This window comes from Parapedobacter composti (assembly GCF_900112315.1).
Lineage (GTDB): Bacteria > Bacteroidota > Bacteroidia > Sphingobacteriales > Sphingobacteriaceae > Parapedobacter > Parapedobacter composti.
Window position 1 is genome coordinate 1 of the sequence record NZ_FOLL01000022.1, and the last position, 57,671, is coordinate 57,671.

General features: G+C 45.2%; 44 protein-coding genes, 2 tRNA genes and 1 CRISPR repeat array (1 of these 47 running past the window's edge). Of the genes, 5 read left to right on the plus strand and 41 right to left on the minus strand.

Translation table 11 applies throughout. The features are described from left to right. Positions 1–201 precede the first annotated feature (201 nt). Positions 202–12,321: a CRISPR direct-repeat array (repeat unit 30 nt; unit sequence ATTTCAATTCCTGTATGGTGCGATTAAAGG). Positions 12,322–12,532: 211 nt separating this feature from the next. The 13 genes from cas2 to BM030_RS17405 form a co-directional block, all read right to left on the minus strand. Then, complete coding sequence (cas2, locus tag BM030_RS17345) at positions 12,533–12,796, minus strand: CRISPR-associated endonuclease Cas2 (protein ID WP_090974880.1); 264 nt, start codon at positions 12,794–12,796, stop codon at positions 12,533–12,535. Further along, positions 12,796–13,803 (minus strand): type I-B CRISPR-associated endonuclease Cas1b, encoded by a 1,008-nt coding sequence (cas1b, locus tag BM030_RS17350; RefSeq protein ID WP_090974881.1) that lies wholly within the window; start codon positions 13,801–13,803, stop codon positions 12,796–12,798. Before cas1b ends, cas2 begins: the two co-directional genes overlap by 1 nt. Positions 13,804–13,809: 6 nt before the next feature. Beyond that, positions 13,810–14,322, minus strand: coding sequence for a CRISPR-associated protein Cas4 (gene cas4 / locus BM030_RS17355; protein WP_090974882.1), 513 nt, complete (start codon positions 14,320–14,322; stop codon positions 13,810–13,812). Continuing rightward, positions 14,319–15,473, minus strand: coding sequence for an ATP-binding protein (locus tag BM030_RS17360; RefSeq protein WP_090974883.1), 1,155 nt, complete (start codon positions 15,471–15,473; stop codon positions 14,319–14,321). The genes cas4 and BM030_RS17360 overlap by 4 nt, the downstream gene beginning before the upstream one ends. Before the next feature lie 53 nt (positions 15,474–15,526). Then, positions 15,527–18,319: a CRISPR-associated helicase Cas3' gene (gene cas3, locus BM030_RS17365; protein WP_170845805.1), complete on the minus strand. Its 2,793-nt coding sequence runs from the start codon at positions 18,317–18,319 to the stop codon at positions 15,527–15,529. Beyond that, positions 18,303–19,073: a type I-B CRISPR-associated protein Cas5b gene (gene cas5b, locus BM030_RS17370; RefSeq protein ID WP_090974885.1), complete on the minus strand. Its 771-nt coding sequence runs from the start codon at positions 19,071–19,073 to the stop codon at positions 18,303–18,305. Before cas5b ends, cas3 begins: the two co-directional genes overlap by 17 nt. A 47-nt stretch (positions 19,074–19,120) precedes the next feature. Next, a complete protein-coding gene (locus tag BM030_RS17375) occupies positions 19,121–20,035 on the minus strand; it encodes a type I CRISPR-associated protein Cas7 (RefSeq protein WP_090974886.1) in 915 nt (304 codons plus the stop codon). Between the two features lie 27 nt (positions 20,036–20,062). Continuing rightward, a complete protein-coding gene (locus tag BM030_RS17380; RefSeq protein WP_090974887.1) occupies positions 20,063–22,000 on the minus strand; it encodes a hypothetical protein in 1,938 nt (645 codons plus the stop codon). Positions 22,001–22,091: 91 nt separating this feature from the next. After that, positions 22,092–22,355 carry a 50S ribosome-binding protein YggL gene (locus BM030_RS17385; protein ID WP_170845806.1) on the minus strand — a complete coding sequence of 88 codons (264 nt, stop codon included), beginning with the start codon at positions 22,353–22,355 and terminating at the stop codon, positions 22,092–22,094. A gap of 125 nt (positions 22,356–22,480) precedes the next feature. Next, entirely contained in the window at positions 22,481–23,281 is an 801-nt protein-coding gene (gene cas6, locus BM030_RS17390; protein ID WP_090974889.1) for a CRISPR-associated endoribonuclease Cas6, read from the minus strand. A gap of 354 nt (positions 23,282–23,635) precedes the next feature. Continuing rightward, positions 23,636–24,196 carry a thermonuclease family protein gene (locus BM030_RS17395; protein WP_211657651.1) on the minus strand — a complete coding sequence of 187 codons (561 nt, stop codon included), beginning with the start codon at positions 24,194–24,196 and terminating at the stop codon, positions 23,636–23,638. A 4-nt stretch (positions 24,197–24,200) separates the two neighbouring features. Then, the gene (locus tag BM030_RS17400) at positions 24,201–24,866 is read right to left on the minus strand and encodes a response regulator (RefSeq protein WP_090974891.1); all 666 of its coding nucleotides are present in this window, start codon (positions 24,864–24,866) and stop codon (positions 24,201–24,203) included. A gap of 11 nt (positions 24,867–24,877) precedes the next feature. Next, a complete protein-coding gene (locus BM030_RS17405; RefSeq protein WP_244519036.1) occupies positions 24,878–26,569 on the minus strand; it encodes a tetratricopeptide repeat-containing sensor histidine kinase in 1,692 nt (563 codons plus the stop codon). Between the two features lie 93 nt (positions 26,570–26,662). Here BM030_RS17405 and BM030_RS20375 point away from each other — a divergent pair, with 93 nt between their 5' ends. Further along, positions 26,663–26,797: a hypothetical protein gene (locus tag BM030_RS20375; RefSeq protein ID WP_262987350.1), complete on the plus strand. Its 135-nt coding sequence runs from the start codon at positions 26,663–26,665 to the stop codon at positions 26,795–26,797. A 455-nt stretch (positions 26,798–27,252) separates the two neighbouring features. Beyond that, a complete protein-coding gene (locus tag BM030_RS17410) occupies positions 27,253–28,152 on the plus strand; it encodes a hypothetical protein (protein ID WP_090974892.1) in 900 nt (299 codons plus the stop codon). 209 nt (positions 28,153–28,361) lie between these two features. On the opposite strand, the gene BM030_RS17415 is transcribed toward BM030_RS17410, so the two are convergent. From BM030_RS17415 to BM030_RS17485, 15 genes are all read right to left on the minus strand, one after another. Further along, positions 28,362–29,381, minus strand: coding sequence for a hypothetical protein (locus tag BM030_RS17415; RefSeq protein ID WP_090974893.1), 1,020 nt, complete (start codon positions 29,379–29,381; stop codon positions 28,362–28,364). A 19-nt stretch (positions 29,382–29,400) separates the two neighbouring features. Beyond that, positions 29,401–30,204 carry an endonuclease/exonuclease/phosphatase family protein gene (locus tag BM030_RS17420; protein ID WP_211657652.1) on the minus strand — a complete coding sequence of 268 codons (804 nt, stop codon included), beginning with the start codon at positions 30,202–30,204 and terminating at the stop codon, positions 29,401–29,403. An 11-nt stretch (positions 30,205–30,215) separates the two neighbouring features. Continuing rightward, the gene (locus BM030_RS17425; RefSeq protein WP_139215936.1) at positions 30,216–32,396 is read right to left on the minus strand and encodes a DUF5689 domain-containing protein; all 2,181 of its coding nucleotides are present in this window, start codon (positions 32,394–32,396) and stop codon (positions 30,216–30,218) included. Positions 32,397–32,416: 20 nt separating this feature from the next. Further along, positions 32,417–34,846: a DUF5689 domain-containing protein gene (locus BM030_RS17430; RefSeq protein WP_139215937.1), complete on the minus strand. Its 2,430-nt coding sequence runs from the start codon at positions 34,844–34,846 to the stop codon at positions 32,417–32,419. Positions 34,847–34,873: 27 nt separating this feature from the next. Beyond that, positions 34,874–35,776, minus strand: coding sequence for an endonuclease/exonuclease/phosphatase family protein (locus tag BM030_RS17435; RefSeq protein WP_170845807.1), 903 nt, complete (start codon positions 35,774–35,776; stop codon positions 34,874–34,876). Then, positions 35,763–37,244, minus strand: coding sequence for a RagB/SusD family nutrient uptake outer membrane protein (locus BM030_RS17440; protein ID WP_090974898.1), 1,482 nt, complete (start codon positions 37,242–37,244; stop codon positions 35,763–35,765). The genes BM030_RS17435 and BM030_RS17440 overlap by 14 nt, the downstream gene beginning before the upstream one ends. Before the next feature lie 33 nt (positions 37,245–37,277). Then, positions 37,278–40,631, minus strand: a complete 3,354-nt coding sequence (locus BM030_RS17445) for a SusC/RagA family TonB-linked outer membrane protein (protein WP_170845808.1) — start codon at positions 40,629–40,631, stop codon at positions 37,278–37,280. Positions 40,632–40,831: 200 nt separating this feature from the next. After that, complete coding sequence (locus tag BM030_RS17450) at positions 40,832–42,034, minus strand: FecR family protein (protein ID WP_090974900.1); 1,203 nt, start codon at positions 42,032–42,034, stop codon at positions 40,832–40,834. A gap of 52 nt (positions 42,035–42,086) precedes the next feature. Beyond that, positions 42,087–42,668 (minus strand): RNA polymerase sigma factor, encoded by a 582-nt coding sequence (locus BM030_RS17455; RefSeq protein ID WP_090974901.1) that lies wholly within the window; start codon positions 42,666–42,668, stop codon positions 42,087–42,089. 152 nt (positions 42,669–42,820) lie between these two features. After that, positions 42,821–43,843 carry an LLM class flavin-dependent oxidoreductase gene (locus tag BM030_RS17460; protein ID WP_090974902.1) on the minus strand — a complete coding sequence of 341 codons (1,023 nt, stop codon included), beginning with the start codon at positions 43,841–43,843 and terminating at the stop codon, positions 42,821–42,823. A gap of 52 nt (positions 43,844–43,895) precedes the next feature. After that, the gene (locus BM030_RS17465; RefSeq protein WP_090974903.1) at positions 43,896–44,297 is read right to left on the minus strand and encodes a VOC family protein; all 402 of its coding nucleotides are present in this window, start codon (positions 44,295–44,297) and stop codon (positions 43,896–43,898) included. 12 nt (positions 44,298–44,309) lie between these two features. Beyond that, positions 44,310–44,759 carry an SRPBCC family protein gene (locus BM030_RS17470; protein ID WP_090974925.1) on the minus strand — a complete coding sequence of 150 codons (450 nt, stop codon included), beginning with the start codon at positions 44,757–44,759 and terminating at the stop codon, positions 44,310–44,312. Positions 44,760–44,785: 26 nt separating this feature from the next. Continuing rightward, the gene (locus tag BM030_RS17475; protein ID WP_090974904.1) at positions 44,786–45,166 is read right to left on the minus strand and encodes an iron chaperone; all 381 of its coding nucleotides are present in this window, start codon (positions 45,164–45,166) and stop codon (positions 44,786–44,788) included. Further along, positions 45,159–45,533, minus strand: coding sequence for a DoxX family protein (locus BM030_RS17480; protein ID WP_090974905.1), 375 nt, complete (start codon positions 45,531–45,533; stop codon positions 45,159–45,161). The genes BM030_RS17475 and BM030_RS17480 overlap by 8 nt, the downstream gene beginning before the upstream one ends. A 21-nt stretch (positions 45,534–45,554) precedes the next feature. Beyond that, positions 45,555–45,980 (minus strand): SRPBCC family protein, encoded by a 426-nt coding sequence (locus tag BM030_RS17485; RefSeq protein WP_090974906.1) that lies wholly within the window; start codon positions 45,978–45,980, stop codon positions 45,555–45,557. Between the two features lie 154 nt (positions 45,981–46,134). Here BM030_RS17485 and BM030_RS17490 point away from each other — a divergent pair, with 154 nt between their 5' ends. Further along, a complete protein-coding gene (locus BM030_RS17490) occupies positions 46,135–47,112 on the plus strand; it encodes a GlxA family transcriptional regulator (RefSeq protein ID WP_090974926.1) in 978 nt (325 codons plus the stop codon). 455 nt (positions 47,113–47,567) lie between these two features. Here the strand turns inward: BM030_RS17490 and BM030_RS17495 are convergent, their stop codons facing one another. The 10 genes from BM030_RS17495 to BM030_RS17540 all read right to left on the minus strand — a co-directional run bounded on the left by BM030_RS17495 (position 47,568) and on the right by BM030_RS17540 (position 54,256). Continuing rightward, the gene (locus BM030_RS17495) at positions 47,568–48,428 is read right to left on the minus strand and encodes a sigma-70 family RNA polymerase sigma factor (RefSeq protein ID WP_090974907.1); all 861 of its coding nucleotides are present in this window, start codon (positions 48,426–48,428) and stop codon (positions 47,568–47,570) included. 222 nt (positions 48,429–48,650) lie between these two features. Then, positions 48,651–48,842 carry a cold-shock protein gene (locus tag BM030_RS17500; protein WP_079715916.1) on the minus strand — a complete coding sequence of 64 codons (192 nt, stop codon included), beginning with the start codon at positions 48,840–48,842 and terminating at the stop codon, positions 48,651–48,653. A 218-nt stretch (positions 48,843–49,060) separates the two neighbouring features. Then, on the minus strand, positions 49,061–50,149 hold the full coding sequence (locus BM030_RS17505) for a 3-oxoacyl-ACP synthase III family protein (protein WP_090974908.1): 1,089 nt from the start codon (positions 50,147–50,149) through the stop codon (positions 49,061–49,063). A 647-nt stretch (positions 50,150–50,796) separates the two neighbouring features. Further along, the gene (locus BM030_RS17510; protein WP_090974909.1) at positions 50,797–51,072 is read right to left on the minus strand and encodes a Txe/YoeB family addiction module toxin; all 276 of its coding nucleotides are present in this window, start codon (positions 51,070–51,072) and stop codon (positions 50,797–50,799) included. Continuing rightward, entirely contained in the window at positions 51,063–51,266 is a 204-nt protein-coding gene (locus BM030_RS17515; RefSeq protein WP_090974910.1) for a DUF2683 family protein, read from the minus strand. The genes BM030_RS17510 and BM030_RS17515 overlap by 10 nt, the downstream gene beginning before the upstream one ends. Positions 51,267–51,398: 132 nt before the next feature. Continuing rightward, positions 51,399–51,695: a helix-turn-helix domain-containing protein gene (locus tag BM030_RS17520; protein WP_090974911.1), complete on the minus strand. Its 297-nt coding sequence runs from the start codon at positions 51,693–51,695 to the stop codon at positions 51,399–51,401. A 460-nt stretch (positions 51,696–52,155) separates the two neighbouring features. Then, positions 52,156–52,240, minus strand: a tRNA-Ser gene (locus BM030_RS17525). A 200-nt stretch (positions 52,241–52,440) separates the two neighbouring features. Further along, a tRNA-Arg gene (locus tag BM030_RS17530) sits at positions 52,441–52,514 on the minus strand. Between the two features lie 239 nt (positions 52,515–52,753). Continuing rightward, entirely contained in the window at positions 52,754–53,062 is a 309-nt protein-coding gene (locus BM030_RS17535) for a DUF3467 domain-containing protein (protein ID WP_090974912.1), read from the minus strand. A gap of 78 nt (positions 53,063–53,140) precedes the next feature. After that, positions 53,141–54,256: a M42 family metallopeptidase gene (locus BM030_RS17540; protein ID WP_090974913.1), complete on the minus strand. Its 1,116-nt coding sequence runs from the start codon at positions 54,254–54,256 to the stop codon at positions 53,141–53,143. A 114-nt stretch (positions 54,257–54,370) separates the two neighbouring features. Between BM030_RS17540 and BM030_RS19910 the strand changes: the two genes are divergently transcribed. Continuing rightward, positions 54,371–54,514: a hypothetical protein gene (locus BM030_RS19910; protein ID WP_170845809.1), complete on the plus strand. Its 144-nt coding sequence runs from the start codon at positions 54,371–54,373 to the stop codon at positions 54,512–54,514. Here BM030_RS19910 and BM030_RS17545 read toward each other — a convergent pair. Then, on the minus strand, positions 54,511–55,281 hold the full coding sequence (locus tag BM030_RS17545; protein ID WP_090974914.1) for a TerC family protein: 771 nt from the start codon (positions 55,279–55,281) through the stop codon (positions 54,511–54,513). The two genes, BM030_RS19910 and BM030_RS17545, sit on opposite strands and share 4 nt — an antisense overlap. A gap of 39 nt (positions 55,282–55,320) precedes the next feature. After that, the gene (locus BM030_RS17550; RefSeq protein WP_090974915.1) at positions 55,321–56,472 is read right to left on the minus strand and encodes an acyl-CoA dehydrogenase; all 1,152 of its coding nucleotides are present in this window, start codon (positions 56,470–56,472) and stop codon (positions 55,321–55,323) included. A gap of 217 nt (positions 56,473–56,689) precedes the next feature. Between BM030_RS17550 and BM030_RS17555 the strand changes: the two genes are divergently transcribed. Beyond that, on the plus strand, positions 56,690–57,613 hold the full coding sequence (locus BM030_RS17555) for a DUF6263 family protein (protein WP_139215938.1): 924 nt from the start codon (positions 56,690–56,692) through the stop codon (positions 57,611–57,613). 18 nt (positions 57,614–57,631) lie between these two features. On the opposite strand, the gene BM030_RS17560 is transcribed toward BM030_RS17555, so the two are convergent. Continuing rightward, positions 57,632–57,671, minus strand: the 3' portion of a protein-coding gene (locus tag BM030_RS17560) for an adenine phosphoribosyltransferase (protein WP_090974917.1). It continues 488 nt past the right edge of the window; 40 of the gene's 528 nt are visible here — the last part of the coding sequence; the start codon falls outside the window, past its right edge; it ends in the stop codon at positions 57,632–57,634.

Consider the following 57,671-nt stretch of genomic DNA (forward strand, 5'->3'; position numbering starts at 1 on the left):
TACAATAACGAAAGGCCACATTCATCGCTGGGGCAGTTGACACCGACAGAGTTCCTGTTGAAATATGGAAAACTCTCCGAGTTTCCCACATTCCAACAGGATAGCAATAGCAATTCTGATTGGAATTCTTTAGTTTTGAATGTAGCTAGCTAAGGGAAGATTACAGCGGGACATGCCTGCGCGTATTGGGAAAACATATAAATTTCAATTCCTGTATGGTGCGATTAAAGGGGCTTCTGACCTACAGACGCTAACCAGAATATTCAAATTTCAATTCCTGTATGGTGCGATTAAAGGTGAGACATTGAAGAAGGCTGTCCAGGTCGGATTTTTATTTCAATTCCTGTATGGTGCGATTAAAGGGTGGTATGGATTCGGTGGTACACAAAACCTGCCTATATTTCAATTCCTGTATGGTGCGATTAAAGGTAGGCAATTGTTCGCATTCGTCCCATCGCCTGTTATTTCAATTCCTGTATGGTGCGATTAAAGGCGGTAGGTGCATCCGTCCAGTAGTTCGTACTTGTTGCAATTTCAATTCCTGTATGGTGCGATTAAAGGTTTAGCGCTTTCGTCTCCTGCTTTTGGCATTTTGAATTTCAATTCCTGTATGGTGCGATTAAAGGAGTAATACCGTCCGGTATTTCCGGCAATATCTTCATATTTCAATTCCTGTATGGTGCGATTAAAGGCTATATATCGTTCGGCGCAGTGTGGATGCAATAAGATTTCAATTCCTGTATGGTGCGATTAAAGGTCCGGCAAGATTATGATAATGGAAGCCGGAACCTAATTTCAATTCCTGTATGGTGCGATTAAAGGGAGAAACGACGGTTAGTTACCGGATGCACATGATTGCATTTCAATTCCTGTATGGTGCGATTAAAGGAGAAGGGTTTATCGGTTTGCGTGACTTTTCAGGCAATTTCAATTCCTGTATGGTGCGATTAAAGGCTCGCTGCCTACCGTGCAATCGGGATGGGCTGACATATTTCAATTCCTGTATGGTGCGATTAAAGGATTTGTGCTCCAAAGGTCGGGAGGTAACAGAAAAATTTCAATTCCTGTATGGTGCGATTAAAGGATGGCAATTTTGCAATAGAGACAGAACAAATGTTTAATTTCAATTCCTGTATGGTGCGATTAAAGGAGTATTAGCTGTACCAGTAGGATGCGGTATGTGTATATTTCAATTCCTGTATGGTGCGATTAAAGGACTTCCCCTTGGAGTTGGCGACCCCGGCTTCTATGAATTTCAATTCCTGTATGGTGCGATTAAAGGATAAAATGGTCGCCCGCAATTCGGCACTATACTCCTATTTCAATTCCTGTATGGTGCGATTAAAGGTAGGCAATTGTTCGCATTCGTCCCATCGCCTGTTATTTCAATTCCTGTATGGTGCGATTAAAGGTACCCATTCGCATCGACAACTTAACATCGTGAGACATTTCAATTCCTGTATGGTGCGATTAAAGGGATAGGCTCCGCGAGGAGGGTGATGCCTATTTGAAATTTCAATTCCTGTATGGTGCGATTAAAGGCGTTGCCTTCATGTTCATGGTTCTATGTAATAAAAATTTCAATTCCTGTATGGTGCGATTAAAGGTATGCAGTAGGCTTTTTTGTTCTATCGGGAACTAATATTTCAATTCCTGTATGGTGCGATTAAAGGTTTCCTCGAATGCTTCATTGTCGTCCCTTGCCTCGAATTTCAATTCCTGTATGGTGCGATTAAAGGCTGTATCGAATTTAGCCTCGCCATATGTCCCCACGCATTTCAATTCCTGTATGGTGCGATTAAAGGCCAGCTTACCTCCGGGCACGATCAACCGCCACGCCTATTTCAATTCCTGTATGGTGCGATTAAAGGCGTATCTACAAGCATGAGGATATTGTATCAGTCTATATTTCAATTCCTGTATGGTGCGATTAAAGGGTGGATGCAATAAGTGAAAGAACAAACATTCAATCGCATTTCAATTCCTGTATGGTGCGATTAAAGGCACTTTGGAAAATAAATGGAGATAAGCGATAAAAAAATTTCAATTCCTGTATGGTGCGATTAAAGGAAAGAAATGGCAATATGGTTACGTTTGGGCAGGCTAATTTCAATTCCTGTATGGTGCGATTAAAGGTACACTAAGTCGGACGGCTACCGATACGCTTATCATTTCAATTCCTGTATGGTGCGATTAAAGGATGCAAGACTACTGGCGAAAGCCACTGCAAATGCCTGCAATTTCAATTCCTGTATGGTGCGATTAAAGGTAAACCAACGGACAGTAAGTTATGTAACAAAATACAATTTCAATTCCTGTATGGTGCGATTAAAGGGTTGTGTTGCGTTTTAAAACAAGCCAATAGCTGTTTATTTCAATTCCTGTATGGTGCGATTAAAGGCTTAGGCGTAGCAGGAGTAGGAACACAAGGAAACTTATTTCAATTCCTGTATGGTGCGATTAAAGGCAAACATAAGGGAGGAAAGGCCGTAATAAAAGTAGAATTTCAATTCCTGTATGGTGCGATTAAAGGCGCAGCGCTGCACAACAACCAGCTGGGCATCGGAAATTTCAATTCCTGTATGGTGCGATTAAAGGCATTAGGGTTATGAGAAACACTAAAATAAAAGAGATATTTCAATTCCTGTATGGTGCGATTAAAGGCCGGCGGCGCCTCGCCGGCGAGGCAGGTTAAGGTATTTCAATTCCTGTATGGTGCGATTAAAGGAATCAGCCGGCAAACAGCCTGCATGGATAAACTACAATTTCAATTCCTGTATGGTGCGATTAAAGGCGCAGCGCTGCACAACAACCAGCTGGGCATCGGAAATTTCAATTCCTGTATGGTGCGATTAAAGGCCGGTAGGGCGGGGGATAAAAGCTAATGGTTTGGCAAATTTCAATTCCTGTATGGTGCGATTAAAGGTACGCTAAGTAATATCGAAGCAATAATTGTAGTGCGAATTTCAATTCCTGTATGGTGCGATTAAAGGAACACGGCACATTTCCGAACAATGTCTTCGTGTTCGATTTCAATTCCTGTATGGTGCGATTAAAGGGATAGAAACAAAGTATGCGCGAGAGAGTGCCGAGTAATTTCAATTCCTGTATGGTGCGATTAAAGGAGAACTAAACAACAGGCTGGGTTACGGCAATCCGGAATTTCAATTCCTGTATGGTGCGATTAAAGGAATCAGCCGGAAAACAACCCGCATGGATAAACTACAATTTCAATTCCTGTATGGTGCGATTAAAGGGGGGGGCCGAGTCTATACAAGGTACATCTAAAAGCACATTTCAATTCCTGTATGGTGCGATTAAAGGTGCTCTCCGCGCCAACAAATCAACAGTTCGTAATAGAATTTCAATTCCTGTATGGTGCGATTAAAGGAAAAACGTACCAATCCGACATATTTAACAACTGGAATTTCAATTCCTGTATGGTGCGATTAAAGGTGGCAATTTCGCGCTGGAAAATGAACAAATGTTCAATTTCAATTCCTGTATGGTGCGATTAAAGGCGGTGATATCAACTCCTATTTGAACCCAAAAATTTATTTCAATTCCTGTATGGTGCGATTAAAGGACTTCTATGGTGGTATTTGACAAGCAATTTACAAGATTTCAATTCCTGTATGGTGCGATTAAAGGAATCGGCAGGCAAACAGCCAGCTTGGATAAACTACAATTTCAATTCCTGTATGGTGCGATTAAAGGCAGTACCAGTCGGATGCGGAGTGTGCATAGAATGCAATTTCAATTCCTGTATGGTGCGATTAAAGGTATTGGTTAGAAAATTAAAATTGGTTTGAAAATGGAATTTCAATTCCTGTATGGTGCGATTAAAGGCTCGCAGAAGTCAGCGCACGATCGGTCACGTATGAATTTCAATTCCTGTATGGTGCGATTAAAGGGCAGGAAGTATATAACAAAGAGTTATATGCTGCTAAATTTCAATTCCTGTATGGTGCGATTAAAGGGTAAGCCCTCCCGGAATACGTTTAATCAAAGTCAATTTCAATTCCTGTATGGTGCGATTAAAGGTCGCTGGCCGCCTCCTTAGGGTTCAGCGGGTCGTCAAATTTCAATTCCTGTATGGTGCGATTAAAGGACCTTCTGCGACGGCCTTTGCAAATGCGTCGTGGAAATTTCAATTCCTGTATGGTGCGATTAAAGGATGGGTTGACAGACCATGTATTCTTGCTAAACAGCAATTTCAATTCCTGTATGGTGCGATTAAAGGTCCAGCCGTGGAGGGGATTGAATATACTGTAATTGCATTTCAATTCCTGTATGGTGCGATTAAAGGCACTCTCCTCCGGTGTAGTCAACAACCGGGTTGAAATTTCAATTCCTGTATGGTGCGATTAAAGGCCCTCAATCGGGTGTAGCATTACACATATCGTATAAATTTCAATTCCTGTATGGTGCGATTAAAGGCGAGAAAGGAAAATGGCGTCCGGAACATGAACGCGAATTTCAATTCCTGTATGGTGCGATTAAAGGAAGGCCCGGATATGGAGATTAACGAAGGCGAAAGCAATTTCAATTCCTGTATGGTGCGATTAAAGGCTTTGGAGGTCAATAAAATCTGCAAAAACAAAGCAATTTCAATTCCTGTATGGTGCGATTAAAGGGAGCGTCTGTATGACATGGTCAAGAAAATCCGAGAATTTCAATTCCTGTATGGTGCGATTAAAGGTATGAACATCTTGTTGCCTGACAGCTCTCCATCCCGATTTCAATTCCTGTATGGTGCGATTAAAGGTCTTTTAAGTGTAGCAATAAGGACGGGGGCAAAAATTTCAATTCCTGTATGGTGCGATTAAAGGTAGATTCCGGCTTCGGTATATCAACTCCCTGAGGTAATTTCAATTCCTGTATGGTGCGATTAAAGGGGGCTTTCACCTCCGGCCCAATTCCGGGGAGATAAATTTCAATTCCTGTATGGTGCGATTAAAGGCCCTCAATCGGGTGTAGCATTACACATATCGTATAAATTTCAATTCCTGTATGGTGCGATTAAAGGGCCGATTGTACGCGCACAACGGCACATCTTGGGTATATTTCAATTCCTGTATGGTGCGATTAAAGGTGTCAAACAATACATAGGTTATTCGCTGGGGCTAATTTCAATTCCTGTATGGTGCGATTAAAGGGGGACCCGAGTCTATACAAGGTACATCTAAAAGCACATTTCAATTCCTGTATGGTGCGATTAAAGGTTTATAGCATGTGTCAATGCGCGTAATTTTCGGATATTTCAATTCCTGTATGGTGCGATTAAAGGCTATAACCGAACGTACGGTAACTTTGCGTTGGAAAAATTTCAATTCCTGTATGGTGCGATTAAAGGGTTTGGTATGTCCAATAGCCGAGTATCCCTTTCATCTATTTCAATTCCTGTATGGTGCGATTAAAGGGCGCATGACGGTAGTATACTTTAATATGGTAGCTTTATTTCAATTCCTGTATGGTGCGATTAAAGGCCGTCTGCTGATCTCTGGGATGCTACTGCCCTCGTATTTCAATTCCTGTATGGTGCGATTAAAGGTATCCTTATCAAGGCGATACGTCACGGCAAGTTCAGATTTCAATTCCTGTATGGTGCGATTAAAGGTCGAACGTGTCGCCTGGCAGCGCCACTCGGCTCAATTTCAATTCCTGTATGGTGCGATTAAAGGAGAAGTTCGGCCCGTTCGGCACGTTCGAGGTTTGGTATTTCAATTCCTGTATGGTGCGATTAAAGGGTTCAGTCAGCCGGTTACGGGAGCGGACGCAGTGAAATTTCAATTCCTGTATGGTGCGATTAAAGGTTTAAGTACTACCTCACACACCAACCCGAAACGGCATTTCAATTCCTGTATGGTGCGATTAAAGGGATTTTTCCTGAATTTTTTGTTTCGTGTTTTTTCGATTTCAATTCCTGTATGGTGCGATTAAAGGGCCTCATCGTGTACCTCCGTAAGCGTCCCCCGGAAATTTCAATTCCTGTATGGTGCGATTAAAGGCTATGCCACGGAAAGACGACTGGATACCGCTATTCAATTTCAATTCCTGTATGGTGCGATTAAAGGACCCCTACGACCCCGGTAAGAATCTTGGGGATGCAAATTTCAATTCCTGTATGGTGCGATTAAAGGGTCGCGCCTGTTGTGTGTGGCTATGCCGATTCCAAATTTCAATTCCTGTATGGTGCGATTAAAGGCTCATGTTTGGTGATTTTTATTGGTTGTTTACGTTATTTCAATTCCTGTATGGTGCGATTAAAGGTGGCCGTTGACAACACGGTAGCGCGGAGGAACGCTGATTTCAATTCCTGTATGGTGCGATTAAAGGCGGGGCATCCGGCGGTACTGAATTCGCAAAGCTCGATTTCAATTCCTGTATGGTGCGATTAAAGGCCGTAATTGTCGCCGTATTCGTCTACGAATGGCGTATTTCAATTCCTGTATGGTGCGATTAAAGGACGTACTCCTATCCGACAGGGGGTTCGGGACCCTGATATTTCAATTCCTGTATGGTGCGATTAAAGGTCGTAGAGCAGCTAAACACCGTCACCCCACCCCCGCATTTCAATTCCTGTATGGTGCGATTAAAGGGCAGCATACGCCGAATCCGCTCCCTAATTTTGTGTCATTTCAATTCCTGTATGGTGCGATTAAAGGTGAATACGCCAAAGCAGGGTATCTAACTTCATACGCATTTCAATTCCTGTATGGTGCGATTAAAGGCTATCCTTAGCGCATATGTTTTAAGCCTCCACGCTTATTTCAATTCCTGTATGGTGCGATTAAAGGTATAGCGCAGGAACGAAGATTCCGTTTTGTGACCGGATTTCAATTCCTGTATGGTGCGATTAAAGGTCGAGACGCTAAAGAAGGCTGTCCAGGTCGGATTTTTATTTCAATTCCTGTATGGTGCGATTAAAGGCCGGGGTCAACCACTCTCTGCCAATACCTTTAGACAATTTCAATTCCTGTATGGTGCGATTAAAGGAAAATAGTCGCTCAATGTCGGCACTAATACTCCTATTTCAATTCCTGTATGGTGCGATTAAAGGTTCAGCTCCCCATTACGGATTTCGCAGATGTTCCTGATTTCAATTCCTGTATGGTGCGATTAAAGGAACGAATGGGCGCTGCTTAATGCAGAGTTCAACGAATTTCAATTCCTGTATGGTGCGATTAAAGGTATATTTGTGCTGTTGGGGGCGTTGAGTTTTACCGGATTTCAATTCCTGTATGGTGCGATTAAAGGCGCTTTCGAGCTTCTCAACCCACTGGCGGATGGTTAATTTCAATTCCTGTATGGTGCGATTAAAGGAAGAGCAAGAGATGGATAACAATCAACTACTTTGTATTTCAATTCCTGTATGGTGCGATTAAAGGCAGAAATACAAGTAAGTACATTCCCACTGGCCAATATATTTCAATTCCTGTATGGTGCGATTAAAGGTTTGCCCGCTGGTTACAATCTTATGCCGCCTCGACATTTCAATTCCTGTATGGTGCGATTAAAGGTCGGCCGGCAAACAACCAGCATGGATTAACTACAATTTCAATTCCTGTATGGTGCGATTAAAGGGAATACTCATGTTTTTGTTTATTGATTGTTTACGTTATTTCAATTCCTGTATGGTGCGATTAAAGGTGGAGGGTATATTGGCTGTTGCCACCCCTTACGAATTTCAATTCCTGTATGGTGCGATTAAAGGGCCCCTGGACGGAAAATAGCGGGAAGAAGCCGCAAATATTTCAATTCCTGTATGGTGCGATTAAAGGTTTATTGTGGTACCCACATTTTTGAAAGTTTGGATATTTCAATTCCTGTATGGTGCGATTAAAGGCCGAATGGAACTCTCTCGGTTCTGGTCTGGTGAGCGTATTTCAATTCCTGTATGGTGCGATTAAAGGCCGAGGCCTTCCTGAACCTGATTAAGAAACCGTTGATATTTCAATTCCTGTATGGTGCGATTAAAGGGCGGTTATGTCTACCCCTATTTGTACCCAAAAATTCATTTCAATTCCTGTATGGTGCGATTAAAGGAGAAATACAACTGAGCACATTCCCGCTGGCCAACATATTTCAATTCCTGTATGGTGCGATTAAAGGTGTCGCCTCCAATTGTTTTACGAATACTCATGTTTGGATTTCAATTCCTGTATGGTGCGATTAAAGGTAAACAGGGCATATTCGTAACACTAACGTTTAACAAATTTCAATTCCTGTATGGTGCGATTAAAGGGAAAATGCGAAAACAAGTATTGTCCCGCAAGGGTATTTCAATTCCTGTATGGTGCGATTAAAGGTGCAGTCCCAGGCTGTCGCCGAGTTTGGTGTCCATATTTCAATTCCTGTATGGTGCGATTAAAGGTGTAACTGCCCCGGATGATACTGAATAAGCTCCCGCATTTCAATTCCTGTATGGTGCGATTAAAGGTCGGCTTGTAGTTGCCCGTAGCCGTCTCCTTGATGAATTTCAATTCCTGTATGGTGCGATTAAAGGAAGCCGCCCATTCTAGAAAGGCTGCCGCCAATACCCTATTTCAATTCCTGTATGGTGCGATTAAAGGAGCTCTTGTCTCCAGCTTTCATACTCCTGCCACAGTATTTCAATTCCTGTATGGTGCGATTAAAGGGTGCTTCGGTGAATGCCAGTATGTTCTGCGTGCCCTATTTCAATTCCTGTATGGTGCGATTAAAGGATTCTTGAAAGGTTGAATCGGGGCGAGTCGAGGCGATTTCAATTCCTGTATGGTGCGATTAAAGGTGCCTGGACAGATAACCCCCCAGTTTTATTGCTGGAATTTCAATTCCTGTATGGTGCGATTAAAGGGGTTGCGCGCATTGTGGCGTTAACGTCGCCGCCTGATATTTCAATTCCTGTATGGTGCGATTAAAGGCGGTAACTGTCTGCTCGATTTCGGCAAGGTATTCTGATTTCAATTCCTGTATGGTGCGATTAAAGGTATCCGCATCGCATGGAATAACCTCGTTCTTGATATATTTCAATTCCTGTATGGTGCGATTAAAGGCGACAGATTCACCGCTGACGAACGCAAGCTACTCGAATTTCAATTCCTGTATGGTGCGATTAAAGGCATAGGCTATTCATTAGGACTATAATATTTAACAAAATTTCAATTCCTGTATGGTGCGATTAAAGGACCGCTTGTGGACGATGTGCTTTGTACCGTTAGGCAATTTCAATTCCTGTATGGTGCGATTAAAGGAGGCTGATACTATCCGCTAATCCAAACCAGCAATTCGATTTCAATTCCTGTATGGTGCGATTAAAGGGGTCTTGGAATCCTATTTCGTCTAATGCTGGCTTATATTTCAATTCCTGTATGGTGCGATTAAAGGTACAACCGCACGTACGGCAACTTCGCGCTGGAAAAATTTCAATTCCTGTATGGTGCGATTAAAGGCCTGTCGTTTTCAGCTTTAATGGCGGCGTTTTTAGCATTTCAATTCCTGTATGGTGCGATTAAAGGTGTTGAAGTGCTCGTTTTCCTCAATAATCATAGCGAATTTCAATTCCTGTATGGTGCGATTAAAGGGGGGCTTACCTTAGCCCACGTGCGGGCCGCCGCATATTTCAATTCCTGTATGGTGCGATTAAAGGTACTGGCCGACTATTTTCTTGCTAATATGATTAAGAATTTCAATTCCTGTATGGTGCGATTAAAGGAACCGACGGCAAGGTGTACGATGTAACGGCACTGTTATTTCAATTCCTGTATGGTGCGATTAAAGGTGGTTCGGCAGAGGCTATTAAAACCATCACCGGCCTATTTCAATTCCTGTATGGTGCGATTAAAGGAGCGCGGAGGACAACTAACCTTCGGCAAAGAAGGCTATTTCAATTCCTGTATGGTGCGATTAAAGGGAATACCGGGGAACATATCCGAAGGTACCATTATTTATTTCAATTCCTGTATGGTGCGATTAAAGGAAGTATATTGTATCGCTGCTTGAAGGGTTGCAGTTATTTCAATTCCTGTATGGTGCGATTAAAGGCCAAAGTAGTCTGAAATCCTGCTGCATAGGCTTTAGATTTCAATTCCTGTATGGTGCGATTAAAGGCGCTGCAAATGGGTACTTTGGTACCTGTGCTTTGATTTCAATTCCTGTATGGTGCGATTAAAGGATTCGCATAGTGGGTTAAAAGCCATCGGTAAAGCCATTTCAATTCCTGTATGGTGCGATTAAAGGACGAGGAGGGAAGGGAGCGGCGTAGAAAAGCGCTATTTCAATTCCTGTATGGTGCGATTAAAGGGATTGCCCCCAGGAGGTTATACAGCTCTCGGAAGCAAATTTCAATTCCTGTATGGTGCGATTAAAGGAGGCAAGCGGAAGCTAATATAGCCCGTACGCAAGCTGATTTCAATTCCTGTATGGTGCGATTAAAGGCTTTTCAAATAGGCCGCAGTTGAACGCTTCGTTTATATTTCAATTCCTGTATGGTGCGATTAAAGGCGACCTTCGTGTTGCTTTCCGTACGCAGGAATTCCTATTTCAATTCCTGTATGGTGCGATTAAAGGTAAATAATCCCATAAAGTGCCACTTCCTTGTGTAAAATTTCAATTCCTGTATGGTGCGATTAAAGGTATCACGTTATCATGCTCGCGGACGATAGGATTACATTTCAATTCCTGTATGGTGCGATTAAAGGTCCTTCAAGCAGCGATACAATATACTTTACTGGAATTTCAATTCCTGTATGGTGCGATTAAAGGAGAATGCGACAAATACTGGTAGGATAACCAATCTGAATTTCAATTCCTGTATGGTGCGATTAAAGGGCAGGAAGTATATAATAAGGAGCTATACGCTGCCGGATTTCAATTCCTGTATGGTGCGATTAAAGGATGAGTTGCTCATAAACGAGGATATTTTTAACTGTATTTCAATTCCTGTATGGTGCGATTAAAGGCTATTTGCAGAGCCTGAACCTAACCGATGGTAAGATATTTCAATTCCTGTATGGTGCGATTAAAGGGGATTGGTACGTTTTTAGCGCCAGTCCCTGCTGGCATTTCAATTCCTGTATGGTGCGATTAAAGGCTTCTTTGTTTGCCAGTTTTAGCTGCTCTATCTTCTATTTCAATTCCTGTATGGTGCGATTAAAGGCGCTCTTTTTTGTTAAAAAAGAGTGGTACGCCTACTATTTCAATTCCTGTATGGTGCGATTAAAGGGCTTTCCTGCAGATTTATATACGGGTTGCCCATTGTATTTCAATTCCTGTATGGTGCGATTAAAGGTCTCTTGCTCTTGTCATATTTACTCCTGTGTTTCATATTTCAATTCCTGTATGGTGCGATTAAAGGTACGGAGCTTGCAAAAGTCACAACGCAGCTAAATGATTTCAATTCCTGTATGGTGCGATTAAAGGTGGTAACACCTCTTGTTGCGATATTGGTTATGCCGTATTTCAATTCCTGTATGGTGCGATTAAAGGCGCAAATGTGGCTTCTGCCGTGCTTACTACCTCTATTTCAATTCCTGTATGGTGCGATTAAAGGAATCCGCGGGAAAGCAGCCAGCCTGGATTAACTACAATTTCAATTCCTGTATGGTGCGATTAAAGGATGGTTTTTGGTGTTTATTGGTTGTTTACACTTGTTATTTCAATTCCTGTATGGTGCGATTAAAGGTGCTTTGCCTTTCGCTGCTTACCAGAAGATATACAAATTTCAATTCCTGTATGGTGCGATTAAAGGCGTGCCACTCTTTTTTAACAAAAAAGAGCGAAAAAAATTTCAATTCCTGTATGGTGCGATTAAAGGTCTAACGGGCGTATAATTGGGAGTATTACCGCCTTTATTTCAATTCCTGTATGGTGCGATTAAAGGCCACGCGTAATCGTACATATCCTTCCGGAAGAAGATTTCAATTCCTGTATGGTGCGATTAAAGGTACCACCAACTTGCTGGTGCTGGTGTTAAAGAAAAGATTTCAATTCCTGTATGGTGCGATTAAAGGCGTTCCGGGAACGCCAGGAAACTGCCGCTTCCGGATATTTCAATTCCTGTATGGTGCGATTAAAGGCGTCTTCTCGAATTCGCCAAGGGTCCGGGAAAAGGTATTTCAATTCCTGTATGGTGCGATTAAAGGCTGTAAAAGATTTCGCTATCTCAAAACCGTAAGAATTTCAATTCCTGTATGGTGCGATTAAAGGTATTATCGAGACCAGAATTTGCAGCCAAAAGTCGTATTTCAATTCCTGTATGGTGCGATTAAAGGTGTTGAATCGCTCGGCTCTTTTATTCATGCGGGAGCCATTTCAATTCCTGTATGGTGCGATTAAAGGCCGTTATAAACTGCGAGCAAATATGTCGATTTAAGGCCGAACGCCAAAATTTATATCAATAGAATTGACACAAATAGTAGTCGACCTCCGATAACCTGAAAATCCCCCAACATCGACAACTTTGTTTGCGGCAGTCTACGCAAAGATTACAGCACCAATTTAGGCTCAAGATGTCAAAGAACCTTTTGCTTTCGTCTTCATCGACGACTTGCTAAAGAAAATTCCCCAGCTCATTTCGCTCTTTACCCACCACTTCTTTATCCAACCATTTTTCCTCCCGACTTTTGAATACAATGATGCTATCACATTCCATATCCATGATTTTCTTAGCCGAAGCAAGCAATTCCTTTAATTTCACAGGTGTGATTTCACCTTCGAATACCGAGTTTTGTATCCAGTGCAGGTAACGCCTGCACAATTTCAGCATTTTTCCTACACGTTTCTCGCCTACGTCATATACCAAAATCACATACATTACCAACGTGCCTTAAAAGGTTTATATTCTTCCATCCCCAGAATATGTTTGCTCAACTTGTAGCACTCCAGTTTAACCAAATGCTTATAGCTCACATGCCTCTTTAGTACCGGGTGTTTAAAAGTTTCGTTTATGCGTTCTTCCCATATCTTTACAAATGTCTTCCGTCCTGCATCTTTCAATAAGCAACCGTTAAGTCGATGATCAAAATCTTTCGCTTGGATTTCCTTTTTATTCAATACGCGGAATATTAGCCGGTCAACCAGTACGGGTTTGAATATCTCGGCTAAATCCAGCGCCAAGGAGTAGCGCCTATAACCGGGTTCGTGTAGGAAACTAATTGTCGGATTGAGTTGTGTATGGTATAGCTGGCTTAAGCACAGTGTGTAGCACATCATATTGCCAAAAGAGATCAACGCATTGATTTCGTTCTGCGGGGGACGCTTGCTACGATTACCCATAGTGAAGTCCGCGCCGATAATGCCATCAAAAGCATCATAATATGCCTGTCTGACATTACCTTCTATGCCCATGAGTTCATCCACGGCTGTAGCTCCATCAACCAACATGGCATATTGTTCAATGGAAGCCAGGGCAGCCGTCAGGTCTTTATCCCTGTTGATATAATAACGCAGGTTCTTCATCATGTTAAACGCTGCTCCGGAAACAAATTTCCGCGCCAGCACCAGTCGCTTTCGTTTATCAATATGCTGCTTCGTCTGCTCAATCTGCATCTTGCCAGCTAAGAGGTATTCTTTGGGCGTAAACGAGCCGGTGTAATGCTCATAATAATCGAAAAAGTGGACAGCAATCCCTGCCTTTCCCAAAAAGTTATACAAAGCACTGTTGGCATCGAGGCTGCCGAAACAAAACAAGTCCGAAACACCCTCAACGGGAATATACTTGGGCGCCCCTTCCCTACCTTGTTCATCCACCGGCGTGAATTTCAAGGTATTGTCCTTGCGGCTCATGCGGCCAGGATTGAAGAGGTAATAGGTTTTCTTCATGCGTATTTAGTACGTATCTTCATCTACATAACAAAAATCGTAATAACTGCAGCGGCGACATATCTTGGAATGGATAACGGGCGGACAAATATCCCCGTATATGATGCCTGAAATATCAATTTCCCAATCTTTGATAGCTTCCACATCTTCTTCTCTCAGCTCTACCAATTCTCTCTGCCGCAGTTTGGGGTACTCAACGATGCCCGTAGCCCCATCCACACCATGCTGCCGCAACTTATATAAATAGTATTTCACCTGCGCGATATGCGCATTTTCCACACTGTCTGATTTCTTCACCTCATGCACCACCCTATTGCGGGCATCGTAGAAGTCTATCTTTACGCCGTCAATTTCAATCTCCGTGTACCGTTCTGATCGCTCGGGATAAGACAATTCGCCGATGAGCTTGCCTTCTGCCACCACGTCTGATGTATGCTCCATACGGATGCCGTTGGCATGGAGCCACAATTCGCGGCGACATACATGATAAAGATTGATATGGGTGGCGGTGATGTTCATAGCTTTGGTAATTCTTCCCTAATAAATGCGGTAATACCAACTACAGTTATCCCTGCTTCCGGACTATATGCTTCGTCTACATTAGCGATAATATATCCTTTTAAAGCTTTGGTATCTTCCATAGAAATCCGGAATCCTTTACTGATGCTCGGCACAGCTGCATATTTAATCTCTATAGCAGCTACGATTTTACCATTCTTCTCGAGTAAAAGATCGCATTCCGCACCTTGCTGTGTTCGATAAAACCAAGGATGTGTATTATCATCCAATGAGTTGGTAATCTGCTCTAATACAAATCCTTCCCACGAAGCGCCTACCTGAATATGATTAATCAGCGTTTCGAAGTCATCCAGTCCAAGTAAAGTATGTAGCAGGCCACTATCTCTAATGTAAACTTTAGGCGATTTGACCAAGCGCTTTTTGATATTCCTGAACCATGGCTGTAACACACGTACCATAAAAGCCCCTTCCATAAAATCAAGATATCGGTTTACCGTGGGACGTGTAATCCCCAAGGAACGGGCGAAACCTTCCGCATTCCACAGGTTCCCATGTACAGAGGCCAACATCCGCCAAAAGCGCTCCATCAATTGGGGGTCGGCTTGCAGACCTAGCAACCCCAAATCTCTGCTGATATAAGTCTGAATAAAATTCCTTCGCCACAAAACACTTGTTCGTTGGGATGTTGCTAAGTAGGCGAGCGGAAAACCGCCTCGCAGCCACAACTGTTGCGCATTATTATCCACTTCTGGCAGTGTAAAGGGTGTCAATTGCAAGTATCCAATTCTTCCCGCAAGCGAATCCGAGGCATTTCGGATTAAATCTGGTGAAGCCGACCCCAGCAATAAAAACTTTCCCGGTTTGCGGTCGGCATCGATAATTCCTCTCAATTCCGCAAAAATCTCCGGCATGAACTGCACTTCATCCAGAATGAAGCATTTATTCGGGTACCGCGAAAAATAAAATCCTGGGTCTTTAAGCTTCTCCCGATCAGCCAAGCGCTCTAAATCCAGATAAATAAAATCATCCGCCTTGGTAAGCCCCTTTACAAAGGTCGTTTTGCCCACTTGCCGAGGCCCTAATAAGCCAACAGCGGGGAATATCTGCCTGTATTCCTCGAATGGCTCCTTGATATTTCTCTTTATTTCCATGAAAAACGAAAATCAAATTTACGATTTTCATGGTAAATTACCACACCTCAATATCATAAAAACTGCGTTTCATTACTATTAAAATCAGTATCCTTCATCCCGGTTTCTATATCATAAAATTTATCCCACAGCTGTACATATTTATAGCCAAATTGACTTTTCTCTTCATCTGAAAAATGTACAATTTGGTCTTCAATTTTATTACTTGCAAAAAGAGAGAATATATATTTGGACATTATTCCCTGCAATATCTTCTCGTAAGTTTTCTGCTGGATAAATTCCCTTCTGTTATGGATTAAATCGAGATAAATATCAAAGACCTTTTCCCCACTAATTTCATTATATTTGTTAGGAAACACATGATTTTGACTCAAAAAGTCCAGTTCCATCTTACTGAAAATCTTTTCTTTTTGTCCATCGACTACACCATCTACCTCCACAGGAATATTTACAGGCACAAAACTGGAAATATTATTCTGTTCAATTAACTTAAAATCGTCGTGTACAGATTGAAATTTCAACGCTTTGATTTTGTTTTCATACTCGCTGAATCCAACTGCCATCTTTTTTGTATTCCATTCATTTCTGTCATTGATGACCAAATCATACAGCAAATCAAAATCCTTGGTTTGCAAAATCTCTTGATATTGTCCCTTGCCGATTTTATTTCGTGTTATTTCCAGCCGCTTGTCCTTCCCGTATATAATAGCTTCTTTATTATAATTAAACAGAAAAAGTTTACAGCCTTTCTTATTCACATTCCGGTTGATTCTTCCAGCCAGTTGTTCATCACTGTCTATCAATGACCTGTCTTTAAAACCCAAGTCCATATCAATATCTACCCCTGCTTCTACCACCTGTGTAGTGATGAGCAGGACTTTCTTTTGTCGGTTAGCTTTGTTTTTGAGGAAATTGATAATGTATTTTCTTCTATGCTCCAGAATAGTACCCGATAGCACAAAAATTTCGTCAAAGAAATCTGTATGTTGTATAATTTGGTAAAATTCTGAAGCTGATTTTTTAAATATAAATTCAACAATCGCATAAACACTATTAATGGGTTTTGCGGCCCCAAAATCTTTGAGAGCATACATTTTGGATTCTTGAATAATAGTATTTGCCAACTCGTCAAGGGTCAAGTCTTTCCTTTCAAACAAATCGAAATTGAACGTGACCCGATTGCAGAAATTGGGATTCTGGAAGTAATTTTCCTTTGCTTTGGGAATTAAATACTCAAAACCCTTTGCCTGTTCTTTGAGAATATCTAATTTATCTAATTTGGGAAGTGTCGCCGACATGAGGATGAACTTAATATTGAATTTATCCGCATACTGTTTAATGAAATAGACAACCTTGTCCCAATGCTGTGGGTTGTAGGATTGCAATTCATCAATCACTACGATGGAATTTGCCAAGCGATGCAACAGGTAATTGGTTCCTTTTTCGTTGGTTTTGAGCAGGTCGAAAAAACGGATGTGGGTAAGCAGGCAAAACGGATAATTGACAAACAGGTTGTTGATGTAATTCAGTTTTTTGCCACCATATAGGTCATCTTCATTCACTTTGAAGCCCGCTTTGGAATGTAATTCAATGATTTCATCGTCTTTTATCCCCAATGTTTCCTGAATAGATTTGTAGGTTTGGGTAACCAATGTGGTAAACGGGAAAACGTAAAACACCTTATTAATGCTTCCCGAATGCGACTTCAGCAATTCAACGGCTGCCAACATGGAAAGATTGGTTTTCCCGCCACCCGTCGGTGCTTCGATATAGAAGAGATTTTGATGACTGTTTTTGCGGATGTTCCGGACAACTTCGATAGCCATTTCCTTACGGAGTATATTCAAATTAGCACTGCTTTCTGCTTTTGGGTTTAAGAAAATGTAGTCATCAATGTTTTGAAAAGTTCCCAGATTGTAGTTTTTCTTCCCTTCATGCTCATTAAGCCATTCATTTTGGGTAACGTAATCGTATATTTCGTTAATCCTTTGACTATCCAGTACGCCAAAATCTTTTACCTGCAGCCGATTCATATATTCGTTGGTTGCCAAATAGTCGGAAGCAGTAAGCAGGGAAAAGTTGAGTTTGCAGAGGGCATATAGCGAGAAAGAATTAATCCGTTGTTTGTACGCAGGCGTTTCAAATATCACCGGATTGGCTATCATTTGATACAGTTTTGGATTTACCGAGAACTGATAGCTGTCCACATATCGTTTCAAAAAGTCTCTGAGCTCCTGAGCTTCCCGTCCTGCCAAATCTTCACTGAAACAAATCGTATGTGCATAGTCGTCATCGAATCTCCTGCCGTGATGTTTGAAGATGGTATAAGATAACAAAAAGCAACTGACAATCAATTCAGGCGTTTCTTGCAGCTTAAATTGTGTATAAATATCATTTAAATGCTTCGACAAATAGATAAACGCCCCAAGTGACGAGTGCCTTGTAGAAATTGGACTATCGGTAATTTCCCTTCCTAAAAAAACTGGGTTGTTCATCTTTAACTGATTTGCCTGAAAATTTTCATTGATTTTTCCGAAATCGTGAAATACGATGGTGTTGGCAAAAAGTTGTTTGATAAACTCACCTATTTTGCTGTTCTCAATATTGTTTTCTTGCAGGTAACCAGAAATAAGCTGGTCAATGACTTTATCTAATTGATGAGTGGCAACCAATGTTTTAAAATAGTGATTGACAAGTGCTATGTGTTCCGGTAACGTTTCAGGATTGGTGTAATCTGAATGATGTTTGGGAATATGCGCATAGTATTCCTCTGCCCCTTTTAAATAGGATGGCAGTGGTGGTAATTCCGATACGAGTTCTTCAATCTTACTATAAGAGTTGTACATAATCATCTGAATCTTGCAAATGGTACAAATCTGAAATGTTGAAAGAATTTTTAATCAGATAAGTAGAATATACGTACTCTGACAGGTTGTATTGCATCAGTTTCAAATCAAAATCATTGGGCAATCTTTCAAAATACATAAAAGGATTCTCCATGTTAGCAAAACTTAGCATATCAGGAACGGGAGTTTCCTGATGTTCTTTCAACACATTTTCTTTCTTGAAAACCGTCTTTATTTTTATGCTATCCGCGATTTTTGATTCTACTTTCTGAAAGGAATATTCCCTAAAACTTTCTTTTTCCCACCAAGCCGAAAATTCGTTCTTACCAAAATAGGGGATGTATTCCGCCTTAGCTTCGGACAAATACTTTTCCAATTTTCGTTGCAATTCGTTGCTTTCATCCAACAAAAGATAAATTCTGTATTGCGGACTTATCAAGGTGAGTTCCTCTGTAAGAAAATTGGAACCTTTGTTGGCATAGCCTACCGTATTGGAATATTTGATATTGGTTTTGGCATAACTCCCTTTATCGTGTTCCAAAGGTTCTACACCGATTTTCAATTTATGAAGACGTTCGTAATATTCCGGCAGTTTTCCTTTTTCCCGATAGCCTTCCAATCCCAGTATAGCACCTAAAACACCCAAAACCGCAGGTTTATGAATGATATTGTAAGATAGGTTAATGGTATTGTTGGTGTCGGGTTTCCTAAAAAAGCCAAAATCAGCTTTTAAATCAAAGGAGATTAACTTCATATCTATTTGCGTGTTATTCTCCGAAATATAGAACTTCGGAAAGCGGATTAGATTTCATACAAGACACTGCCGTCTGGCTCATTGATGACTGTTGTGACTGGTTTGCTGTAATACAATTCTATTGTTTCGATTTCCCCGGCAATGTGTGGTTCTGCCAACAGCTGCTTCACCTTTGACAAATCAATTGCCTTGTCTTCATTTACTTCCACTAGGCTTACGAATGAGGGGAGTACTACATTGGAGCCTTCTTTTAGCTGAACCCATAACAATAACTCATTTTCCGTTCCCGATTTTGCTGCGGAATCATAGTACGTTGCACCTTTGCATAGCCCCTCTTTCAGCTTTGCTATGTCGGTATCCATTAAACCTAATCCTCCTACTCTTTCAATGTCATCTTCAATGTTCTTGGGATTTACAGAAAAATGATGTACATAATGTCCTTCCTGCAAACGGGATTGGGTTCCTAGGGTAGTCATGGTACTATCTGTACTTGCATCATTTGAATTACGGAAAGGCGACATGATTTGTTCGGAGTAAATGACATTTTCGGTGAACTTATTTAGCCCGTGCGAGATTTGACAAGTTCCATGGATGGAAATATTGGTCTTCCCAGCATACGTTCCGCCAAAAAACTTAACGTCTAAACAACCTAATAAGTTGCCCAAAACTTCCAGGCGTAGCTTGGATTTATCCTTTTCCTTAAAATCACCGAAATGCAAAAGATAGGTTTCATCGAGCGTCCTTGGCGACATGGTCTCGCTTAGCGATTTGAAGTAAAACACCTTTTCGTCCAGAGCTTCTTTCCAATAATTCCGGATGGAATATTTCAAGGCTTTGTCTGTTGCATACACAATTCCATTGGGAAGTTTTCTCGGCTGTCCCGAAAAATCGGCGTTGTAGTTGGAATTGATGGATTTGATAACGGCACAGCCGTAGACTCGTTTTGTGAATGGATTACTCATATTATTTTGTTTAGCGTTTTGAAAAAATTACTTTATGGTGAAAAACTGATTTTTTGCAAATATCCCGGACAATAATATAGGCAGTAAATCTTTCATGTTTCTTTCTGTTTCCCAAGTCTGTACAAAAGCAGCAACTGATTTAAATCTTGTTTCATTGTCATTAATTGCGTGTTTATACCGTGCTATATCATTCGCTATTGTTTTCTTGAGTTCGGTGCATCTTGCCTGTTGAAGATACGGTTCCAATAGAAGATAACTTCTGTCTTCTGTCTTGCTTTTCTTGATGACATACTCTATGAGTTGTCCTGCTGCAAATGCAAAATGTTCATCGGTAGCCGAATCTATGTCTGCGCTACCTACTGCTAATTGAGCCACAAAGTCCTGATAATTTTTTAAATTACTTGCCATAGTGTTATTCTTCGTATTGGGGTTAAACATATGATGGAAACTGTACCATATATTGAGCTTTTCCTTTACGCCGTATTCGTTGGCCTGTTTTATGTCATCTCTGATGCCGTTAAAGACCATTTCATGAAAAGCATCCAATTGAACGGCTTGGCGTTGTGACTTATATACAAAGTCGTAAACCGTTTTTCGGTATTTCGAATAAGACGTGAATGTAAAGTCTAATTTTGCGTAGTCTTCCTTATTTAGGTCGCCGAAATAATCCAATCGCTTGTATTTATTTTGAATCAATTGCTTAAAAACCAAATTTTCAAGATCGAATATGTTCTTAATGGCCGGATAGTGTTTACTTTCCTTGCCCCCTTTTTCCTTGATTTCAAAATAATTGATAAGGGCAATGCCTGAAATCTTATATTCAAACTTAGATACAAAATCAAAATCCTTGAATACAATACCGTCTTTCGTGTTTTGCCAAAAGAGCAAGTAATAGTTTCTGATATCGTCCGAATAATTCTCAATCAATTTTTCGATTATTTCTTTATATCCAAGTTTATATCCGCTTTCCCTGAAAATCCCAATGACTTCTTTTTGCAGTTCTTCTTTATAAATGAAGATAGGAAGCGGATTGGGTAGCGTTTTGTTGGGTAACAGATTTTTAAAGTCATTCAAAAGCTTTGCTTCGATGTTGGATATCCTTCCTGTGATATCGAAACTTGCCGTTTGGTGCATTAAAAAGGGCATATTGCCATTGAACCCGTTCATGAAATTGCTTGTGCCATAAATCAGGTTTTTTTCATCTGGCGAGGTATTGTACTTATCGGTATTAAACAATTTGTCGTCTAAGTACTTTTTATGTACCTGCTTGTATTTTTCTAAAGGCTGGTCAAGGTAGAACAAGATATAGTCGCTATCGTCCAGTTCTTTTACTTTGATTAATTGCTGCTCTAAATCTGTAACTTTCTCTTTAAAGGATTCTTTTGCTGCCTTATCCGAGGTGTTTTTTTGTGCTTCTTTTAGCTCTTCTATTTTGAGATTGAGCTTTTCCCTGATTTCCGCATTTTTTTGTGCAATAGAACGTAATACGCCGGAAAATAGATTATGGGTGAAGAAATGTCTAAAAATCACATATGGCTCTTTCTCTTCATCAGTTTCAAACAGAACAAAGGCTTTCTCAAAGTAGGTATCAAAGCGATCATAAATCTGGGCTTTCTTCCCCTCGTTTTCCTTGTATTTTGCTCCTCCTATTAAGTGTTCTCTTTTGAAAGCGATACAAAACGGCGAACAAGTATGAATAGCCTTTGTAGGCAAATCAAAACACTTATTGGTGTCGATGCACCATGCATTTTGATGCAATGATTTACATTTCAAAAGAAAATCACTTGGCGATTCCTTGCTTTTCTTTGAGAAAATCTCATATTCAAAGTTTTCGGTATCAATACTCGAAATTTGACTTTCTGTTTTCTCTCTTATCAGTATATGCAAGCCTTCTTTGGGTGAAGAACCTATATTTTTAAATTCTTCATCGAGGTTTTTCGTAAAGTTTACCAGTTCTTTTATCATGTGTTTGATTTAGATACCATATTGTTTTAAAAGCTTTTCGTAGACACCTCTGTCCAACCGCCGCAAGCCTTACCCGCTTGCGTCTTTTTCTTTACTCCACCTCCCACAAATCCACCAAATTCCCGACCTGAAAATCCTCCACATTCGCGGCAAACCAATTTTCAATATCCTTTGCCTGCTCAATGGTCACCGATTCTCGGCTTTTGTTTCGAATGTAACCTACTGTATCTTGCCCAAAATCTAGATTCCTCCCTGTCAAGCCAAGAAGTAAAGGCTCCAAGGCAGGCGGGATCTCTTCTTCCTTGTCATCGTCTGCCAATATAATCCTACCGAATCCTCCTCCAGTGAATTGCATGGACTTTAATTCCAACATTTCAAATATCCGATCAAGGCCTCCATTATCTGCTCGAAAGCGGACGGCAATGCGATTTCGCTGTTCATTTCCATGCGAGAAAGTTAGCCCTCCAAAACAACATAACCTTACGGTTTCCCGTAACCCAAACACCCCATCCCCAAGCTATTATAATTTCCTATACCGCTATTGTACACTAATTCCAACGCCTCATTGCATCCTGTCAATTTTAACATAAAATTGCTCCAACCCCGTATCGAAGTCTCCTCAGCCGAATTTGCCTTTATCTTCACCAGCCTCGATTTTGGAGCGCCCGCTTCAAAAATTACTGAAGCAGACACATCGCTAAAAGCAACCTCAGCCTTTTCTTCTCCGTAGATAGCCGCATACTTGCTCATCCAATTACCCAGCAAAATAGGTATGAAATCAGCGTCCAGCGGTGACCGGTAATGATGTTTACCCGACTTGTCCTTCTTACTCACCACGATGGGCGATAATAAGGAGAACACCATCTCTGAAATAGCGCAGGAATCCTTTCCAATAAAAGGACTGGCCAAACTTTCTACCTGGACCACACGAAAAACTTCCCGACTCCGTCTATTAAACAAAATCAGTTCCTGATCCTGAAACAACCCTTTGATGAAATTCTCGGCAGCTACCGGAAGATGGAAGCCTATCTGTAAAGCAGCGTCCCCGCCAACAAGCTGCATACGATCTCCTTGCGACTTGAATGACACCTTTAAATCTGAAAAGGTAAACAGTTTGAACGTCTTCTTACCAATGGGATAACCCTGATCATGCAAAAATGTAGCGTACTCGCCATCAGCTTTTGCTATTATGCTATATATTGCTCCTGTAAGCAGATACTGATAGGAAAAAGGGAGTTCTTTTTCTCCGCCGATATGCAACAAAGACAGGTTGAATCGCATTTATAAAATAAGTTATCTGTTCGAGTTTATAACCTATAACAGAAGGCCTTGGAAATCGCAACGTCTACCCGGTCTAGGCTGCTGTTATTGGTCAATGCTAAAGTTAAGTGTTTCCGGTTAACAACTCAAAACAATGTTGGTATTTTTTTTTCGAAATCGAGATGGTATCTGGTGTTCTTCGCATTAACTTGCCTGGTGGCATTGCCGTCAACGCTGAAAAAAGAAACAAGATCGTGATGGATGCTTTCATCGTGTTGCAAATCTTATTCATGTATGCTGCCATTTGCTTACGATGTCAAAAATACAAGGCATAGGTGTCCGCTCCTTACGGGAAACCGTAAAGACGCAATTACTTCAAAAAGTTCCGGCCCATAGCCCCCGCTTTTCTTGCCGGGCCTGCTGCTGCAATGCTGCGAATAGGTCTGCGTATTTTACATTGGGTGGATGGGTATCGGCAACTGCATAGCCATGGGCTACCAGATGTGCATTGAGAAAAGTGCCGTCTGTAAGATAAACATAAGCCAACAACCGCTGGTATCGATCTTTTTTCTGCACATCCAATTCCAACCGGACCCATTGGTGCTCGGTAAGTGCAGTAACGTATTCTTTGGACGCTAAGCCAAAGTAGCCCTTCTTTTTGTGGCCGGTATTACGGGTTTCGGGCGCGTCTATACCGATGAAGCGTACTTTTATTTCTGCGGTACCCTCTTTTACCCAAAACGTATCGCCATCAACCACCTTAGTTACATAGACATAGCCCTTTTTTGCCGTATGGGTATCTGATAGGTGATATTTGCCCACTTGGACGCACCCGCTCATCAGCCATAGCGAGAAAAACAACACTGCGGATATTGCCTGGTATAAGGGCCATATCGGCCGGACGTCAGTGGAATTAGGTTGATGGCTTTTCTTCATGCAGTTAAATAATGTCAATATCCTTGCAGTAAGCGATGAGCTGCTCGTTGTTGGAAAAATCTAATACTTCCTTGATTAAGTTGAGGCGCTTCTCCACGCTGCTTAGTCCAGAAGGTTTGATGTTTTTTTGCTGCAGGTAATAGGGTATGTCTTTTTGCAGCACGCCTTGCGAAAGCAGCTTGATGATCGTAACGTCAAAAGTGGTAAATTCATAGGAATTTCCCGCCTTGACGGTTTGCTTCAAATCGGGTGACAGATACGTGTGGTGCTGATAGACGGCATGGATGGCTTGCTTGAGGCTCTGAGCATCGCGCCGTGCCTTACGCACATAGGCGTCAATCGAGAGCGTTTTAAACAGGTTGTCTACGATGGGTGCCCTGTTTTCTGCCGAGAAGACGATGACTTTCAGTTCTGGCTGTACTTCTCTGGCAGCCTGAATAAGCGCCTTCCCGTCCACAAGCGCTTGCTTGCAGTGGTCCTCTTCAAAATAAAGGTCTGTAATGAGTAAATCGTAGGGTTGGCCGGCCTTTATCGCATTCCGTATCCAGGTAAACGCATCATCACAATAATAGACATACCTGGTATCGGCTATGCCAAGTTCGTCTAATGTTTTTTGTACCGAAATATTCGTTAACTCGTGGTCTTCTGCTATCAATACTTTTTTGAACATCCGCTAACTGTTTAAGAGACGGGAAAAGAGAGGTGTATTTTTAATCCCTTTTCGACCTCGGTGTCAAAGGTAATGAGGCCGCGAAGATTTTTTATACGGTTTCCCGTATTGGTGAGACCATTGCGATAGGTGAACGGCTTAGGCAGGCCGATACCGTTATCGCTGTAATGGATATGGAGTTCATGGCCTACTCGCTCAAAACGCACGGCTACGTGGCTCGCCCGGCTATGTTTTTTCATATTGACCATAAGTTCTTGCAGGATGTGCTCTACCTCATGCCTGGCTTCTGGCGTCACGTTTGCCCATAGGCCAGAATTATTCCCTGCGATGATTACTTTGGTTGCGTCTGATGCAAATGAAGTAAGCAAATCGGTTATCTTATCGTTGAAATTTTGCTGATTGGCCGAAAGTCCGTTGGTCTCGGTATCATAGGAGATATCGCGCGATTTCTCATACATGGCTTCCAGCCGGTCTAAAATTCCCTCCCTATCGATATCGTTTTTGTTTTCGATTTCGGCCATAACGCGGTACAGCCCGTTGGCCACCACATCGTGCACTTTCTTGGACGTTTTGAGCTGATGGGCCTTTATCTGGTTTTGAACCTCAAGTTCAAGTCGCTGTTTTCGCTTCCGGTGCCAGTACATACCGCCTGCCAATAAAGCGATAGCTGCGATGGCAACAATCGCCGTCAATATGCGCTGCCGACTGATTTGATAGGCCTTTTCGGCATTTTCTTTCTGAAGTTTAAGGTTGGCCGCCTTGTTCTTTTCAACCTCATAACGGATAAGCGCAAATTGGTTTTTGGCCGCGGCGCGAACAAGGGCAACACTGTCTTTGAGCGCCGTATAACGTTCAAAATAACGCTGGATGGAATCAGACGGGCTAAGTTTGATGAGCCTATATAAAGCACGGATCTGATCGTCCGCACTGTTTACCCGCCTGGCTACGTCATATAGCTTACGTGCATAGAACAACGCTGAATCTGGCTGTACCGGCGCATAGTAATCGGACAGATGGGTGTAGCTGGAATTCTGCCCCCACCAGTCGTTCTCCCTCTCCCGGATGTGCAAAGCCTTTAAAAAATCGGCAGCAACGTCATTATCGGGGTGTTGCCGCCACCGGGCGAGCGTTAGGTTGGTCAATATCCGGGCATGCTCCCGCTTATTGGGACCGACTTGTTTCAGTGCTCGTTCTAATATGGATATAGCGCTATCATACTCTCCCCTGTCATGATAGACTTTTGCTTTATTATTCTGGTAAACCTGTGTAGCCGACGAATCATTCGAATATTTAATCGCGGCATCATAAAAGTTTAATGCACGATCATAGTCCTTTAAAGAATAGGTGGCTATACCAAGATTGTTGAAATTTGAACTTAAATAGACGTGATGCTTGGGATTGTTCGCATTCAGGTATTCCATAGCCTGAAGAGATGTTTCTTGACCGCCGAAATAGTCGTGCTGATCCGTCTGCGTGATGGCCATCTGAATTAAACAGTTGGCGGCATTTAAGCTGTCATTGGCTTCTATGAACAAATCTTTCGCCATGTCAAAAGCCAAAAACGCACTGTCCGTCTTACCCTCATCAAGGTATTCAAATGCGCTGTCATAATAGGGATTGCGAATAGCGGCTTTCTCTTCGCCCTTTTTGCTTGTGCATGCAAGGAAGGTGGCTAAAAATATGCAACAGTTTAAGCTTTTCAATTAGATTCGAATTTGATTCGAATTTAACGAAAATTAAGAAAAAGGCAGCTTCCCGCTGCCTTTTTTTGGTATACGCGCACACTAAGGGAGTGTTTGAGTGGGCCTTGGGGGGCGAACCTGACCAGTGTCGCCACCGGTACCGCCATCACCACCATCACCACCGCCTGTTTGCACAGTGAACTGACCGTTATTGGAATTGCTGCCCGACGGGCATCCCAGGCCCAGTAGAAGGGCTAAAATGAACTTCAAAAACATGATTCAAAAAATTTTAAATGATACCCTCGTAGGTCCGTGCGAACCGTTCGCGCGGACTGCTACATGTAATTTTTTCAGAAGGCCTTCTGAAGTTTCTGGGAAGCAGGAGATTCAATCGCGGGAGCAGGCAACTGCTTCCCAAACCGGCCGCCAACCACCGCGATCTCTTCTCGTTTTGAAATCGGTTTCGTACATTTACTTCGATTACGAATCAATGCTTGAACTGATTTCTAAAGCAAATTTATGACGGTTAACAAACTAAATATCAGTTAATTCCGGTATTTCTGATATTTCCGCTGCAGTTCCGGAAATGCCGAAGTAATTCCGGGAATTCCGGATGGCGAAACAGTGATGAAGCAGTGATTTGAGGATACCGGGATTACGGGATTCCGTAAATTCCGGCGTTTTGGTTGTATAATTTTGTGGCGATGATTGATAGATTTATCGAAGAAGTAAGAAATGCTTGCTTAGATTTAGGCCGCAGACAAAGCCTGCCCGGTGAACTGGAAAACCCTTCGCCAGCAAACCTGAAGATCTATTGCTTGAAGCTGGTGAATGGGCTCTCCAGAGAAGACAAACAGACCTTTACTGAATTTTTCAATCCGTTTAACGAAGACGTCGACCTGGCTACAAGGATCGAAAAGTTTGATTTGGATAAACTTAAGCCCCTGCAACATTTCATAACCGGCAGGACCACAAAGCCTAAGGAAAACATCGCGAAATTAGCTGCCGTGCTGATTGATTTCCATCCCCGCCCCTATAGTAAGTGGCGGGATGCGGCGAACAGCTCAATCCCCGACGATATAGCCATCGAAAAGGATAACAGTGGCGATGCGGACGTGCCACATACTGAAGGGGACGGATTAGGCGCGGAAGTTAAGCCGGCTGTAGGAGACATGCCGCCTTCCGAAAAAAAAAGCGGAGAAAAGCCCTCGAAATTTAATGTGTGGTTGAAATTGTGGAAGCCTGTTTTGTATGGGACAGTGGCCCTAACAATAGTTGCTGCCGCGTTATCATCAGCAAGGAAACAATGCATGTACTGGAAAGTAGACCGCTATGTGCCTGTGCATTGCCATGAGAAAATCGCAGACGTGGAAATTATTCCGGTAGATAGGGATATGGTAAAACGATTCCGGAAAATTACGCAGCCGGACACGCTGACTTTGAACTCGGTGGGGAAAGTATGGTACGGTAAGCCCACACCAGATAGCGCGGAGTTTTATACCATGGCGGGTTCTTTTCCGAAGGATAGACGAAAAGAATTAAAACCAGCATCGGAATATATTATTAAGAAATATGTGCTGAACAAACACAATAAGCCGCAATAACACACCGTACCAGCTTTTCAAAAACGAAAGGCAGACATTGACAATATCATCGAACATCTTTTTGCTGCCATCAAACTTCACGGTTACGCGGAATCCGTTTAAGGAATTGAAGACATGCTAAAAAGGTAAACCGCCAGTAAATATAATTTCTGAAGGTTACGTACATATAAGCACTCAAGACGGCTTCCCGTCTTGAGTGCTCGCGAGTTTTAATCCTCCATGTTCTCACCATACTGGAAAACCGTGTATAGGTGGACGTTGTCTACAAATACCCGGTTGCCCGCATCTGACAGGCCCGATCCGGTGGTCAGCCTGATCTGAATGGTGGATACATCGACATGGGTATCGGGCTTCTTGATGCTCAAGGCATGGAGCGATTGCTCCCACATGTTTGTGGCAGCCATGGGCGAAAGATGGTCAAAATACCCTAACTCGATCACGCGCTTGTTCGTTCCGTCTTCAAAGATGCACCCGTTCAAAATCTCTACGGTGAGTTTATTGGCGTCTGGCGCTCCTGTGGGAGCGATATACGACACGGCATTGAAACTCAGCAACAGGATGCTGTCTTTTTCGATGCCCGGAATAATGGGGGAAATGAGATTGGCCCCATGGGATTCGCTACCGAGCTTTACGTGGCCGTTGCGCCCATAGCAATGCGCTTCTGCTGCTCCATCCGGTATGGTGGAGGTCCAACCGTTGCTTTGCTGGGCTGCACTCCAGTTTTTTATCAGGGTTTCCCTGGTCTCGTCAAAAGGGTTTGCGCTTCCGTATTGCAGCCAAGCGAAGTTTTCCGAGAAACGGACACGATGCCCTTGATATATCTTTACAAAAGCCGCCAGGAAATTTGCTTTACTGGATAGCGACAGTATCCCTGAGCGGCGGCTAAATGTGCCTTCCAACGGCTTTGTTTCGACAATGAGGCGGGTTATGTTATTCTGAAGGTCTTCTACACGTTCGACGACCAACCACTCTTCCTCGTCATCTGTCTGAAAGAAGATATCAAACGGCCGGTTGGAAGAGATGTAAAACGTGTCTCTGCCGCCTTCGATCGGCACATCCACGTCGATGGCAAGGTCTTCGCTATCCTGGGTCTTGGACACGATCAGGTAATCTGACCTCCCATCGATGTGATCTTCCTTACCGCAACTTCCGAGCATCGTACTGATACAGGTGATAAACCAAAATATCAGGATATGCCGTGGCATATTGGTCTTTTTATTTCTTTTCATTTTTACAATGCTTTTATTCTTATTGGTTTGTGATGATCAGATCGGCCAGCACGGGCAGGTGATCCCTGTCATTCAGCGTGGTAAACGGAGCGGATACATTCATGATCTTGATATTCGGGCTGGTAATGATATTGTCAATGTTGAAGCCGTCTTTGCGCCCGATCGCCCTTGATGTGGGAGCCGTGCAGAACCATCCCATATACCCCCCATTGGCAATATTGAAGCCTTGCTCCTGAAAGCGCAGTTGCTCCCCGTCAAATGCATTCATGTCGCCCATGCAGATTAGGTATTCATACTTCTTCATTTCGGATATCATCGAATCAAGCGCGGCTTCGTGCCACTGCTTTTGCCACGGGATGTGGGTGCACATGACCGTAATGGTCTTGCCTCCCAGCTCCAAATCGCCTATCAGCGCGTAGTAATCGCCACCCCACGACTGCTGGCGGAGGTTGGTGAGCCGGTAGTTGGTGGCTATGCCATTGTAGATCCAACGATGTTCGGCACCGAAATAGACGTTGTTGTAATAGGGGTTGAGCAATTGTTCTTCGCTATTGAACGTGCTGTCTTTATCGAAAAAGCGATTCCACTCGTTCACGGCAAAAATATCCATGCTTTGCTGACCGATCCACTTTCTCCAGTTGTTTAACTCGGCTCTTGCTTTATCTCCGCTTTCCTGGAACCCGCCCAGGGATCCTTGATTGAAATGGCCGACGTTGTATACCCCGACCCTGAGCTTGATGGGTGCGGTGTCAACTGACTGCCCCTTCACATCTGAATGGGCCATCCACAGTGCTATTACCACACAAAAGAAACGTATTGACATAGAAACTGATTTTATTTGTTGTAACGAATGGCTAAATATCCAATAGCGCAATTGCTCGGCCCGGCAATGGGTTCCGTTGCATAGGTGTTACCATTGCTCGCCAGGTTTTTGTCTACCATCAGCCGGAGGTATACCCGTGGCTTACCCAGCATTTCTGAAGGTAGCCTGAAATTCATGTTCTTATAAGCGGGCAATTGGTGCAGCAATGTGTTGGACCAGTTGGGGGCGTCAGGCACGGTGTATTTGGCCACCGCTGTCCAGACGCCGTCCATGTTGCCGTGCTCCGACCATTCTACCTTCCAGTAGCGCGGGGCTCCTGCCCCGGCGGAAGCCCAGTTCATCGCTGTCAGTTGGAGCGACAGCTGATCGGTAGACACCCCGGCTGTTGAAAACTCGACTAACCATGCTTCTCCCCGGTTGCGTTCATGATTCCACCACGGGATATTTGCGGCAATACCACTGGCAGCGGCGCCTCCTTTCCCATCGTTGTTGGTGTTGGCGTGGGTATTCTGCTTCATCCCGTTGATCAATACGCCCGTGCCATACTGGTTGTTGTTTCCTAAATAGTTATTGCCACACGGCCCCAGATAGGAATAGTCTGAGGTGGCGGCAATCGATGCGCCGGTAGAAACCGTGATACGTCCATTGCCGCCATGGGTGGGCAATGCCACCCCGGCGGAGATGTTGGGGTATTGGTATTCTGCCAGTAGTTCAGAGAATCCATTTTCGACCTGGGGTGTAAACTGGATGTCGTCTCGGGTTACGTGCCGCATCTGATACCGGCCGATATTGCCGTATTGGTCCTCGTTTGCCGCGTCTTCGTATTCGAAGCGGGGGAACTTCTCGTGCACGATGATGCCGGATATGGTTCCGGACCCATAGGGCAGCACAGCCCCGTCTCTGCGGTATGGGGTGTGCATGTTGGTATATAGGTACATGCTGTTGCCCCGGATATCTCGCATCAACAACGGATATTTGGTGATTCTGTGGGCATTGAACAAGGGGGTGTATCCTTCATTCACGGGCGTAAAAGAGCCTTTTCTTACGGGGAACTCGCTGTCTTTAAGGGTTACAAAGGTAAAAATGTCATCGTCGGTCAACTCATGCATGTACTTCTCTTTTCTGACCAGGTTGCCGGGACCTCCCTGCACCTGGCTCATCACTTTGTCTGAAGTGACCCCTTTGATCGTATAGAAGTCTGGATTTGTTTCCATTTCTACAGTGGTTCCTTTGAGAAGCAGCTGGACCTTGCCATAACGCTGGAACACATTGTCTTGTATGGTGGCGGTCTCGATTCGGAATCCATACCGGCCATCTACACTCTGGATATAGGCTGTACGGTCGTTCAGCGTGTAATTGATGGCCGTGGGGGTTGTCTGTAAATTGTCGCCCATGTTTTTGTTCCCGGCGTCGCTGATGACATAGCCCTCGATGAAGAGATCAGATGTGATCCGCTCGCCGGCCCAAAGGCGTATTTCGGGAAATGTGGCTGCGGTGCCAAACAGATTCTGGGCGTTCGCTTGCAATAAATACAAGGTAGCGACCAACTGTTCGCCCCATCCATCGGTAAAGGACAACCGGATTTGCACGCTCCGCAAATCATCCATGGATGGGTTTGGCTTCACCGTGAAGCTCAGCAACGAATCTGTGGTGTTGTAGGAGAAATCGCCGTCTACCCAGTCGGTTTGCTCGTCATTCGGGTAGATGACTTGAATATCCACGTCATCTAAATCGATGTTTGTGCGTAGTTTGCTAGTGACCCTGCCCCCGTCGCCCAGCACGGTTGTGTTGAGCGTAGGGAACAGCAATTGGGGCACCTTGGCACCCCGCTGCTTCACATAAATGGTGTCATAACGGCCGCTCTCGGCCGCATGTAATGTGATGAGCCCCATTCTTGGAAAGCCGTCGTTGGCGTCATACGCTACCCGGAATGCCGTATCGCCCTGCAGATCGGACGCATGGGGGCTCATCCATTCGGCATCTTCGGATACCAATACGTTAAACCGCCCATTTGACAGCACGTTTACGTTCAACTCTCCCGCATCCGGTGATACGACGTATTCCCGCGTCTCGGCGCCCAATTCGGAAAGTCTTGCAAGCTCTTCCATTTCTCGCTTACACCCCTGCGCTGATAGGATAAAGAGGAATAAGGAGGCATATAGGTATTGGGCAATAATTTGTCGTGATTTCATTGTTTTCATAACCATGATAATTATTGAATGTATTGGATGGCCACCATGCCAAACCTTGCGTTTACCGGCGTGTTGTAGGTAGTGCTGGTGATTCTTCCTGTTTCTGCAGTATTGGCTCCGGGTTCTGCACAGATGTTGTTTTTTGCTTTTAGCTTGACGTATACCTGGGGTTGGTTCAATAGCTGATCGGGCAACCTGAAGCTGTGTGAAATCAAACCGATGCCGGCAAACGTCCAGTTCTGCCCCCATCCGGCCAACGGCCTTACACAGTAAGTGGAGTTTGGCAGCAGGGAATAGTTTGCCCCATCAAGCGAATACTCCACTTCCCAATAGGCAGGTATGTTCAGCGTTGCGGCCGACCCGGAGCCCCCTCCTTGCGTGAAGTTGATTAATAACGACCGGGCAGAAAGGCCTGCGGTAGAGAAATTGACAACCAGTCCTTCACCTTTGTCCTCGGCCACGTTCCACCACCTTGCCTGGTACTGGATGGCACTTGCCGGGACGTCTTTGGAGTTGGGATTGGTATGGTATACCGGATGGGCGCCCAGCGACGGGTTCAGCCCGGTTACCGTACAATTCAGTGTGCCGGCACCGATGACGGGCAATACATTGCCTGCCCCGTCTCTTGAAATTGTGCCGGCTGCACTGACATCACTGCCGTTTCTCATCCAATTCCACTCTACGAGTGTCTTTGCCAGACGTTCTTGATCCAACCGGATATCAGCCTCGTCTACGGGACGTATCGCATACCTACCGATGTCTCCGGTGCCGGTTCCATACCGTATCAGCTTGATGTGCACGACTATTCCGGAGAGGGTACCCGAGCCCTTGGGCAGGGTATTCCGGCTCCATGGCGTGATGGTATTGACGACCATATTGATGCTCGACCCCTGTTCATCGAAAACACTGGTTGGGATGGCGTCGGTATACGGTGTGGTGGCTCCCTGCATATTCCAGTTTGAGCGTATCGTGTACCCGACGTTTACATTGGTATAGGCTCCGTGCTGGCAGGATATGGATGTATTGCGGAGTGTGACGAAGGTATACATGTCATTGTCTGTCAGCTCGGAAATGGACCTCACCTTATTGACCACATTACCCGGTGTGCCCGGTTCGTTTTTTTCGATATGTGCGCTGGTCAGGCCTTTGATGGTATATCGGCCGGGATCAGCTTCCTTGACCAGTGTGAGGCCGTCCAGTGATATGGCAACCTTGCTGTAACGGGTAAGGATGTTCTGTTCTTCATGGGTAAACAGCAACCTGAATCCATATTGCCCATCCAACGACTGGATATATGCTGTTTTATGGGTTTCCGTGAGGTTCATTGTATTGAACGTGAGGTTGGGGTTGGTGTCCATATTGGGGCTGTCTTTATCGCTGACAACAATCCCCTCCAACACTTTCAGCGGCGCATCAAGGACCAGTTCGCCGGATGCTGTTGTGATGTGCTCCCGTAATTCTTCAAAGGAATAGTACTCATGGTCTTCGGCCGTCTGGCTGATGCGGTGGGTGAAGTCTACCAGCCGCTGGCCGCCCACGGATAAGGTGAGCTTGACGTGGGCCACGCGCTCGGCTCCGGAATCGTTACCGCGCACCGCAAGTATCAACAGGCTGTCATTAGCCAAGGACACGTCTTCAACCCATCCTGCTCCATGGTCGTAAGCGACCGACTTTTCGAAATGCGGAAAATGCACTCCCACGTTGCCGGCCAACAATACGGTGTCTATCCTCGGTGCTTTGGTCAGTCGCGATTCTGTACGGTTTTTATGGGTCAGGAAAGCCGCATCTACTGTTTGTTCGATATCGGCATGGGCAAGGTATTCGTTGTCAAAACCGTCGACAAGCCTCAGGTAAATCCTGACGGCCCGTGTCCTCCCCATATCGTTTTCCAGGGCATCGAAAACAACGCCCTCACTGGTGACGGCTGCATTGGTGATCCATCTTTCAGACGTCTCATCATCATACAGGTAGTCGATTTCGACGTCCTTGAAGTCATATTTCAAGTCAGAAACAATCGGCAAGGTGGTGGGAAGTGCATTCTTCGATACGATATATTTCGACTTTGAGAACCGGAACGGAGACTCCAGTCCTTTCTGGATAATGACCACCGCTATGCTTTCATTTCCTTTGGTCAAGATGAGGGAGACCCTCCGTGCCGCGCCGAAATTCTTGGAATACGTAAATTCGATGTCTGAATTCCCGTTCCCCTGCAGTTTGTTGATGGAAACCCAATCCACCTCTTCAGACAACCGGGCGGTCCATCCGCCATTGGCATAGACCATAATGTGTGTCTTGCCTTCTGCGGCTTCGAGGTGAAGTTCGGTTGAGTTGACTGCCAGCGACAGGTCGATGTCTGATTTTTCTTGGCATTGCATTAACACAGGCACTACCAGTATGAGCCAAAAAAGCCGTTTGAGCCCCCATGTTTTGCATAAAAATAACACTTCCATATTTATTTGTTTAGCATGTTGATTCACCTACTTTAGCGATACCTCCATATACATTGCGGGGTGATCGGAATACGTGTCTACGAAGTCGTCATAAATCGGATGGGCCTTGATGAGCCTCCCGAGCAGCGGCTGGCTGGCAAAGATGAAGTCTATCCGCCTTCCGGGATAGCGGAAGTCGTACGGTTGGGCGTTTTCTTCCCTCGTGCCATGCAGGTGATGTATGGCATCTTTGAATCCTTCAGCCTCGATCTGGTCGGTCACCCAATAGTTGTTGGTGGTTACTTCCGGCGAAAAATCCCTGCGCGACACCGCGTTGAAGTCGCCCACCAGGATCCAATGAGGCTCACCGGGAAACTTGCGGACCGTGCTGTCCAGTATGACATTGATCTCGTGCAGCCGGTAATCGTTGCCGAGCCCATCCCCCGGTGTATGCCAGTAGGATTGGGGCCACAGGTGCGTAACGACGATGTTGAAATCCCGGTCTTTCAGCTTGGCGAAAATCGCCCCGTGTGAGACATGCATGGTTACCCGCCGCCGCGATTCCAGCGGATATTTGGAAGTCAGTGCCACGGGATAGTTGTCTGTTGCTTTAAGGTTGGTGATGACGTAGGGGTGTCCAAACCTTGCCGCCAGCTGTTCCAGTGACTCCTGCCGGAAACCGTTTGCCTCTTGGATGGCCAGAATATCGGGATCGTGGGTTTTTACCCAATTCACGAAATTATCGTAGTTGGCAGGCCGGTCGCCTTTCATGCCTTCGAGGATGTTGAAACTGATGATCTTCAGTTCATCCGGCACGGTAACGGATGGCGGTGTTCCGTCTTCGTCGGGAACGGGTGTTTCGCCTTTATCCCCGCAGCCCAAGATAAACAGGGCAGCCATGAAAAAGACCAGGACAGCCATGCCACGGCTGTAGCCCTTAATTTCTTCCATATGATTCATATGCTTTATTGTCTAATTTGTAACCTGATTTAACCACCTCGATATCGGGTATTGGATAATACTCATGGCAAGGCAGCATGTTGTTTTTGAGGGAAGAGGTATAGTCTGTATAGTCATACGTCATCTGGTACCAGATGCCCCATCTCACGAGGTCGTATTTGCGCTGGTACTCGCCCAGCAGCTCGCGCGCCCGCTCTTTTTGGATTTCTTCCCGCAATAGATCCCAGTTTCTGAAGTTATAATCGGCCAGCCCCGCCCGCCGGCGCACCATGTTGAGGTATCGTATGGATTCTGAAGCGTTCTGCAACTCCATGTAATTCTCTGCCTGCATCAGCAATGCATCTGCATACCTGAACACCCGTTGGTTATTGCCGTCAGCTACGTTGAACATATTAAGGGACCAGAATTTGGGGCCCAGCCAGGGTACCGACGCTGTGCTTTTGAACGGTACACCATTGTATTCCCAGGCCATATTGAGGCCGGTTCTGAGGTCATCGCTCGTTCTGCGCTGGATGGACTGGAAGAAGTAATTGTTGGGGCGCAGCGCTGTCCACGTGGTTGCCCGGCTGCCCAGTTCGGGTATCTCCACGCCATCATAGACGGATCCGGATTCCCTGACGGGCATGCAAATGGCAGCGGCATTGGTGGTTACCTGCAGCCCTGCCTCTGCATAGGTAAACTGTACCTCAAAAATGGACTCTGGGATGTTTTTATTCCGCAGCATGATGTTTTCCAGCGGATACTGGTCAAGACTGCCGTAAATAGACTCCAGCCTGTCCATGCTTTCCTTGGCCACATCCCATCGCTTGTTCCACTGGGCCAGTTTACCGATGAGCATCCAGCCCATGGCTGCCCCGCTCCTGTTGCCGGAAACGTCATTGGTGCGTATCTGTGGCAGATGGGGTACGTATTCCAGGAGTTCGTCGATGAGGTAGTTCCGGGTATCTATGGCGGGCATCCGCGGCAATTGCGAAATCCGGTCAAGCACCTCTGCATCAGACACATCCTCTGTATAGAACGGTACGTCGCCAAACGTTGATGTCAGAAACCAGTAGTAATAAGCACGCATAATCATACCCTCGGCCAACAGGCGGTTTTTGACATCGTCTTCCAGGGGTGAGCGCTTGATCGCTTCAATGATGGAATTGCAGTACATCACCCCCCGGTATCCCTGCTGCCACATGGTAGCACCAAACCGGGGCTGCGAAGGCGATATGTCCAATTGTGCGTCCAAGGTTCCAGAATTGATGCGCATCAAATCGGTCACCCCTTCCGTGACGATGAGGTACGTGTAGGTGTAGATAGACCTCAACGGAATGTAGGTCGCATTCAGTCCGGATATGCATTGGGCTTCAGTCAGGTAATAGTTGCCCGTATTCACAAAGGAAGTGGGATCTTCCTCAATAGAGCAGCTCGACAAAAAGCCGAGTGAGAGAAATATAATCAATAAACGCTTCATTGCTTTTATATACTTTTACTGTACAACCTTTGGTTAATACCTGATTTGCACGCTTGCCACAATGGTTCTGGGCTTTGGATAGGCGCCAATATCGACCCTGCGCAACGTGGAGGTGCTGCTCTGCGAGGATACATCCGGATCAAAGCCATTGTATTTCTTCCACAGGAGGAGGTTTTCGCCGGCCAAGGTGAATTGGATATCCCTGAGTTTGTTGTTGGTGAGCCGCGATATATTCCAGTTGTAACCGAGTGCTACGGTTTTCAGCCTCACAAACGAGGCGTCGTACACCATCCTATCAGAGGCAATGCCGTCATTGCTGCCGGCACGGGGAATATCCGAATGGGGGTTCCTTACCGGATGCCAGGCATTCAGCATATAAGTGTACTGATTGGTATTGGGGCTTCCGTTGCCCATCCACTGCTCGGATATGTTGTATATCTTGCCTCCGATGTTATAGGCCACAAACACGCCCAGCGACAGGTTTTTGTAGTTGAAGTTGTTTTGTATTCCTCCGTATACAAACGGGTCTGCGCTTCCGAGATATATCTGGTCTCTTTCATTGAAGACACCGTCGTGGTTGATGTCGATGTAGCGCGGCGAACCGGGTGCATACTGTGCGTTGGCGGCAGATACGTATCCCCGTGTGATCCTGTTGCGCTCGATTTCTTCCTGTGACTTCCACGTGCCTGCGTACTGGAACCCCCAGAGGGCATTGAGGGGATATCCTTGTACATAGCCGTACATCATGTAGCTATTGTTGCCATAAGCCCCGTATACATTCACGAAATCAAATATTCCGATGTCCTCCACCATTTGCTGGTTGTGGGATATGGAAAACATCGTAGACCAGGAGAAATCTTGCCGCCTGACGTTCTGGCTCTCGATACTGAACTCAATGCCTTTGTTGGACGTCCGGCCCACGTTGGCGAACCGCGTATTGTAGCCGGTATGACGGGGGGTCTGCACATCAAGCAGCAGGTCATGGGTATATGACAGGTAACCTTCTAACGTGATGTTTACCCGGTTGTTAAACAGTGCGATATCTGTGGCGGCATTATACATATCGGTCTTTTCCCAAGAGAGTTGTTCGCTCGCCAACCTGGAAGGATAGAACGCTACCGGCTGTGAACCGTCAAATAGGTATCCGTTCGTCGTTGAAGTCAATGCAGCGAGTGAACGGTATGAGGATATGCCGTCATTACCTGTGCGGCCGGCACTCAAGCGGACCGAAAGATCATCCACCCAACCGACCGATTCCATGAACGGTTCGTTGCTGACCGTCCACTTCAGCGCAGCTGAGGGGAAAAAAGCCCATTTCCTGTCTGCCGCAAAATTGGAAGCACCGTCTTGCCTGCCGGTGACGGTCAGGTAGTACTTGCTTTTGTAATTGTAGTTGGCCCTGGCCAGGAAAGACATTGAGGTTTTCTGCACATTATTGGTGGATGCGGAATAGTTTTCCTTATCGGGTATGGCGTTCATGTTGTTCCACCGGATTGCATCGGACTGGTAGCCTTCGCCCTGCAGGGAGAAATTGTCGCTGACCACCTGCTGCCCGATAAATCCGACCATCATATCGACGTGGTTGTCTCCCCATTTCCTGATGTAATTGGCAGTTGTCTGGCTCATGATGTTGCGCTCAGTATATTCTGCACGGTATGCCATGCCGCCCTCGTTTTCTGATTTGGCAGGGAGGTTTCCGGGATCATATCGGAACGTATGCTGCTGATAGTTGTAGTACGTCAACTGGGAATTGATTTTCAGCCCGTCAATAGGCTGGATATCGATGTATCCGGTGTTGGTGGATCCATTCCGCTTCACATTCCGGATGACATCCAGATCCAGCAAAGCCCTGGGCGAATTGAACCGCTGGCCGGAGTACCACAGGTCATTGAAATTGTCGAACGTTTTGATCAAGGGATTCAGGTAGATCGCGGCATTCCACCAGTTTGTTCCGCCAATGGTGACGACGTTCTGATCATCACTGCGCCGGGTATAATTGTATTTGTAGCCAACTTTCATCCACGGGAACATTTGATAGTCGAGGTTTAACCTGCCTGTAAACCGCCCAACTCCGCTGTTATCGATGATTCCACGGGTATTGTCGTACGTGACCGAAGCGTAATGGGTGGTCTTGTTTCCGCCGCCCGACAAGGAGAGTATCTGGTTGTGGTATGGGGCTATCCGAGTGATTTCATCCACCCAATCGGTTCCCTTGCCCATACTCAACGGATCCGGAAATGGATATTGCGATTGCGGGGTCTCAGGGCCAATGGCGCCAAAATTGTCAGTGGTGGCAAAGTAGGCAAAATCGTTGCGGTATTGCGCAAACTGCGAGGCATCCATGATGTCCAGTTTCCTGGGTAACTGTGAAATGCCAAATGTACTTTTCAAGGCAATGTCGTCTTTTCCTTTGCGGCCCTGCTTGGTAGTGATGATGATTACACCATTACTGCCCCTGGTGCCATATATAGCCGTGGCCGAGGCATCCTTAAGTACGCTGATGGACTCGATATCTGCTGTATTGATGTCTGCCAGATTGCTGATGCCATCTATCACCCCGTCAATGACAATCAGGGGCTCATTGGTAGCCGTGATGGATCGGGTGCCCCGTATACGGATCGATGCAGGCGCGCCGGGTTCGCCGGTTGAGGCCATGATGTCTGCACCGGGTACGCGCCCCTGCAAAGCAAGATCGACGGACAGCACCGGGGCATCCTGGATGTCTTCCATCTTTATATTCACCACAGACCCCGTGAGGTCTTTCTTTTTCACCTCGCCAAAACCAATGACGACGACTTCATCCATATCTGAGACCTTTTCTGCCATGGTCACGGCAATAGCTTCGGCTGTACTGACGGTTACTTCCCGGGGTTCATATCCCACACTGGAAAACTCCAATACTGCCGGCAAGCGATCTACCCGAAGCACAAACAGGCCCTGGCCATTTGAAACCGTCCGCAGTGCGCTTTCTTTCAGCCTCACGGTGACACCGGGCAACGGGCTACCTGTCGAATCACGGACACTTCCCCGGATGGTTGTTTGCTGAAAGGAACCTCCGGCTTCTCCCGTAGTTTGGCCGGACGGCTCTTTGTCTTTTTTCCGGACAAGGACAATGTTGTTATCCATTGTTTTGAACCCAAGGTTGAATTTGGGTAAAACAATGTTCAATGCCTTTATGGCATCGGTGTCTATAAAGTTGACATCAACCGTGTTGTGTGGTGAAACGAGGCCCTGCTCATAGAAAATGTTGTAGCCACTTTGTCGTTCTATCTCCTTTAAAAACACGGATAGCCGCATGTCTTTGCCCTGGATGGACACATTCTGGGCAAAGGTGGATGCGCTCACCTGGAAAACACCAGCAAGCACGAGAATCCATACAAATTTCATTGATAACGGGATTTTCCATTTAGGCAGGCAGTAGGGATTCAATATTTCAATGCCTAACCATTTTTTTTTATACATTTGTAAATCAGGTTGAAATTTATTTAAACGGATACTTTTCAATCATTTTATGTCCAAAGCGACATATTCAAAGCAGGGGCGGCTCCAACGCTCCTGTTTTGGTTATGTCTTGTATAGTACTTCCATTACATAACCGTAACCCTCCTTCCATCTACCTGAAATTTAACAGATCCTGTCCATTCGATTAGTTGCAGCAATTGCTTGAAATTTTCGAACCGGGAGATGGTTCCCGTGTAACGGACGCTTGACATATCCCCTTGGTAAACCACATCAATATCGTACCAGCGGGACACTTCCTGCATCACCCGCTCAATAGAGGCGTTATCGAAAGCAAACTTTCCATTCTTCCACGCCAACGTATAGTATGTATCCACCTTTTCTATGGATACCTTTTTCTGTTCTATGGAATACTCGGCCTGCTGGGAAGGGTTGAGGTAATGTATATCCTGCCGGCCGTCATAGCGTAATGCCACGGCTCCCTCTACCAAGGTGGTGGTTATATTTCCATCGTAGTTATTGATGTTAAAGCGGGTACCTAAGACTTCCAGTGTCTGATCGCCGGTCTTCACTATAAAAGGCCGTTTTTTCCCGTTTTTGGTAGACTTTTGCACTTCAAAATAAGCTTCTCCTTCCACTTCCACTTCGCGGGTATCTGAAGCAAAGACGACAGGGTATCTCAGTTTTGACTCGGCATTCACCCACACGGTTGTCCCGTCGGACAGCACCACGCGATATTCCCCTCCCCTGGGCGTAATAATCGTATTATATACCGGTTGCGTGGTAGCAACATCGCCATCCACGTCATAGGAAATACCGCCATCCGCGCGGCGCAGGATACGCAGCTGGCCATCCTGCAAGATCGTATCTTGCGTTATCTTGTCCAGCTCGATGGCGGTGCCGTCGTCCAGCAGGATAATGGCGCGATCACTGCCGGGCACGATTTCCTGATGCCAAGCCAACAGCTCCCCGGGTGTATTATTGCCGTGCTGGAGGAAAAAATATCCCCCTATGGTGAGGACAACCAACACGCTGGCAGCGATGGCAATGGCGGCTGAGGAGATTTTTCTGGTTGTGCCGGGACGATTCGTGGGTTCTTCCCGCCATTGTTTCTTCACCCGGTCATCGCCCGCAATGCGGCCAAATAGCTTCTCCGTGTCAAATCCTGCCTCCTGAGTTTTTACCGGATCAAAAGACCGGTCCCATTCGTCATAGATAAGCTTCTGGCCCTCCCTGGTGTCCAGCAATCTGGCAAGGGATGACCTTTCCTCTTCCGTCAGCTCTCCGTTGCGGTATTTAGCGAGTAACCTACTTAGTTGTTGTCTGTCCAAAGTTCGCGTCTATTTACCTGATATAAACGCAGCCCAGGAAACGATGTACTAATCAGAAGAAAAATTTTATAAAAATATAGGCAAAGTATAGGTCTTGAAGCTTGACACGTACCATTTTGGTCGCCAATGCCAGGTGGTTTCTGACCGTATTCCTGGAAATACCCATCTGATTAGCAATGTCTTTCTGTGGCATGTCTTCCAGCTTGGACAATTTATAAACTTCCTGCTGTTGGGGCGGCAGGCTATCGATTATTTTTTCCAGTATTTCTGCCAATTCGGCCGCATCGATCTTTTCTTCGGTTTCCGTGGAAACGTAAGACCAGTCGCTTTGGGCAGCAACCATCGTATTGGAAAGGGAAATTTGCTTTCTGAAATGAGAGATGGTCAGCCGCTTGGCGATGACAAAAAGGTAAGGATACAGGTTTTCTTCGGATTGTATTTTATGCCGGTGAAGAAAGAGCTGCACAAATACTTCCTGGGTAAGCTCCTCGGCATCTTCCGCGTTCTTACATTTCGATATGATATAACGATGTATGATGGGAGAAAAGTAATCAAATACCATTCTAAAGGCTTCCTGATTCCCTTCAGTGAATCTCGAAAATCCGTCGCCGAAAAATATGTTGATAAACTTCATGCCTTTGCCGCGAAAAAAGCCAAGGTATATGACTTATCGGTTAGTGCTATGTTAAATAATCTTTACTTTTATATAAATAGCGATGACATATAGGTTATAATTCAACAAAATTAAACAAAAAAAGTGAGTTAAAAAGAGTGCGAATTGGGCAATCAACGCCAGCCCAATGCGGGTGCAACGTGCTTCAGGATAGCCGACAGCACATGTATGTTGTAATCCACGCCTAATGTATTAGGTATCGTCAGGAGAAGCGTATCCGCTTCTTGGATGGCTTCGTCGCGGGCCAATTCGTCGATGAGTTTATCCGGTTCGGCAGCGTAACTTCTTCCGAAGATGGCGCGTTTGTCTTGTTCGATCATCCCGATTTTATCTCCCCGCCCCGTTTCCTGACCGAAGTAGTAGCGGTCTTGATCGGTTACCAACGCAAAAATAGATCGGCTCACGGATACCCTCGGTTCGCGTTGGTATCCCGCCTTTTTCCACGTTTCTTTGTACAACCGGATTTGCTCAGCCTGCTGTATATGGAAAGGTTTGCCGCTCTCATCATATTTCAAGGTGGAACTCTGCAGGTTCATCCCGTTTTCAGCCGCCCAGATGGCCGTGGCGTTGGACGCGGATCCCCACCAAATACGTTCCCGTAACCCTGCTGAGTGGGGTTCCAGCCGTAATAGGCCCGGTGGATTCGGAAACATCGGATAAGGATTAGGTTGGGCGAACCCTATACCTTTCAGCTTGTCTAAGAATTCCAGCGCCTTACGGCGCCCCATATCGGCGTCCGTCTCCCCGTCTGCCGGTTCATAACCGAAATACCGCCAGCCATCGATTACCTGTTCAGGAGAACCTCTGCTGATTCCCAATTGCAACCGCCCGCCGGAAATCAAATCAGCGGCGCCGGCATCTTCCACCATATACAGCGGATTTTCGTAACGCATATCAATGACGCCTGTGCCGATTTCTATTTTGCTTGTTCTGGCGCCGATTGCCGCAAGCAAAGGAAACGGCGATGCCAGCTGCGCCGCAAAATGATGTACGCGGAAATATGCTCCATCTAAACCCATTTCTTCGGCAGCAATAGCCAAGTCAATGGACTGAAGCAGCGTGTCACTTGCCGTACGGGTTTTATAAGCCGGATGGTTGGACCAATGTCCGAACGATAGAAATCCTATTTTCTTCATAAATCGTTTACAAAGATAAGGATTATCTTAACCACTGACATGGGGCATCCGGCTAAACGTACAGTACCCACCGCACGTCAAAAGGGTCGATTATTTCGACCAGCTTCTGATTGTAAACGTCTGCGGCGGAATAACCTGTTTTGCCGGATGTTAGCTTTTCCATGAGCGATCTTCTTTGATAGGCCGTTGGGCAATGCATAAAAATGGAGATATAATTCCCAACCGTCCGCCCTTCGTTGTGTACCAAATCCGACCCATGGATGATGATGCTGTCAGAAACAAGCGACCCGCTGACCACCGGCATTTCTGTGTAGCCTTCCAATTCTCTTCCGAACGTTTCAAATTGCAATGTACCACCGAAGCAGGCTTGATAATGGGTGAGTGCTTTTCTGCAATTTCCGGAAAATGTGATGAAGATAGCACTCACCGATTTACTGCTATTCAGGCTAACCATAGGACAGCGGAATCAGGCATCAGGAATTTCCGGCTCTACAAGCTTGGTTAATTTCTCCAGCGATTCCTGCCAGCCTAAATAACACATCTCTGCAGGTATGGCGGAAGGAATTCCCTCTTGTACCACGTTGAGCTCAGTGCCGCATGAAACCTTTTTTAGCCGTACGGTTGTTGTCATCTCCCCCGGTAAATTGGGGTCGTCAAACGTATCGGTGTATTTAATAAGCTCATTGGGCTTTATTTCAAGATACGTTCCGCCAAAAGAGTGCCCATTCCCGGTGCTGAAATTAATAAACGTCATACGGAACTTCCCTCCTTCCGTGAAGTCCATTTCCTGCACGGTGCATACAAAGCCGTAAGGTGGCAGCCAGGTGGCGTGGGCTATGGGGTCTGCAAATGCCCGGAACACCTTCTCAGGGCTTGCCTGGATTACCCGGTGCAATGAAACTGAATTACTTTCCATGATCATAAAATTTTATTTGTTACTAATTAGTTCTTGGTACGCTTTGCTGATTGCTCATTTTCCTTTTTCCGGAACGTGATGATTTTTTTAATCAGCGTTTCGGGCAACGGTTTATCGTTTGGGATTTGGATAGCCGACTTACTTACCTTATACCCCTGTAAATCAGCCTTGAAGTGTTCCCAAAATGCGTCGCTATAGGGGTATGATAACGTGATGTGCTTAGGAAATGCGCAATAGTATAGCAGATAGCCGTGGTATTTAAAGCAGGGTATCTGATAGCTGATACATTCCTCTGCATCAGGTACTGCTTCATTGATGATTGCCCGGATTGTCTGCATCCGCGCCAGCGTTTCACCGGTGAATGCCTGATGATACTCATCGATTGTTTGATAATTGGTCTTAGCCATGGGCCTGGATTTTACGGTTATAGCGATACGAAACGGCAAGAATACCAAGCACAACCAGCGGCATCAGCATAAATCCAATGTTTTGATCTACGGCTGCATGACTGATGAATGCAAAGATCAGATTAAATGTAAGCCCTGCGTATGCCCATTCCTTGAGCCTGGCCGGGACTTGCGGAACGGAAATGGCCACTACGCCGAGCACCTTACAGATAATCAGTGCATAGGCAAAGTAATCCGGATAGCCTAAAGGCCTTGTACCTATGGTTGCCTGCTCACTTGAAAAAAGCAGGGCGCTAAGCGGCATGACACCTTCCCAAAGGATGATGATGATAGTGGCCACCCAGAAGATTGTTTTATACTTTTTCATGTTGTTAGATAAATAAAAGCTTTATGAATGGGTTGACTCAACATACGTTACAAAGTTGTTCAAGATAGCTTGCCAGCCTTGTTTCTGAAACTCCGGGTCATTTTCTGTCTCGGCATCAAACGTGGTTGCCACATGGGTTTTCCCGCTTTGTGGCGTGAACAGCGTAGTAGCCTTTCGCCCGTCTGGCATGGTGTAAGCAATTTCTTTGTGCAGTTCTACCTTATCATAAATGCCTTCAAAATCAAACCCGAAACTGCCATCTTTGGCTTCCATCCGATGCTTGAACTTTCCGCCTGCCCGGAGGTCGTTTTCACTGCTTGGGCTATGCCAACTTGGGTCTGCGGTATTCCATTGCATAATGTCGCTTGGTGTATTCCAAACCTTCCAAACTTTTTCTACGGGCGCATTTACCGTTGCTTCTACCGTAATTTTTGTTGCCTGTGCCATGATTGTTTACGTTTTTTTGTTTGTTAAATTCTACCATTCAAAAGTACAACAGGACATAGGATTCCGGCTGTTATGAAAATGACAACTTTAGGGGTGAATTATGACAAAACTATTTTATAACTTGCACCTATGTACTTGACCAATGGTTATTTCTATGAGAATTTCTGTTTTTGTACCTGAGTATGGGGTAATTGAAGCCGTTACGCCGCCATTCAGAACGTTTCATACCGCCAATGAGTTTTTAGCTACATTTGGCAAAAAGCCGATCTTTAAGGTTGAGTATGTGGGCTTGAAAGAATATGTGCCCGCCAACAACGGTGAATACCTTATAAAAACCGATAAGCTGCTCAGCGAGGTGACCGAAACCGACTTACTGATTATACCTCCGACATTCGGTGATACCGTCAAAGGGATTCAAGCCAATGCGGAGGCGATCCCTTATTTCAAAAAGTTGCATGAAAAAGGCGCCAGTCTGGCCAGTCTGTGCATCGGTGCTTTTCTGTTAGCGGAAACAGGCCTGCTCAACGGCAAAAAGTGCTCCACACACTGGGCTTATATTAATGAGTTTAAAGAACGGTATCCCGAAGTGGAAGTGGAAGACGGCGCCATTATAACAGAACATGGCAATATTTACAGCAGCGGCGGAGCGAGCAGCTTATGGAACTTGATATTGTACCTTGTTGAAAAATTTGCCGACAGAGAGACAGCCGTGATGATATCCAAATATTTTGCGTTGGATATTGGAAGGGATAGCCAATCGCAGTTTGCTATTTTCAAGGGACAAAGGAACCACGGCGATACTGAGATCCAGAAAGTGCAGGATTACATTGAAAAAAATTATCATCATAAAATAATAATAGAAACGCTGGCAAACCTGATTAATACGGGCCGCAGAACTTTTGAAAGGCGGTTTAAGGAGGCTACCAACAACACACCCATTGAGTATATACAACGCGTAAGGATAGAAGCCGCCAAAAGCTTCTTTGAAGCGTCAAGAAAAAATGTAACGGAAATCATGTTTACTGTAGGGTATACAGACACGAAAGCATTTAGAGATACCTTTAAAAAAATTACGGGGCTAACACCCATAGAGTACCGGAACAAGTTTGCCCGGGTGGCACATGAGGTGTAATTTGCGTGGCCGCACTTATCATCCCAAACGCTGTATTTGCAAACTGGCTGTGGTACATCGTTAAGAAATTCAGTTCGTCAACGGATATAGCGTTGTGCTGGGCGATAGGCCTATGACGTTCCACCTTTGAGCTCAAACCGGTATCCCGCTTGTTTCAGGCCGTACAAGCCATGCATCACCCAGTAATCTTTTTCAACCAGTACCGGGTCAATTCCCTTTTCTTCGGAAACGATATGATCAGGTCCTTGAAATCCCTGTGATGATGAAGGTAAGTCACGCTTTGGCTACAAATCGGGTATTTCAATTTAAATACCTTATCTTACAAGAATAAATTATACGATCATGGCAAAAGACAAGGGATCAAAGAAAGAAGGCGGCAAAAAGACCGCCGTAAAGAGCTTGAAGGAAAAACGTGCTGACAAGAAGGAAAAACAGCCAGAGAAGCGCAGGAAAGATTAACTCCTGAAGTGGATGAGCTTTTTCCCTTCCGTAGAATGCTGCAACCAAGCCAATGCCTTGGTTTTGATCTGCCTCACACGTTCGGTAGTCAACCCCAGCTGCCGGCCGATTTCTCCAAGGTTTTTCGGTTCAGACCCACCGAGTCCGAAAAATAGTTTCAGCACCAGTTGCTCCCGTTGGGGGAGCCCGCGTATCGCATCCCCGACAACGATTTCCAGTGAGTCGCTCATCGCCCGATGGTCCGTCGGCACCCCGCCATCAGGCAATGAATCTAATAAGCTCATATCCGGCGAATGAAGGGAGGGAGCATCTACCGAAACTTGCTTGTTGCCGTTTAACAATATGCGGCCCAATCGCTCAGACGAAACGCCAAGCTCCTCGGCCAGCTCCTCTACGGTAGGTTCACGCTCCAAATGCTGCTCCAGCTCGGATTGCGACCGCTTCACTTTGACCAAATCAGCGATTTGGTTTAATGGTAGACGGACCGTGCGCGACTGCACGGAAATGGCCGACATGATGCTCTGTCTGATCCACCAGACGGCATAAGATATAAATTTAAAGCCGCGTGTCTCGTCAAACCGTTTCGCTGCTGTGACCAGCCCCAGGTTTCCCTCGTTGATCAGATCCTCAAGCACCACGCCTTGATGCTGAAATTGCTTGGCTACCGAAATCACGAACCGAAGGTTCCCATTGACCAACCGGTTCAACGCTGCGGTGTCTCCTGCCCGTATCCGGACGGCCAGCGCAACTTCCTCATCACCGGTGATCAAGTCATATTTACTTATATCATGCAAATAGCTACTCAGGGATCGATTGGCGCGGTTGGTAATCGATTCGGATATTTTCAGTTGCCTCATGTGCTGCTTTCGTGTGAAGGGTATGCCGTAAATGTAGGTAATTAAGTCGGACAAATTGGGGAAAACCAGATAATACCCTACCGTTGCGCCATCCTTTTTGAATATCCGTGCTCACCAGGTGTGAGTGTTGCCATGTACGTCCTGCAAGCGCGGTGTGGAAGGAATAAAAAAACCACCAGGCTGATGCCCGGTGGTCTTCATACAATATCTGAAAAAGAGAAATTAAATCAATTTTACGTTTACTGCATTGAGGCCCTTTTGGCCTTGCTCGACTTCAAATGAAACATCATCATTCTCACGGATCTGGTCTTTCAACCCGGAAGAGTGAACAAATACCTCTCGTCCACCGTCTTTGGGGGTGATGAAACCGAAACCCTTAGTCTCATTGAAAAATTTTACTACGCCTTCTTGCATTGGCTTTTGAATAAAAATGAATTGAATTATTAATTGGTTAAAGGTAAGAATAAAATATTGTAATTCAGCGTTTTTTATTTCGGCCGAGCGGGATCGTATACTCCCAGGTATATGCGGAAGTTGGTGATGCTGCAAGACACCATATTTTGATATAATAAAAATATGCACACCTTTGGCACAAGCGGAAACCTGCACGACACTGATAATGGAGCAGGCGGTTAAGCGGCAGGTATTTTATACGCCACGGCATTCATATTCACGCCAGCGCCCATGGAAGCAAATACAATCACACTTCCTTTCTGCAGGACTTGATCAATTAGTTTCTCTTTATACATCAAGTCGTATAAAGTCGGTAATGTTGCTACAGAACTGTTCCCGAGCCATGAAATCGTCATCGGCATCATGTCTTTTGGCGAGCTATTCAGGCCATATAGTTCAAATAGGTTCCTCAGGATCGCCTCGTCCATTTTTTCATTTGCCTGATGGATCAGCACTTTATCGACTTCCGTGATTGATAGGCCCGCTTGGTCAAGACACTCCTTCGTGGTTTGTGGCACGGCCTTTAACGCATACTCGTATAGCTTCCTGCCATTCATTTTGAGAAACAGGTGATCATGGCCGTATTCAGGATTGGAAGATTTGCCCATGCGTAATACATAGGCCAGTTCGGTGGCGTAAGACTTAGTGGCATGGCTCAGAACGCCCACCGGTGTGTCACTCTGTCTGGCTTCCAAGACGACAGCCCCGGCTCCATCGGCGTAGATCATACTATCCCGGTCGTGCGGATCGGAGATCCGTGACAGTGTTTCCGTTCCGATAACCAATACCCGTTTGGCACTGCCGTTGCGGATGTAAGTATCTGCCTGGATCACACCTTGTAACCAGCCGGCACAACCGAAAGGCAAATCGTAAGCGATGGTTGACGGGTTTTTGATAGTTAAACGATGCTTGACCCGGGATGCCAATGCCGGCACGAATTCACTTCTGCGGTTATCAGCCCTGATGTCGCCAAAGTTATGGGCAACGATGATATAATCCAGTGTTTCCCCGTCTATCCCGCTGGAAGCCAGCGCGTCCTGTCCGGCGAATGCGGCAATGTCAGACGCGACTAGATCATCGGTCACGTACCTTCTTTCTTGGATACCGGTAATCCGGCCAAATTGCCTGATGATCTCCGCATTCATTTTTTTCAGCTTGGTACCGTCCTGGTCATAAAAGGCATGCTCACGGAAATCTTCGTTTCGTATTCTTCTGGTCGGAATATAACTGCCGCTTCCAACAATAACGGCATAAGTCGGATGATCCATTGCGTTGTGATGTATGAATTATTCCTTTCCAAGGAGCTTTAGCATTTTTGCAGATCGGATTATTACCCATTAAAGAACAAGCTTGCAAAAGTATTGTTTAGCCAAAAATTAATCGGACCGGATTTCTATTTTGGTTAGGGCTTATGCTGCTGAGATACGCGAAAGCATGCATGGGCGTAACTCTTGCCGGGGTGATCCGGGCGATACCCGCCTTGGTAATATTACGGTCGAATGATAAAAGAAAAAACCCTATAAACGTGCTGTCTATAGGGCTTTGATGTTAAATGATTCCTTTGGTGCGGAGAGTGAGGGATTCGAACGATCCCTATAACCTCCTCATTTAATATCTTTTATAAGCTTCGATTTTCTGCGGTCTCGCTATGGTCTCGCTGTATTAAAATCTACGCTTCCCTATTCCTAAACGTTAAACAAAGATACGAAATGAACGGGTTTAAACCTTATACTTTATGCAGTTTATAGTACTTTCAGGATGGCGGTCGATCAGCTCGCATATATAAATAACAATCTCGTTTTAGGACGAATACTTATGGTCGAGCATAGGTGTTTTCGGAACATGAAATAACACATTTATTGTCGCAAATAACGTTTCGCGACAGAAAATAGGTCTTATTGTCGTGAAAAAATTATTATTTCAGATAGTGACCACGAAGTGACTGTATTTCAAGAATCACGAGGGTATGATCATTATAAATTTCATAAACGATACGATGTTCCCGGTTGATCCGTCTTGACCAGGAACCGGATAGCTGATGTTTCAAAGGTTCAGGTTTACCAATCCCCTCAAATGGATTTTCTATAATAGCAAGAATAAGTTGCTGTATTTTCTTTTGAATAGCTTTGTTTCCAGACTTTTTCCAGTAGTTCAAATCCTCAACTGCCTGTGGAGTATAGATTACTTCCATAAGTCTTCCACGGCTATTTTAACTCCTTTGCCATTTTTGACATCTTCCCGGCCCTTGAGAATTTTCTTGACGAAATCCGGATCATATGGACTTTCTGAACCCTTAGTTTCAAAATCCATTTTCAATGCCTTGGCAAAAGCTTTAATAGCCTCCAACTGCGTTTTGTTCTTAGGACGTATAAGTATGGTATCCATGATGCAAAAATACTAAATTTTACGTAAAATATAATTGTTATTGCTTAATGTGAAATCATTTGTATGGTCATTTTCAAACAATTGTATAGGATTGTGCCGGTTCTGTAGTCCGGTTGTTTATCGTGGTCGAAACTAAACGCCATTCAATAATTCCAAATCCTGCAGTTTTCTTCCCAGCTCATCGTCTGTCCCTAATTTCAACACATCTTCGTGCAAACCCAGTACCCGGAGCACGTTAAAATACGCACCAAATGCAACGCTTGGATCTCCTTTCTCGATGAGGTATAACGTTGAGCGTGCGATGCCCGCACGCTCTGCCACTTGAATGGTCGTTAGTTTGCGACGTTTTCTCGCAAGCTTTATATTCTCGCCCATCTGCTCCAGGAGCTTACTGTGTTTCGGTAAAACAACCTGTTTCTTCGTAGTCATTTTCTAACTATTGTTTGTTATTACATACAAATGTATGTATTTTGATTGAAATAACAAACAAATATATCATTGTTATTATTACAAAACTCAAATGCTATTTAATAATCCGCCGATTCAACCTTAACATAAATTGGGAAAAGCCCGGCTGCATTGGCCTTAGCGGCCCTGGGATAAATGTGGACGTTTAAATCTGTCTTCATCATGCTGGTATCTATTAGGTCTCTAATTATATTCCATTTTACAGCTTAAATCAAGATGTTCATCTTGAACACTTCTGACGTAACTATTTGTTAGTTATGTCGTTGTGACGTTTAGCGAGACCCTAAACCAACCATTTGCAGGGTCTCGATAGGGTCTCGCTGGAACAGGGAATTATTGAATGATCAGGAAGACTTGTAAAAGAAAAAACCCTATAAACGCGCTGTTTATAGGGTATTGATACGAAATGATTCCTTTGGTGCGGAGAGTGAGGGATTCGAACCCCCGGTCCGGTTAAGGACAACGGTTTTCAAGACCGCCGCATTCGACCACTCTGCCAACTCTCCGGCGCAAAAGTACAAACTCTGGGAGATATTGCAAATTCAATTGTATTTTTTTTAATTGAGACTTCCCTTCTGCCTCAGGACCAAGCAAATAGCTAAAAAAATGGCCTCTGATCGCCTTAACCGATAGTCAATCTCCCGACTGCAACATTCCAAAAAACACAAATAGAAAACCCCTCTTTACACGAGTAAAGAGGGGTTAGTACGCCAATCAGGATTCGAACCTGAGACCGACGGTTTAGAAAACCGTTGCTCTATCCAGCTGAGCTATTGGCGCCCGTAATGCGTGCAAAGTTATATTAAACTTGTTTCAATTGCAAAAACAATCAGTCCAATTTGCGGTTATCTCTCAAAAACAGCTATGCGAAGTTTCTTATTTATCTTAGCCCTAATCTTGGTAGCCATCTGGGCAATCGGTGTATTTTGGTATGCATTGAAGGGAATGTTCAACATTATCATCTTCTTTGCGGCCGTTGCATTCATTATCGCCATCTTTAACAGGCCCAAGCGAACTGGTTAGGCCTGCGCCGTAGGCCCGCCGAAGTTCATTGGAAACGGCGGATTTTCGTGCGTATCGATTTTGCCGTTTACGGCTTCGTACTTGGCGATATTGTCGTCCAGGGCATGCAACAAACGCTTGGCGTGCTCGGGCGTGAGGATAATCCGTGATTTAACCCTCGCCTTGGGCACGCCGGGCATCACCCGGATGAAGTCAAGCACAAACTCGGTGTTGGAATGTGTAATGATGGCCAGATTGGAATAGATGCCTTCGGCAATATCTTCGGCCAGCTCGATATTCAATTGATTTTCTTTGTTCTCCGTCATTTGGGTATTGTTTGGTTAAGCTTGCGCCTACCGCCTGCTTATGCACAAAGGTGCAAAGAAATTTCAGCGGATTAAAAACTATTGTGCAAATGTCCTGAAATCTTGTCCAGGCTTGATGGCCAACAGCGTTTCGTAGATTAACCGGATTACATTGTCTACGTCTTCTTTGTGTACCATCTCAACGGTGGTGTGCATGTAACGCAACGGCAATGATATCAGCACGGAAGGTACGCCCTCGTTGGAATAGGCAAAGGCGTCGGTATCGGTTCCGGTCCACCGTGATGATGCTTGCCGCTGGAAAGGGATACTGTGCTTGGTTGCCGTTTCTGCCAATAGCCTGTTGAAATTAATCTGTACGGACGGTGCATACGATATCACCGGCCCTTTGCCGCAGGCTAAGTCGCCCTGGGTAATTTTATTGATCATAGGCGTCTGAGTGTCGTGCGTGACGTCCGTAATGATGGCTGCGTTGGGCTTTATGCGATGGGCAATCATTTCGGCACCGCGGAGACCTATTTCTTCCTGAACGGAATTAACAATATAGAGACCGAAAGGAAGTTTCTTCTTATTTTCTTTGAGCAACCGGGCCACTTCGGCAATCATGAACCCTCCTGCCCTGTTGTCGAGCGCCCGGCCCACGTAATACCGATTGTTCAGCACCATGAACTCATCTTCGTATGTGACCACACAGCCGACATGTACACCCAAAGCTTCCACTTCTTCCTTACTGGTACACCCGCAGTCGAGAAAGATGTTCTTCAACGAAGGACTTTCTTCCTTTTCCCCAGAACGGGTATGGATAGCTGGCCAGCCAAAAACGGCCTTTACCACGCCGTTGTCGGTATGGATATTCACTCGCTTAGATGGAGCAATCTGATGGTCGGACCCGCCGTTGCGAATCACATAGATTAACCCATCTTTGGTGATGTAATTGACAAACCACGAAATTTCATCGGCATGGGCTTCGATGACCACCTTATAATCTGCCTGCGGATTGATGACGGCCACAGCCGTTCCGTAGTGATCAGTAAATGTTTCGTCTACATAAGGCTTCAGGTAATCCAGCCAAAGGCGCTGCCCTTCCCATTCAAAGCCGGTGGGCGACGGGTTATTGATGTACCGCTCAAAAAATTCAAGGGAGGTTGCTGTTACGACGGGATGATGTTGTTGCTGGTCTTTCTTTGCTTTTGCCATGTTTTGATTGCTAAATGATGCATGCCCTTATACGGGCTGAGCAAAATTAGAAAATGTCAGGGATAATGCCCAACTTTGAATAAACAATGGTATTGGCATAACTGTTAGCAAATTATGAAAAAGAAGTTCTTCAAACTACTTGTGAAACTGAACAACAGGGTGTTGCCGAAATATTCCAAGAAAGATCCGTCAAGATTGACGAAATTTCAGCAGGCCATTGTGGGCTACCGGTATTGGGCACTGATTAATTCGCTTTAATGCACGGGGATTTCCGGCTTTGCGGGCTTCTTTTTTTGTGCCCTCAGGTTAAGATACTCTACCAACACGGAAAATGCCATGGCAAAGTAAATGTAACCCTTGGGGATATGCTGATTGAACGCTTCGGCCGTGAGCGATACCCCTATCAATAACAGGAAAGCCAATGCCAGCATCTTGACCGTGGGGTGTTTATTGACAAAATTGCTGATGGTTCCGGCTGATATCATCATAATAACAATGGCAATAACCACGGCGGCAATCATTACCTCGATGCGATCAACCATACCCACAGCGGTAATGACTGAATCCAGCGAGAACACCACATCAAGGATAATAATCTGGATGATAACGTTGGTAAACGTTACGGCCTTCCCCTTTAGTTCATGACTATCCCCTCCCCCTTCGATTTTGTGATGGATTTCGGTAGTGCTCTTGTAAATCAGGAATACGCCCCCGAGCAGAAGTATCAGGTCGCGCCCCGATAGGTTAAGATACGCCTGCCAACGTTCGTTTTGGATGTTGAACCACGTTGCCAGGTCAATCAGCGTTCCTGTAAGTGACATCACCCACTTGATGGAAAACAAGAGCAGCACCCGCATGATCAGGGCCAGTGCCAAGCCCAGTTGCCGGGCACGGGCTTGCTGCTCAATCGGCAGCTTTCCGCTTAATATGGAAATGAAAACGATGTTGTCAATGCCGAGTACGATCTCCAGTACGGTGAGTGTAAGCAGTGAAATCCAGATTCCGGGGTCTAAAAGCCATTCCATAAGCAAGATGTAAACGTCCAAATCTACATATTGTTTCGCTTACTTCAATACTTCACGTGCAATTATCAACTTCTGGATTTCAGATGTTCCTTCTCCGATGGTGCAGAGCTTGGCATCACGATAATATTTTTCAACCGGAAAATCCTTGGTATACCCGTATCCGCCGAATACCTGTACGGCTTCGGTTGCGCACCGCACAGCTACCTCCGAGGCGTAATATTTAGCCATGGCAGAATTTTTTGTCACCTCAAGACCCTGGTTTTTCAGCTCGGCGGCCTGCCGGGTCAGCAATTCTGCGGCTTCAACTTCGGTAGCCATATCGGCCAGCTTGAAAGAGATGCCCTGGAAGTTGGCAATCGGCTGCCCGAACTGGTGTCGTTCTTTGGCATATTTCAGGGCTGCATCCAGCGCGCCCCGCGCAATTCCAAGCGCCAGCGCCGCAATGGAAATACGCCCGCCGTCTAAGACCTGCATGGCCTGCCTGAAACCTTCGCCTTCTTCACCCAGCAGGTTTTCCCGCGGCACGCGGCAATTGTCAAATACCAGCCCGGTTGTTTCCGATGCTCGCATACCGAGTTTGTTTTCTTTTTTGCCATGGGTGAAACCGGGAGTACCTTTTTCAATGACCAGGGCCGATACGCCATGCGAGCGGCCCTTCTCGCCTGTACGCACCATGACCACGGCCAAGTCGCCGCTTTTTCCGTGGGTAATCCAGTTTTTTGAACCGTTTACCACATATTCATCGCCGTCCAGCACCGCCGTGGTGCCCATGCCAAGAGCATCCGACCCAGTATTAGCCTCGGTAAGCGCCCATGCACCTATCCATTCTGCCGTAGCCAGCTTAGGCAGCCAGCGCTGTTTTTGGTGTTCGTTACCGAAGGCGAGGATATGGCCGGCACAAAGAGAATTATGCGCCGCAAGGGAGAGGCCCACGGCGCCGCACACTTTGGCTACTTCAACGATAATATCGACATATTCATGATACCCCAAGCCTGCGCCCCCATACTCTTCCGGCACCAAAACGCCCATGATACCCAATTCGCCCATAGCCTTGAACGTGTCAAGCGGGAAAGTCTGTGTTTCGTCCCATTCCATCACATGTGGACGGATATGCTTCTCCGTGAATTCACGCACCATCTGGCGCACCATTTCGCGGTTTCCGCCATCCGTTATCTCCTGTTCGCTATGCATAATCTTCGGTTTTACGCAATTATACGTAATGCTCTTAGAAAAGTAAACCAAAAAAAATACGGTATAATGCAGAATAGTTTGGTTTTCGGTATAAATACAGCTTGGTTGCTACTGACACATACTATTGCACACGAGCGGTACGCCGCGGATTTTTTTTAAAAAAATTAACGCTACATTTAGGGAAAGACTACCTTTGAAGAAATTTCACTGACGTACCATGAAACACCGAAAACTCATTTTCCCGGGATTGTTCGTTTTTTCCTTGTTGGCTTGCCACATGACGTGGGCGGGCCCGAGAGCCGGGCTGGCAAACGGCAAAGAACCCATTGAACTGAAGTTTAACCTAAAACCGGGCGAAAAATACCTGTTCTCTTCAGAGACTAGTCAACGCATCGTCCAGGAAATGATGGGCCAGAAGATGACCACCATCCAGAGCGTTACATCGCACTATATCTACGACATCCTTTCCGCCCAAGATGGTGTTACGAAAGTGCAGGTTACTTTTGACAAAATAAAAATGGGTACGGACGTTGCGGGAATGCAACGGCTCACTTATGATTCTGACAACCCGGACGAATCGGCCAAAGAGATGAAACCCATGTCTGTCATGATCGGCAAATCGTTTTCCATGTATGTCAGCGAAGCGGGGAATGTAGAGAGAATCGAAGGTCTTAGCGAAATCTTCGATGAACTGGAAGGCATGCAGGGTGAGATGCTTAAACAGTTTTTCGGCGACTCTACCATGATGCAAAACATGAGCATGATGACCAACATCTATCCCGACGGCCCTGTTGATGTGGGCAGTCAATGGAACAAGGCTTTTGCCGGCCCATTGGCAGGCATGATGAAAGTTAGTTCAGACATGACGTTCTCATTATCGGCTATTGAAGGGTCGAATGCCCAGATTGCGGTGCAGGGCACCCTCGATTTTTCAAAGCTGGAAAACGGCAATCCCATGCTTCAACACGCCACGCTCAACCTGAACGGCACGCAAACAGGCACGTTGACTGTTGACACGCGGTCTGGCCTGCCCATGAAAAGTGTACTTAATCAGGAAATCAAAGGCGACCTCGAAATACAGGGAATGAAGATACCGATGACCATGGTATCTGACATCACCATTACCGGGGTTAAATTATAGACGGCAGCAGAAACACCATCAGTAGTTTGCCAGCGTTACCACCGAAGAACTATAGCGG

Excerpts from the sequence above, each read along its gene's own strand:
- BM030_RS17475 (WP_090974904.1), bottom strand. The coding sequence starts at position 45,166 with ATGGCTAAGACCAATTATCAAACAATCGATGAGTATCATCAGGCATTC.
- BM030_RS19910 (WP_170845809.1), top strand. The coding sequence starts at position 54,371 with ATGAAAAAGAAGTTCTTCAAACTACTTGTGAAACTGAACAACAGGGTG.
- cas6 (WP_090974889.1), bottom strand. The coding sequence starts at position 23,281 with ATGCGATTCAACCTGTCTTTGTTGCATATCGGCGGAGAAAAAGAACTC.
- BM030_RS17415 (WP_090974893.1), bottom strand. The coding sequence starts at position 29,381 with ATGAAAAGAAATAAAAAGACCAATATGCCACGGCATATCCTGATATTT.
- BM030_RS17510 (WP_090974909.1), bottom strand. The coding sequence starts at position 51,072 with ATGGAAGTAATCTATACTCCACAGGCAGTTGAGGATTTGAACTACTGG.
- BM030_RS17460 (WP_090974902.1), bottom strand. The coding sequence starts at position 43,843 with ATGAAGAAAATAGGATTTCTATCGTTCGGACATTGGTCCAACCATCCG.
- BM030_RS17445 (WP_170845808.1), bottom strand. The coding sequence starts at position 40,631 with ATGAAATTTGTATGGATTCTCGTGCTTGCTGGTGTTTTCCAGGTGAGC.
- BM030_RS17480 (WP_090974905.1), bottom strand. The coding sequence starts at position 45,533 with ATGAAAAAGTATAAAACAATCTTCTGGGTGGCCACTATCATCATCATC.
- BM030_RS17410 (WP_090974892.1), top strand. The coding sequence starts at position 27,253 with ATGATTGATAGATTTATCGAAGAAGTAAGAAATGCTTGCTTAGATTTA.
- BM030_RS17455 (WP_090974901.1), bottom strand. The coding sequence starts at position 42,668 with ATGAAGTTTATCAACATATTTTTCGGCGACGGATTTTCGAGATTCACT.
- cas2 (WP_090974880.1), bottom strand. The coding sequence starts at position 12,796 with ATGTATGTGATTTTGGTATATGACGTAGGCGAGAAACGTGTAGGAAAA.
- BM030_RS17555 (WP_139215938.1), top strand. The coding sequence starts at position 56,690 with ATGAAACACCGAAAACTCATTTTCCCGGGATTGTTCGTTTTTTCCTTG.
- BM030_RS17430 (WP_139215937.1), bottom strand. The coding sequence starts at position 34,846 with ATGGAAGTGTTATTTTTATGCAAAACATGGGGGCTCAAACGGCTTTTT.
- BM030_RS17545 (WP_090974914.1), bottom strand. The coding sequence starts at position 55,281 with ATGGAATGGCTTTTAGACCCCGGAATCTGGATTTCACTGCTTACACTC.
- BM030_RS17540 (WP_090974913.1), bottom strand. The coding sequence starts at position 54,256 with ATGGCAAAAGCAAAGAAAGACCAGCAACAACATCATCCCGTCGTAACA.
- BM030_RS17535 (WP_090974912.1), bottom strand. The coding sequence starts at position 53,062 with ATGACGGAGAACAAAGAAAATCAATTGAATATCGAGCTGGCCGAAGAT.
- cas5b (WP_090974885.1), bottom strand. The coding sequence starts at position 19,073 with ATGAAGTTAATCTCCTTTGATTTAAAAGCTGATTTTGGCTTTTTTAGG.
- BM030_RS17470 (WP_090974925.1), bottom strand. The coding sequence starts at position 44,759 with ATGGAAAGTAATTCAGTTTCATTGCACCGGGTAATCCAGGCAAGCCCT.
- BM030_RS17435 (WP_170845807.1), bottom strand. The coding sequence starts at position 35,776 with ATGGAAGAAATTAAGGGCTACAGCCGTGGCATGGCTGTCCTGGTCTTT.
- cas1b (WP_090974881.1), bottom strand. The coding sequence starts at position 13,803 with ATGAAGAAAACCTATTACCTCTTCAATCCTGGCCGCATGAGCCGCAAG.
- BM030_RS17550 (WP_090974915.1), bottom strand. The coding sequence starts at position 56,472 with ATGCATAGCGAACAGGAGATAACGGATGGCGGAAACCGCGAAATGGTG.
- BM030_RS17425 (WP_139215936.1), bottom strand. The coding sequence starts at position 32,396 with ATGAAATCACGACAAATTATTGCCCAATACCTATATGCCTCCTTATTC.
- BM030_RS17500 (WP_079715916.1), bottom strand. The coding sequence starts at position 48,842 with ATGCAAGAAGGCGTAGTAAAATTTTTCAATGAGACTAAGGGTTTCGGT.
- cas3 (WP_170845805.1), bottom strand. The coding sequence starts at position 18,319 with ATGTACAACTCTTATAGTAAGATTGAAGAACTCGTATCGGAATTACCA.
- BM030_RS17375 (WP_090974886.1), bottom strand. The coding sequence starts at position 20,035 with ATGAGTAATCCATTCACAAAACGAGTCTACGGCTGTGCCGTTATCAAA.
- BM030_RS17440 (WP_090974898.1), bottom strand. The coding sequence starts at position 37,244 with ATGAAGCGTTTATTGATTATATTTCTCTCACTCGGCTTTTTGTCGAGC.
- BM030_RS17385 (WP_170845806.1), bottom strand. The coding sequence starts at position 22,355 with ATGCAATTCACTGGAGGAGGATTCGGTAGGATTATATTGGCAGACGAT.
- BM030_RS17465 (WP_090974903.1), bottom strand. The coding sequence starts at position 44,297 with ATGGTTAGCCTGAATAGCAGTAAATCGGTGAGTGCTATCTTCATCACA.
- BM030_RS17515 (WP_090974910.1), bottom strand. The coding sequence starts at position 51,266 with ATGGATACCATACTTATACGTCCTAAGAACAAAACGCAGTTGGAGGCT.
- cas4 (WP_090974882.1), bottom strand. The coding sequence starts at position 14,322 with ATGAACATCACCGCCACCCATATCAATCTTTATCATGTATGTCGCCGC.
- BM030_RS17420 (WP_211657652.1), bottom strand. The coding sequence starts at position 30,204 with ATGTCAATACGTTTCTTTTGTGTGGTAATAGCACTGTGGATGGCCCAT.
- BM030_RS17380 (WP_090974887.1), bottom strand. The coding sequence starts at position 22,000 with ATGATAAAAGAACTGGTAAACTTTACGAAAAACCTCGATGAAGAATTT.
- BM030_RS17400 (WP_090974891.1), bottom strand. The coding sequence starts at position 24,866 with ATGTTCAAAAAAGTATTGATAGCAGAAGACCACGAGTTAACGAATATT.
- BM030_RS17360 (WP_090974883.1), bottom strand. The coding sequence starts at position 15,473 with ATGGAAATAAAGAGAAATATCAAGGAGCCATTCGAGGAATACAGGCAG.
- BM030_RS17395 (WP_211657651.1), bottom strand. The coding sequence starts at position 24,196 with ATGAAGAAAAGCCATCAACCTAATTCCACTGACGTCCGGCCGATATGG.
- BM030_RS17485 (WP_090974906.1), bottom strand. The coding sequence starts at position 45,980 with ATGGCACAGGCAACAAAAATTACGGTAGAAGCAACGGTAAATGCGCCC.
- BM030_RS17520 (WP_090974911.1), bottom strand. The coding sequence starts at position 51,695 with ATGACTACGAAGAAACAGGTTGTTTTACCGAAACACAGTAAGCTCCTG.
- BM030_RS17505 (WP_090974908.1), bottom strand. The coding sequence starts at position 50,149 with ATGGATCATCCGACTTATGCCGTTATTGTTGGAAGCGGCAGTTATATT.
- BM030_RS17490 (WP_090974926.1), top strand. The coding sequence starts at position 46,135 with ATGAGAATTTCTGTTTTTGTACCTGAGTATGGGGTAATTGAAGCCGTT.
- BM030_RS17495 (WP_090974907.1), bottom strand. The coding sequence starts at position 48,428 with ATGAGGCAACTGAAAATATCCGAATCGATTACCAACCGCGCCAATCGA.